Annotated in this window: 62 protein-coding genes, 3 tRNA genes and 2 pseudogenes (1 of these 67 running past the window's edge); 40 read left to right on the top strand and 27 right to left on the bottom strand. The window is 39.3% G+C overall.

All coding sequences use genetic code 11. From position 1 onward, the window contains the following. Positions 1 to 219: 219 nt before the first annotated feature. From trmJ to iscX, 10 genes are all read left to right on the top strand, one after another. Positions 220 to 939, top strand: coding sequence for a tRNA (cytosine(32)/uridine(32)-2'-O)-methyltransferase TrmJ (gene trmJ, locus BKK54_RS09335; RefSeq protein WP_077542812.1), 720 nt, complete (start codon positions 220 to 222; stop codon positions 937 to 939). Between the two features lie 50 nt (positions 940 to 989). Then, complete coding sequence (iscR, locus tag BKK54_RS09340; RefSeq protein ID WP_077542813.1) at positions 990 to 1,439, top strand: Fe-S cluster assembly transcriptional regulator IscR; 450 nt, start codon at positions 990 to 992, stop codon at positions 1,437 to 1,439. 55 nt (positions 1,440 to 1,494) lie between these two features. Further along, positions 1,495 to 2,709 carry an IscS subfamily cysteine desulfurase gene (locus BKK54_RS09345; RefSeq protein ID WP_077542814.1) on the top strand — a complete coding sequence of 405 codons (1,215 nt, stop codon included), beginning with the start codon at positions 1,495 to 1,497 and terminating at the stop codon, positions 2,707 to 2,709. A gap of 70 nt (positions 2,710 to 2,779) precedes the next feature. Beyond that, positions 2,780 to 3,163 carry a Fe-S cluster assembly scaffold IscU gene (iscU, locus tag BKK54_RS09350; RefSeq protein WP_077542815.1) on the top strand — a complete coding sequence of 128 codons (384 nt, stop codon included), beginning with the start codon at positions 2,780 to 2,782 and terminating at the stop codon, positions 3,161 to 3,163. Positions 3,164 to 3,217: 54 nt separating this feature from the next. Beyond that, a complete protein-coding gene (gene iscA / locus BKK54_RS09355; RefSeq protein WP_077542816.1) occupies positions 3,218 to 3,541 on the top strand; it encodes an iron-sulfur cluster assembly protein IscA in 324 nt (107 codons plus the stop codon). A gap of 17 nt (positions 3,542 to 3,558) precedes the next feature. Then, a complete protein-coding gene (gene hscB, locus BKK54_RS09360; RefSeq protein WP_077542817.1) occupies positions 3,559 to 4,077 on the top strand; it encodes a Fe-S protein assembly co-chaperone HscB in 519 nt (172 codons plus the stop codon). A gap of 47 nt (positions 4,078 to 4,124) precedes the next feature. Beyond that, positions 4,125 to 4,811, top strand: coding sequence for a DUF2625 domain-containing protein (locus BKK54_RS09365; RefSeq protein ID WP_077542818.1), 687 nt, complete (start codon positions 4,125 to 4,127; stop codon positions 4,809 to 4,811). A 25-nt stretch (positions 4,812 to 4,836) separates the two neighbouring features. Next, positions 4,837 to 6,696 (top strand): Fe-S protein assembly chaperone HscA, encoded by a 1,860-nt coding sequence (hscA, locus tag BKK54_RS09370; RefSeq protein WP_077542819.1) that lies wholly within the window; start codon positions 4,837 to 4,839, stop codon positions 6,694 to 6,696. 76 nt (positions 6,697 to 6,772) lie between these two features. Continuing rightward, the gene (fdx, locus tag BKK54_RS09375; RefSeq protein ID WP_077542820.1) at positions 6,773 to 7,114 is read left to right on the top strand and encodes an ISC system 2Fe-2S type ferredoxin; all 342 of its coding nucleotides are present in this window, start codon (positions 6,773 to 6,775) and stop codon (positions 7,112 to 7,114) included. Then, positions 7,114 to 7,308: a Fe-S cluster assembly protein IscX gene (iscX, locus tag BKK54_RS09380; protein ID WP_077542821.1), complete on the top strand. Its 195-nt coding sequence runs from the start codon at positions 7,114 to 7,116 to the stop codon at positions 7,306 to 7,308. Before fdx ends, iscX begins: the two co-directional genes overlap by 1 nt. Before the next feature lie 134 nt (positions 7,309 to 7,442). Here the strand turns inward: iscX and BKK54_RS09385 are convergent, their stop codons facing one another. From BKK54_RS09385 to dnaA, 8 genes are all read right to left on the bottom strand, one after another. Next, entirely contained in the window at positions 7,443 to 8,066 is a 624-nt protein-coding gene (locus BKK54_RS09385) for a class I SAM-dependent methyltransferase (RefSeq protein ID WP_077542822.1), read from the bottom strand. Positions 8,067 to 8,229: 163 nt separating this feature from the next. After that, on the bottom strand, positions 8,230 to 8,691 hold the full coding sequence (locus BKK54_RS09395; RefSeq protein WP_077542824.1) for a DUF986 family protein: 462 nt from the start codon (positions 8,689 to 8,691) through the stop codon (positions 8,230 to 8,232). Positions 8,692 to 8,809: 118 nt separating this feature from the next. Continuing rightward, complete coding sequence (locus BKK54_RS09400) at positions 8,810 to 9,646, bottom strand: PTS mannose transporter subunit IID (protein WP_077542825.1); 837 nt, start codon at positions 9,644 to 9,646, stop codon at positions 8,810 to 8,812. Between the two features lie 13 nt (positions 9,647 to 9,659). Beyond that, entirely contained in the window at positions 9,660 to 10,460 is an 801-nt protein-coding gene (locus BKK54_RS09405; protein ID WP_077542826.1) for a PTS mannose/fructose/sorbose transporter subunit IIC, read from the bottom strand. Positions 10,461 to 10,470: 10 nt separating this feature from the next. Beyond that, complete coding sequence (manX, locus tag BKK54_RS09410) at positions 10,471 to 11,445, bottom strand: PTS mannose transporter subunit IIAB (RefSeq protein WP_077542827.1); 975 nt, start codon at positions 11,443 to 11,445, stop codon at positions 10,471 to 10,473. A 236-nt stretch (positions 11,446 to 11,681) separates the two neighbouring features. After that, entirely contained in the window at positions 11,682 to 12,758 is a 1,077-nt protein-coding gene (gene recF, locus BKK54_RS09415) for a DNA replication/repair protein RecF (RefSeq protein WP_077542828.1), read from the bottom strand. A gap of 1 nt (position 12,759) precedes the next feature. Continuing rightward, the gene (gene dnaN, locus BKK54_RS09420) at positions 12,760 to 13,860 is read right to left on the bottom strand and encodes a DNA polymerase III subunit beta (protein WP_077542829.1); all 1,101 of its coding nucleotides are present in this window, start codon (positions 13,858 to 13,860) and stop codon (positions 12,760 to 12,762) included. A 9-nt stretch (positions 13,861 to 13,869) separates the two neighbouring features. Then, positions 13,870 to 15,228 (bottom strand): chromosomal replication initiator protein DnaA, encoded by a 1,359-nt coding sequence (gene dnaA, locus BKK54_RS09425; RefSeq protein ID WP_077542830.1) that lies wholly within the window; start codon positions 15,226 to 15,228, stop codon positions 13,870 to 13,872. 328 nt (positions 15,229 to 15,556) lie between these two features. Between dnaA and rpmH the strand changes: the two genes are divergently transcribed. The 11 genes from rpmH (at position 15,557) to rlmC (ending at position 24,926) form a co-directional block, all read left to right on the top strand. Continuing rightward, positions 15,557 to 15,691, top strand: coding sequence for a 50S ribosomal protein L34 (gene rpmH, locus BKK54_RS09430; RefSeq protein WP_005539760.1), 135 nt, complete (start codon positions 15,557 to 15,559; stop codon positions 15,689 to 15,691). A gap of 11 nt (positions 15,692 to 15,702) precedes the next feature. After that, the gene (gene rnpA / locus BKK54_RS09435; RefSeq protein WP_077542831.1) at positions 15,703 to 16,062 is read left to right on the top strand and encodes a ribonuclease P protein component; all 360 of its coding nucleotides are present in this window, start codon (positions 15,703 to 15,705) and stop codon (positions 16,060 to 16,062) included. Next, the gene (gene yidD / locus BKK54_RS09440; RefSeq protein WP_077542832.1) at positions 16,026 to 16,286 is read left to right on the top strand and encodes a membrane protein insertion efficiency factor YidD; all 261 of its coding nucleotides are present in this window, start codon (positions 16,026 to 16,028) and stop codon (positions 16,284 to 16,286) included. The genes rnpA and yidD overlap by 37 nt, the downstream gene beginning before the upstream one ends. Then, the gene (gene yidC, locus BKK54_RS09445) at positions 16,286 to 17,905 is read left to right on the top strand and encodes a membrane protein insertase YidC (RefSeq protein WP_077542833.1); all 1,620 of its coding nucleotides are present in this window, start codon (positions 16,286 to 16,288) and stop codon (positions 17,903 to 17,905) included. Before yidD ends, yidC begins: the two co-directional genes overlap by 1 nt. A gap of 136 nt (positions 17,906 to 18,041) precedes the next feature. Further along, the gene (gene mnmE, locus BKK54_RS09450; RefSeq protein WP_077542834.1) at positions 18,042 to 19,400 is read left to right on the top strand and encodes a tRNA uridine-5-carboxymethylaminomethyl(34) synthesis GTPase MnmE; all 1,359 of its coding nucleotides are present in this window, start codon (positions 18,042 to 18,044) and stop codon (positions 19,398 to 19,400) included. Positions 19,401 to 19,412: 12 nt separating this feature from the next. Further along, entirely contained in the window at positions 19,413 to 19,979 is a 567-nt protein-coding gene (locus BKK54_RS09455; RefSeq protein ID WP_077542835.1) for a manganese efflux pump MntP, read from the top strand. Positions 19,980 to 20,042: 63 nt separating this feature from the next. Further along, the gene (locus BKK54_RS09460) at positions 20,043 to 21,905 is read left to right on the top strand and encodes a SurA N-terminal domain-containing protein (protein WP_077542836.1); all 1,863 of its coding nucleotides are present in this window, start codon (positions 20,043 to 20,045) and stop codon (positions 21,903 to 21,905) included. Positions 21,906 to 22,027: 122 nt separating this feature from the next. Next, positions 22,028 to 22,381, top strand: a complete 354-nt coding sequence (gene hinT / locus BKK54_RS09465) for a purine nucleoside phosphoramidase (protein ID WP_077542837.1) — start codon at positions 22,028 to 22,030, stop codon at positions 22,379 to 22,381. Beyond that, positions 22,378 to 22,728: a YcfL family protein gene (locus tag BKK54_RS09470; RefSeq protein WP_077542838.1), complete on the top strand. Its 351-nt coding sequence runs from the start codon at positions 22,378 to 22,380 to the stop codon at positions 22,726 to 22,728. The genes hinT and BKK54_RS09470 overlap by 4 nt, the downstream gene beginning before the upstream one ends. Positions 22,729 to 22,731: 3 nt before the next feature. Further along, positions 22,732 to 23,778 (top strand): beta-N-acetylhexosaminidase, encoded by a 1,047-nt coding sequence (nagZ, locus tag BKK54_RS09475; protein ID WP_077542839.1) that lies wholly within the window; start codon positions 22,732 to 22,734, stop codon positions 23,776 to 23,778. Then, positions 23,775 to 24,926, top strand: a complete 1,152-nt coding sequence (rlmC, locus tag BKK54_RS09480; protein ID WP_077542925.1) for a 23S rRNA (uracil(747)-C(5))-methyltransferase RlmC — start codon at positions 23,775 to 23,777, stop codon at positions 24,924 to 24,926. The genes nagZ and rlmC overlap by 4 nt, the downstream gene beginning before the upstream one ends. Before the next feature lie 191 nt (positions 24,927 to 25,117). Here rlmC and BKK54_RS09485 read toward each other — a convergent pair. From BKK54_RS09485 to BKK54_RS09530, 10 genes are all read right to left on the bottom strand, one after another. Next, a tRNA-Lys gene (locus BKK54_RS09485) sits at positions 25,118 to 25,193 on the bottom strand. 173 nt (positions 25,194 to 25,366) lie between these two features. Then, positions 25,367 to 25,834: a peptidoglycan-associated lipoprotein Pal gene (gene pal / locus BKK54_RS09490; RefSeq protein WP_077542840.1), complete on the bottom strand. Its 468-nt coding sequence runs from the start codon at positions 25,832 to 25,834 to the stop codon at positions 25,367 to 25,369. Between the two features lie 21 nt (positions 25,835 to 25,855). Then, on the bottom strand, positions 25,856 to 27,139 hold the full coding sequence (tolB, locus tag BKK54_RS09495) for a Tol-Pal system beta propeller repeat protein TolB (protein ID WP_077542841.1): 1,284 nt from the start codon (positions 27,137 to 27,139) through the stop codon (positions 25,856 to 25,858). Positions 27,140 to 27,183: 44 nt separating this feature from the next. After that, positions 27,184 to 28,254 (bottom strand): cell envelope integrity protein TolA, encoded by a 1,071-nt coding sequence (tolA, locus tag BKK54_RS09500; protein ID WP_077542842.1) that lies wholly within the window; start codon positions 28,252 to 28,254, stop codon positions 27,184 to 27,186. A 15-nt stretch (positions 28,255 to 28,269) separates the two neighbouring features. Further along, positions 28,270 to 28,689, bottom strand: coding sequence for a colicin uptake protein TolR (gene tolR / locus BKK54_RS09505; RefSeq protein ID WP_077542843.1), 420 nt, complete (start codon positions 28,687 to 28,689; stop codon positions 28,270 to 28,272). 67 nt (positions 28,690 to 28,756) lie between these two features. After that, positions 28,757 to 29,449, bottom strand: a complete 693-nt coding sequence (gene tolQ, locus BKK54_RS09510) for a protein TolQ (protein ID WP_077542844.1) — start codon at positions 29,447 to 29,449, stop codon at positions 28,757 to 28,759. Between the two features lie 3 nt (positions 29,450 to 29,452). After that, complete coding sequence (gene ybgC / locus BKK54_RS09515) at positions 29,453 to 29,875, bottom strand: tol-pal system-associated acyl-CoA thioesterase (RefSeq protein WP_077542845.1); 423 nt, start codon at positions 29,873 to 29,875, stop codon at positions 29,453 to 29,455. An 89-nt stretch (positions 29,876 to 29,964) separates the two neighbouring features. Beyond that, a complete protein-coding gene (gene ybgE / locus BKK54_RS09520; protein WP_077542846.1) occupies positions 29,965 to 30,249 on the bottom strand; it encodes a cyd operon protein YbgE in 285 nt (94 codons plus the stop codon). Positions 30,250 to 30,359: 110 nt separating this feature from the next. Beyond that, positions 30,360 to 31,496 (bottom strand): cytochrome d ubiquinol oxidase subunit II, encoded by a 1,137-nt coding sequence (gene cydB, locus BKK54_RS09525; RefSeq protein WP_077542847.1) that lies wholly within the window; start codon positions 31,494 to 31,496, stop codon positions 30,360 to 30,362. 14 nt (positions 31,497 to 31,510) lie between these two features. After that, positions 31,511 to 33,076, bottom strand: coding sequence for a cytochrome ubiquinol oxidase subunit I (locus BKK54_RS09530; protein WP_077542848.1), 1,566 nt, complete (start codon positions 33,074 to 33,076; stop codon positions 31,511 to 31,513). Positions 33,077 to 33,647: 571 nt separating this feature from the next. Between BKK54_RS09530 and BKK54_RS09535 the strand changes: the two genes are divergently transcribed. Beyond that, complete coding sequence (locus BKK54_RS09535; RefSeq protein ID WP_077542849.1) at positions 33,648 to 34,979, top strand: anaerobic C4-dicarboxylate transporter; 1,332 nt, start codon at positions 33,648 to 33,650, stop codon at positions 34,977 to 34,979. Between the two features lie 165 nt (positions 34,980 to 35,144). On the opposite strand, the gene BKK54_RS09540 is transcribed toward BKK54_RS09535, so the two are convergent. Next, complete coding sequence (locus tag BKK54_RS09540) at positions 35,145 to 35,489, bottom strand: YggL family protein (RefSeq protein WP_077542850.1); 345 nt, start codon at positions 35,487 to 35,489, stop codon at positions 35,145 to 35,147. An 82-nt stretch (positions 35,490 to 35,571) separates the two neighbouring features. Further along, complete coding sequence (trmB, locus tag BKK54_RS09545; protein ID WP_077542926.1) at positions 35,572 to 36,312, bottom strand: tRNA (guanosine(46)-N7)-methyltransferase TrmB; 741 nt, start codon at positions 36,310 to 36,312, stop codon at positions 35,572 to 35,574. 102 nt (positions 36,313 to 36,414) lie between these two features. Between trmB and priA the strand changes: the two genes are divergently transcribed. The 6 genes and pseudogenes from priA (at position 36,415) to BKK54_RS09575 (ending at position 42,862) form a co-directional block, all read left to right on the top strand. Next, complete coding sequence (priA, locus tag BKK54_RS09550; protein ID WP_077542851.1) at positions 36,415 to 38,607, top strand: primosomal protein N'; 2,193 nt, start codon at positions 36,415 to 36,417, stop codon at positions 38,605 to 38,607. A 77-nt stretch (positions 38,608 to 38,684) separates the two neighbouring features. Continuing rightward, the gene (gene ftsN, locus BKK54_RS09555) at positions 38,685 to 39,488 is read left to right on the top strand and encodes a cell division protein FtsN (RefSeq protein ID WP_077542852.1); all 804 of its coding nucleotides are present in this window, start codon (positions 38,685 to 38,687) and stop codon (positions 39,486 to 39,488) included. A 110-nt stretch (positions 39,489 to 39,598) separates the two neighbouring features. Then, the gene (gene apaH / locus BKK54_RS09560) at positions 39,599 to 40,426 is read left to right on the top strand and encodes a bis(5'-nucleosyl)-tetraphosphatase (symmetrical) ApaH (protein ID WP_077542853.1); all 828 of its coding nucleotides are present in this window, start codon (positions 39,599 to 39,601) and stop codon (positions 40,424 to 40,426) included. 41 nt (positions 40,427 to 40,467) lie between these two features. Further along, positions 40,468 to 41,114, top strand: a pseudogene (locus BKK54_RS09565) (HI_0552 family protein). A gap of 78 nt (positions 41,115 to 41,192) precedes the next feature. Next, positions 41,193 to 42,527 (top strand): NAD(P)/FAD-dependent oxidoreductase, encoded by a 1,335-nt coding sequence (locus tag BKK54_RS09570; RefSeq protein ID WP_077542854.1) that lies wholly within the window; start codon positions 41,193 to 41,195, stop codon positions 42,525 to 42,527. Positions 42,528 to 42,673: 146 nt separating this feature from the next. Continuing rightward, positions 42,674 to 42,862, top strand: coding sequence for a transposase (locus BKK54_RS09575; RefSeq protein ID WP_077542855.1), 189 nt, complete (start codon positions 42,674 to 42,676; stop codon positions 42,860 to 42,862). Positions 42,863 to 42,994: 132 nt separating this feature from the next. On the opposite strand, the pseudogene BKK54_RS11675 reads toward BKK54_RS09575, so the two are convergent. Both BKK54_RS11675 and folD read right to left on the bottom strand, forming a co-directional pair. Then, a pseudogene (locus BKK54_RS11675) lies at positions 42,995 to 43,099 on the bottom strand (IS1595 family transposase); the annotation flags it as partial. Between the two features lie 31 nt (positions 43,100 to 43,130). Beyond that, on the bottom strand, positions 43,131 to 43,991 hold the full coding sequence (gene folD, locus BKK54_RS09580; RefSeq protein WP_077542856.1) for a bifunctional methylenetetrahydrofolate dehydrogenase/methenyltetrahydrofolate cyclohydrolase FolD: 861 nt from the start codon (positions 43,989 to 43,991) through the stop codon (positions 43,131 to 43,133). A 175-nt stretch (positions 43,992 to 44,166) separates the two neighbouring features. On the opposite strand from folD, the gene BKK54_RS09585 reads away from it, so the two are divergent. Together BKK54_RS09585 and BKK54_RS09590 are read left to right on the top strand one after the other, a co-directional pair. Further along, positions 44,167 to 44,243: transfer RNA gene (locus BKK54_RS09585), tRNA-Pro, on the top strand. A gap of 56 nt (positions 44,244 to 44,299) precedes the next feature. Continuing rightward, positions 44,300 to 44,376, top strand: a tRNA-Arg gene (locus tag BKK54_RS09590). Positions 44,377 to 45,420: 1,044 nt separating this feature from the next. On the opposite strand, the gene crp is transcribed toward BKK54_RS09590, so the two are convergent. From crp to coaBC, 5 genes are read right to left on the bottom strand one after another with little or no spacing between them, the layout of a single operon-like run. Next, positions 45,421 to 46,092 (bottom strand): cAMP-activated global transcriptional regulator CRP, encoded by a 672-nt coding sequence (gene crp / locus BKK54_RS09595; RefSeq protein ID WP_077542857.1) that lies wholly within the window; start codon positions 46,090 to 46,092, stop codon positions 45,421 to 45,423. A gap of 19 nt (positions 46,093 to 46,111) precedes the next feature. Then, on the bottom strand, positions 46,112 to 46,330 hold the full coding sequence (locus BKK54_RS09600) for a YheU family protein (protein WP_077542858.1): 219 nt from the start codon (positions 46,328 to 46,330) through the stop codon (positions 46,112 to 46,114). Positions 46,331 to 46,351: 21 nt separating this feature from the next. Then, positions 46,352 to 47,008, bottom strand: a complete 657-nt coding sequence (gene slmA, locus BKK54_RS09605; RefSeq protein ID WP_077542859.1) for a nucleoid occlusion factor SlmA — start codon at positions 47,006 to 47,008, stop codon at positions 46,352 to 46,354. A gap of 3 nt (positions 47,009 to 47,011) precedes the next feature. Further along, positions 47,012 to 47,467: a dUTP diphosphatase gene (dut, locus tag BKK54_RS09610; protein WP_077542860.1), complete on the bottom strand. Its 456-nt coding sequence runs from the start codon at positions 47,465 to 47,467 to the stop codon at positions 47,012 to 47,014. Between the two features lie 51 nt (positions 47,468 to 47,518). Then, a complete protein-coding gene (gene coaBC / locus BKK54_RS09615; protein ID WP_077542861.1) occupies positions 47,519 to 48,721 on the bottom strand; it encodes a bifunctional phosphopantothenoylcysteine decarboxylase/phosphopantothenate--cysteine ligase CoaBC in 1,203 nt (400 codons plus the stop codon). A 196-nt stretch (positions 48,722 to 48,917) separates the two neighbouring features. Between coaBC and radC the strand changes: the two genes are divergently transcribed. The 10 genes from radC to nrfE all read left to right on the top strand — a co-directional run. Beyond that, the gene (gene radC, locus BKK54_RS09620; protein WP_167366625.1) at positions 48,918 to 49,562 is read left to right on the top strand and encodes a RadC family protein; all 645 of its coding nucleotides are present in this window, start codon (positions 48,918 to 48,920) and stop codon (positions 49,560 to 49,562) included. Positions 49,563 to 49,775: 213 nt separating this feature from the next. Further along, on the top strand, positions 49,776 to 50,012 hold the full coding sequence (gene rpmB, locus BKK54_RS09625; protein WP_005542826.1) for a 50S ribosomal protein L28: 237 nt from the start codon (positions 49,776 to 49,778) through the stop codon (positions 50,010 to 50,012). Between the two features lie 11 nt (positions 50,013 to 50,023). Beyond that, entirely contained in the window at positions 50,024 to 50,194 is a 171-nt protein-coding gene (rpmG, locus tag BKK54_RS09630) for a 50S ribosomal protein L33 (protein ID WP_005613503.1), read from the top strand. A gap of 71 nt (positions 50,195 to 50,265) precedes the next feature. Further along, entirely contained in the window at positions 50,266 to 51,081 is an 816-nt protein-coding gene (gene mutM / locus BKK54_RS09635; protein ID WP_077542863.1) for a DNA-formamidopyrimidine glycosylase, read from the top strand. A 168-nt stretch (positions 51,082 to 51,249) separates the two neighbouring features. Continuing rightward, positions 51,250 to 51,612 carry a hypothetical protein gene (locus BKK54_RS09640; protein WP_077542864.1) on the top strand — a complete coding sequence of 121 codons (363 nt, stop codon included), beginning with the start codon at positions 51,250 to 51,252 and terminating at the stop codon, positions 51,610 to 51,612. Positions 51,613 to 51,903: 291 nt separating this feature from the next. Beyond that, positions 51,904 to 53,424, top strand: coding sequence for an ammonia-forming nitrite reductase cytochrome c552 subunit (nrfA, locus tag BKK54_RS09645; RefSeq protein WP_208605819.1), 1,521 nt, complete (start codon positions 51,904 to 51,906; stop codon positions 53,422 to 53,424). Positions 53,425 to 53,492: 68 nt separating this feature from the next. Beyond that, complete coding sequence (gene nrfB, locus BKK54_RS09650; protein ID WP_077542866.1) at positions 53,493 to 54,131, top strand: cytochrome c nitrite reductase pentaheme subunit; 639 nt, start codon at positions 53,493 to 53,495, stop codon at positions 54,129 to 54,131. Further along, positions 54,128 to 54,805: a cytochrome c nitrite reductase Fe-S protein gene (gene nrfC, locus BKK54_RS09655; RefSeq protein WP_077542867.1), complete on the top strand. Its 678-nt coding sequence runs from the start codon at positions 54,128 to 54,130 to the stop codon at positions 54,803 to 54,805. The genes nrfB and nrfC overlap by 4 nt, the downstream gene beginning before the upstream one ends. Next, complete coding sequence (gene nrfD, locus BKK54_RS09660; RefSeq protein ID WP_077542868.1) at positions 54,802 to 55,767, top strand: cytochrome c nitrite reductase subunit NrfD; 966 nt, start codon at positions 54,802 to 54,804, stop codon at positions 55,765 to 55,767. The genes nrfC and nrfD overlap by 4 nt, the downstream gene beginning before the upstream one ends. An 86-nt stretch (positions 55,768 to 55,853) precedes the next feature. Continuing rightward, on the top strand, positions 55,854 to 57,455 hold the 5' portion of the coding sequence (gene nrfE, locus BKK54_RS09665) for a heme lyase NrfEFG subunit NrfE (protein WP_077542927.1). 303 nt of this gene lie beyond the right edge of the window; only the first 1,602 of its 1,905 coding nucleotides appear in the window; its start codon is at positions 55,854 to 55,856; its stop codon lies off the right edge, out of view.

The raw sequence follows: 57,455 nt of genomic DNA on the forward strand, positions 1-57,455 counted from the left end.
ATCCTTCACGACCCACCATTTGTCCAATTTATACTTAAAGTTTTTCTTAGTTTTCTAATATTACTCATCTAGTCTAAAAGCTAGTCTTTGCGTTCTCTCATTTATAGTTGTCCACTTTATTGATAAGTAATCTTTATCATTAAGATAAGAAAATTCTGACCTAAATTAAAGGTTATTGTGATAGAATATCCCTCATATTTAGTCAGATAATAAAGTATTATGCTTGATAATGTCCGTATTGTTCTCATCGAAACTTCACACAGTGGAAATATTGGTTCTGCGGCAAGAGCGATGAAGACTATGGGGCTTTCTCAACTATGTCTTGTTGCGCCTAAGGCAATTGATGAACAAGCTCTTGCACTTGCGGCTGGGGCGGAAGATATTGTCAATAATGCACATATTGTTTCTACGTTTAATGAGGCTGTTTCTGATTGCTCTTTAGTGGTAGGTACAAGTGCACGTTTACGTCATCTACAGAGCACATTGATCGAGCCTAGAGAGTGTGCGAAAAAAGTTGCACAACATCAAGGAAATGTTGCTATCGTTTTTGGACGAGAACGTGTGGGCTTGCATAATGATGAATTACTTAAGTGTCATTATCATTTAACGATTCCGGCTAATCCTAACTATTCCTCGTTAAATTTGGCCATGGCGGTTCAACTTGTCTGCTATGAATTACGTATGGTACAGCGAATAGAACAAAGGTATTCTGATATCAGTTCTGACAGCCAATATGCAACAGCACAGGATATGGAATATTTTTTCAAGCATACCGAGCGACTATATCAAGATCTTGGGTTTATTCAAAATCAAGGTGTGATGCAAAAGTTAAGACGTTTATATAATCGTATCAATATAGAACAGAACGAATTAAATATTTTACGTGGCATGTTAAGTGCGGTTGAGAAACGAGTAAATTTGCCTAAAATAAATAGTTGATTAGTTTAGTCGGATATGTAAAGATTATCAGGATTTTTTAAGGAAACTTTATGAAACTTACCTCAAAGGGGCGTTATGCTGTGACGGCTGTTTTGGATATAGCATTAAATTCTAGCGTTGGTCCTGTAAACCTTGCTGATATTTCTGAACGTCAAAATATTTCACTATCTTATTTAGAGCAGCTTTTTGCTAAGTTACGCCGTGGAGGATTGGTAAAAAGTGTCCGTGGACCTGGTGGGGGGTACCAACTTGGTTTACCAAGCGAACAAATTTCTGTCGGCATGATTATTTCTGCAGTGAATGAGAATATTCATGTTACAAAATGTTTGGGAGGAGGAAATTGCCAACAAGGTACGGAATGTTTAACTCATACCCTTTGGGAAGAATTAAGTAATCGTATTGAAAGCTTTTTGAATGACATTACCCTGGCAGAGCTTGTAAATAAGCATGTTAAGGCTCATTCTCATCGCACTGAAAATTTAATATTAGTCAATCAATAGGAAAGTAGCCGTTTATTTTAAGGCGGTCAAATTTAGAATGATTTTAGGAGTGAAAATGAAATTACCTATTTATTTGGATTATGCAGCAACCTGTCCGGTAGATGAACGAGTTGCTAAAAAAATGATGGAGTTTTTAACCATTGATGGCACGTTCGGGAATCCGGCTTCACGCTCCCATAAGTTTGGTTGGCAAGCGGAAGAGGCAGTAGATATTGCACGTAACCAAATTGCTGATTTAATCGGAGCGGATTCTCGTGAAATTGTATTCACATCTGGCGCAACAGAATCTGATAACTTGGCGATTAAAGGTGCTGCGCATTTTTATCAAACCAAAGGTAAACATATTATTACCTGTAAAACCGAACATAAAGCGGTACTAGATACTTGTCGTCAATTAGAACGTGAGGGTTTTGAGGTAACTTATTTATCGCCGGAATCTGATGGTCTCATTGATTTAGAAAAATTCAAAGCAGCACTTCGTCCTGATACGATTTTAGTGTCTATTATGCACGCAAATAATGAAATTGGTGTGTTGCAAGATATTAAAGCGATAGGCGATCTTTGCCGTGAAAATAAAACTCTTTTCCATGTTGATGCAACCCAAAGTGTGGGGAAAGTCGCAATTAATCTTTCCGAATTGCCGGTAGATTTAATGTCAATGTCTAGTCATAAGCTTTATGGACCTAAAGGTATTGGGGCATTGTATGTACGCCGTAAACCACGTGTGCGTTTAGAAGCGATTATTCATGGTGGTGGTCATGAGCGTGGTATGCGTTCCGGTACGTTACCCGTTCACCAAATTGTGGGTATGGGTGAGGCTTATCGTATTGCAAAAGAAGAAATGGCAACAGAAATGCCTCGTTTGAAAGCGCTTCGTGACCGTTTATATAACGGTTTGAAAGATATTGAAGAAACTTATGTTAATGGTTCTATGGAACATCGTCTTGATAATAATTTAAACATTAGTTTTAATTATGTAGAAGGTGAATCACTAATGATGGCATTACGTGATATTGCGGTTTCATCCGGCTCTGCTTGTACTTCTGCAAGCCTTGAACCATCTTATGTATTAAGAGCATTAGGCTTGAATGATGAACTAGCACATAGCTCAATTCGTTTCACTCTGGGACGTTATACAACCGAAGAAGAAATTGATTACACCATTAATTTGATGAAAGGTGCGGTTGAAAAATTGCGTGCTTTATCTCCATTATGGGATATGTTCAAAGAAGGGGTTGACCTCAACACCATTGAGTGGTCTGCTCACTAAGGTTTCATTTGCCGTTGATGATGATAGTATAAAACGGCATTTATTATTGATTTGAAAAAGGAAAGTTAATATGGCTTATAGCGAAAAAGTAATTGACCATTATGAAAACCCACGCAATGTGGGGTCAATGGATAAAAAAGACAGCACGGTTGGCACGGGAATGGTTGGTGCCCCGGCTTGTGGTGATGTGATGCAACTACAAATTAAAGTGAATGAAAATGGTATCATCGAAGATGCGAAATTTAAAACCTATGGTTGTGGTTCTGCGATTGCATCAAGCTCATTGATTACAGAATGGGTGAAAGGCAAATCTTTAGAGGAAGCCGGTGCCATTAAAAACAGCCAAATTGCGGAAGAATTAGAACTGCCACCGGTGAAAGTTCACTGTTCAATTTTAGCTGAGGATGCAATAAAAGCAGCAATTGCCGATTATAAAGCAAAGCAAGGTGAATAAATAAAAAAGTGCGGTTGATTTTAACCGCACTTTTGTTGATTTCTTGGGGGAAGAATGAGTATTACATTAACAGAAAAAGCAGCACAACGCGTAAAGGCTTTTTTGGACAACCGAGGAAAAGGTATCGGTTTGCGTTTAGGGGTGAAAACATCAGGATGTTCCGGTTTAGCCTATGTACTTGAGTTTGTGGATGTATTAAATGAGGAAGATCAAGTCTTTGAACAGCACGGTGTAAATGTGATTGTCGATCCAAAAAGTTTAGTGTATCTCAAAGGTATCGAATTGGATTATGTCAAAGAAGGCTTGAACGAGGGGTTCAAATATAATAATCCAAATGTGAAGGAATCCTGTGGCTGCGGTGAAAGTTTCCACGTTTAAGTTTGAGTTAAAAGATAATGTTAAATCCCTTTGAAATTTTTGATTTACCTGTTGATTTCCAGTTGGATACACAAGCGTTAAATAGCCGTTATCTGGAATTACAAAAGGCTTTACACCCTGATAATTTTGTTTCCGCCAGTGCCTCAGAGCAGAGAGTGGCAATGCAAAAATCAACAGAAGTGAATGATGCCTTAAAAACGTTAAAAGATCCGATTCTTCGTGCAGAAGCGATTGTTGCAATTCACCTAGGTGAACAACAAGATATTGAACAAAAGAGTACACAAGATATGGCGTTTTTAATGCAACAGTTACAATGGCGTGAGCAGTTGGAAAATGTAGAACGCCAAAAAAATGAACAAGCATTGGATGCACTGGCAGCCGAAATCCAGCAAGAAACACAGCAATTATTGACCGCACTTTCTCATAGTATCCAGACCCAACAGTGGACTCAGACCACGCAACTTTGTGATAAATTACGCTTTACACGTAAACTCAAAGAAGAAATTGAACGTGTAGAGGAACGCTTTTTTGAATGATAAAGTGCCGGTGAAAATGACCGCACTTTTAGTGATGTAACCCTATTATGCAAACTCTCGAACAATTGATTTCCCCAGAAGCTTCTGCTTGGCCTACACTTTTAAAATGGATTGAACAGGCTCGCAATCATTGCCGAGTCATAAAGAAAGATCAGTCTAGTGCTGAACGTGAATTATTTACCATGCAAATGCCTACTTCATCCCCTATGGGCGCAGTGATTTATGAAACGGGTGGTATTCTTATTCATTATGGTTGGTTACGTATTTTAGGCTCAGGGAGCTTTCAATTACCACGGGGGCTGATGGATTGGAATTTTAGTAAATCTTTTAAAGAATCAGGGGAAAAACCGCAATATTTATTGGCGGCAGATGATGTCATTGGGGGCTATTTTGCGTTAAACGGTGGTTCTTTGGGGAATAATCTCGGTAAAGTTTACTATTTTTCGCCAAAAGATTTAGTTTGGCATAATTTGAATTTTACTTATACGGAGTTTCTAGCTTGGGCATTAAATGGCGATTTGGAAGCGTTCTACCAAGGCTTATTTTGGCAAAATTGGCACGAAGAAGTGAAACAACTTGATGGTAACCAAGTGTTTGTCTTCACTCCGGATTTAAACGAAGATAAAGCGATGACAATGGATCAACGCCAAAAACGTGAAGTGAATATTGAAACCCATTATAATGCCTGTTTCGTTAAAAAAGATAAATTTGAAATGGCTTATTCTGTGGAATAACTTATTGAAATAGAAAAGAAATATTATGGCATTATTACAGATTTCAGAACCCGGACAAACCGCAGCGCCTCATCAACATCGTTTAGCGGTAGGAATTGATTTAGGGACAACCAATTCCTTGATTGCGTCCGTAAGAAGCGGGCAAGCCCTGATTTTAAATGATGAGCAAGATCATAGCCTCGTCCCCTCCGTCGTGTATTATGGAAAAAATGGCAAACAGGTGGGGAGAGGCGCGTTTGCTCAAGCATCAAGTGATCCTAAAAATACGGTAATTTCCGCCAAACGCTTAATCGGTCGGAGCTTAAGTGATGTACAGGCTCGCTATCCAACGATGCCTTATGATTTTGTGTCAAGTGAAAATGGCTTGCCATTAATTCTCACAAACCAAGGGAAAAAAAGCCCTGTGGAAGTGTCGGCTGATATTTTGGCACATTTAAACCACATCGCAGAACAGCGTCTTGGCTCAGAACTTTCAGGGGTTGTGATTACCGTCCCTGCCTATTTTGATGATGCTCAACGCCAAAGTACGAAAGATGCTGCACGTTTGGCAGGATTGAATGTATTACGCTTATTAAATGAACCTACCGCAGCGGCAGTAGCATACGGTTTAGATAGTGGCCAAGAAGGGATTATTGCCGTTTATGATTTAGGCGGTGGCACCTTTGATATTTCTATCCTGCGTTTATCCAAAGGTGTGTTTGAGGTATTAGCAACCGGTGGTGATACAGCATTGGGGGGCGATGATTTCGATCATTGCATTGCTGACTGGGTGGTCAAACAAACACAGTGCCAACCACAAAATGTCAATCAGCAACGTGAACTGTTAACCCTTGCCTGTCAAACAAAAATTGCTTTGAGCAAGACGGAAAGTGCGGTCATTTCTTGGCAAGATTTTTCCATTACAATGACACGTGATCAATTTAATGAATTAATTCATCCTCTTGTAAAACGCTCGTTACTCGCTTGTCGCCGAGCATTAAAAGATGCGAATGTGGAGGCAGATGAGATTCAAAATGTAGTGATGGTCGGTGGTTCAACACGTGTGCCTTATGTTCGTGAGCAAGTTGGCGAGTTTTTTGGTAAAACACCATTAACGTCCATTGATCCGGATAAAGTCGTTGCACTAGGGGCGGCGATTCAGTCGGATATTTTAGTTGGCAATAAAACCGATGCCAATATGTTATTGCTTGATGTCGTGCCGCTTTCACTTGGTATTGAAACTATGGGGGGATTGGTGGAAAAAATCATTCCACGAAATACCACGATTCCTGTTGCCCGAGCGCAAGAATTTACTACCTTTAAAGACGGTCAAACGGCTATGTCTGTACATATTGTGCAAGGTGAGCGTGAATTAGTGGAAGATTGCCGTTCACTGGGGCGCTTTACCCTACGTGGCATTCCGCCAATGGCTGCCGGTGCTGCGCATATTAGAGTGACCTATCAAGTGGATGCTGACGGTTTATTAAGTGTCACTGCCATGGAAAAATCTACAAAAGTGCAGGCATCTATTCAAATTAAGCCTTCTTATGGTTTAACGGATGAAGAAGTGACGGCGATGATCAAATCTTCCTTTGACCATGCACAAGAAGATTTGCAGGCTCGTGAGTTGGCGGAGCAACGTGTGGACGCCGATCGTGTGATTGAGAGTGTGATTGTGGCATTACAGGCAGATGGTTCAGCGTTGCTTAGCACTGAAGAATTTCACCATATTGAGGCGGTGTTGGAACAATTGATAGCCCTGAAACAAGGTCATGATCGTCATGCTATCGCTCAGGGTATCAAAGCCTTAGATGCTGCTACGCAAGAATTTGCTGCAAGGCGAATGAATGCCAGTATTAATCGAGCCTTAACCGGTAAGAATGTATCGGATATGGAAGAATTGTAAGGAAAAGAGCGGTTAAATTGAGATGATTTATTTAACCTAAGTTGTTTTTTAAGCATTGTGATTTGAGGAAAGTATTATGCCAAAAGTGATTTTTTTACCAAATGAAGAATTTTGCCCAGAGGGTATGGTCGTGGATGCGGCTACCGGTGATAACTTATTAGACATCGCACATAATGCTGGGGTAGAGATTCACCACGCCTGCGATGGTTCTTGTGCTTGTACCACTTGTCACGTGGTTATTCGTGAGGGATTTGATTCTTTAAATGAAACCAGCGATCAAGAAGAAGATATGTTGGATAAAGCTTGGGGTTTAGAAATGGATAGCCGCCTTTCTTGCCAGTGTGTTGTGGGTGAGGAAGATTTAGTAGTGGAAATTCCAAAATATAATCTTAATCATGCTAATGAGGCGGCTCACTAATGAAATGGACGGATTCACAACGTATTGCGGAAGAATTGTATGATCGCTACCCAGATCTTGATCCTAAAACCGTACGTTTTACGGATTTACATCAGTGGATTTGTGAATTAGATGGTTTTGATGATGATCCACAGAAATCTAACGAGGCGATTCTTGAAGCGATTTTATTGAAGTGGCTTGATGAGTTTGAATAAGCGTATTTTTCAATGAGTTAATACTCTATTATTAGAGGGTAATTAAGAGATAAGGAATCTGCTCCCTAGCTTGGATAATTTCAAGCTAGGGAGCAGGTTGTTTTAATTCTCAAAAATTCTCTTTTATCCTGTACTTAATCAGTTAATTTTTGCACATATAGCTGATATCCGGGTAGTCCCTGAAGTACATGTACTTTTCGTTGATAAGTATTGACATAATGGTCCACCGCAGGTTTTACTAACAAATAGTGATCATCTTCAGTTGGCTTGTTTGGTGACCAAAGGTAATCATCAAATGCAATAATACCGTTGATTTTTACCAATTTGTGGGCAAGTAGGGCATCAAGTAATACATCAGGTGCTTCGTGGGAACCATCCACATAAATAAAATCAAAATAATTGTTATAACTATTGGCGAGTAATTCAATCATTTTAGGATGAGAGTAGCCTTTATGTTTTGTTATTGCAATTTTTAACTTGTTGAGTTTTTGACAAGCTAAATTGAGATTATGGTCAAAGCGGTTTTCAACAGAACTCATATCCCAACGTCCTATATGTTCACGCCCACCTTCCCAACTATCAATACAGTGAATTTCAATTTCACGATGGAACTCAAGTGCTTTTTCTAAGAAATGAACCGTCGAACGCCCTTCAAAGGAACCTACTTCTAATATTTTTTGTGGTTTAAAATGGTTAAAAATTGCATCTAAAGACGGTAAATTATGGCTAAACCAGTCAGAAGAAAAGATATAATCTATTGGTTGGTTGGTTGGTTGGTTGGTTGGTTGGTTGGTTGGTTGGTTGGTTGGTCATGTTTCCTCCTAAATTATTAAGCGTCAACCATTTTATAGTATTTTTATATTTGCTATCAATCAACAAGCTTTTTAAAGAAAATCTCTCTATCTCTTTTATCTTAATCCATTATTTGTCTGCACCGAAAAAATTTACTACACGCTGGCCGTCTTCTTCTCGAGCTAGAGGAGCAAAGAGAGATTTTTTATTCTTCAAATTAATGATTAAAATATTATTTTGAGTGAGATTTAATTGGTGTATTTTTTGATAATCAATATAAATATTGAGATAGAAAATGCCTTCGGTTTTGAATATGAGCATCGAGGTACGGAAAAAGGTATTGTAAATTGCCAATATAATAATGGCAGCTAGCAAAAATAGGGTGGTTGATGAAATATAGCCTGATTGTGTAAAAGATTGATAAACCAAAATTATAATTAGGCCAATAAAGATCAGAGAATCAATTTTATGTTGTTTTTTTAATGGAACTTTTAATTTGGTTTGTCCCTTTCTCTTTTCTATGAGGAATTGTTCGTAAATTGCATAGGAAAAAAAGAGAAGGATTGTGAGGAATAAGATGACATTTACCATAAGTTACCTTTAAATAAAAACACTCATATTGAAAATGAGATTGGGGCAGATTATATAATTTGTGATGTTGTGCTGAAAATATACCGCTTGATCAAGCGGTATATTTTATGAGAGCGGGTTATGCCAGAATACCTGTCCATGCACCAAAGATACCAATAGCGAAGAAACCAATGATAATCCATAATGCATTGACTCGGTTACGCAATAACCACATACAAGCAAAGGTAAGTAATAATGGCAATAACCCCGGCATTAAACTATCTAAAATGCCTTGTACAGTTGTCGTTTCTACTGTGCCGTCTTGTTTTTCTATTACGGAGACAACAAGAGGAACGTTAATGCTTGTCCATTTTTGTACTAATGCCCCCATAATAAATAAGCCAAGAATAGAAGCACCTTCGGTGAGTTTTTGTAGTAAACCACCGCTCATATCTTGTACCACATTTAAGCCTTTTTTATAACCATAAGTGACACCAAAATAACGAGTAGCCAATCGCACCAAATTAAAGAGAATAAAGAAAAGTAGCGGACCAAGAATACTACCGTTTAGAGCTAGGCCGGCCCCTAATGCGGCAAATACAGGACGTGCGGTTCCCCAATAGATAGGATCACCTACACCGGCTAAAGGCCCCATTAATCCGACTTTGATCCCATTGATTGCGGCATCATCAATTGGTTTTCCATTAGCTCTTTCTTCTTCCATTGCAATGGTTACACCTAATACTGGGGCCGCAACGAAAGGTTGAGTATTAAAAAACTCAAGGTGGCGTTTCATTGCATCCTTACGTTCTTGTGAGTGAGGATCCGGATATAAACGTTTAATAACAGGTGCCATTGAATAAGCAAAGCCTAGAGCCTGCATTCGTTCAAAATTCCAAGAACCTTGAAATAAATTAGAGCGGCGGACAACCGCATTTAAATCACTTTGTGTTACTTTTTTTACTTCTGTTGTCATAATTTGCCTCTCATTAGTCTAATCTGTTGTCAAGGTGATTATCGTTGCTTACCGTTTGTACGACATTTTTACTTTGGTTGTATTTAGGGTGAAGTTGGATGTAAAGGATCGCCATAACCGTTCCCAATACACCTAATGCGACCAAGTTAAAATTGGTAAATGCTGCGATAACAAAACCGGCATAGAAGAATGGCATTAGGTGGCCTGCCCTCATCATATTAATGACCATGGCATAACCTACAATGGCAATGAAGCCTCCTGCAATTTTTAATCCCATTGTAATCACTGGCGGAATTGCCTGTAACATTGTTTGTACACTATCTGTGCCGGCTGTTAAAGCCACAATTAAAGCCGGAATCGCAATACGCATTGCTTGAAGTAAAAGTGCAGAACGGTGAATCCAATCAAGCTTGGTTAAATCACCGGTTTCTACCGCATTATCCGCGGCATGTTGGAAACCCACGGTAATTGCACGCACCACATAGGTGAGAACTTGTCCGGCAGCTGCAAGTGGAATCGCCAGAGCAATTGCCGTTGGAATATCTTGTCCGCCAACAATCACTAACAAAGTTGAAACCACGGAAGCTAATGCCGCATCAGGCGCAAGTGCTGCACCGATATTCATCCAGCCTAAAGCGAGTAATTCTAATGTACCACCCACAATAATCCCTGTTTTCATATCGCCTAGCACTAAGCCAATAAGAGTACAAGCAATTAACGGACGATGTGTTTGCCATTCATCAAGAATAGATCCCATACCTGAAATACAGGCACAAAGGAAGACCAGCACAATTTGTAAAGTAGAAATTTCCATAGTGATTTCCTTAGATTAAGTTATTTTTCTTTAATAAATCCATCATATATTGACGGCTATCGTTTGAAACTTTGCGCACATCCAATTCAATGCCTTGGGCATCTAATTGTTTGAAGGCTTCAATATCTTTGTCATCTACGGCAACGGCGCTAGTGATCATTTTTTTACCTTCACGATATGCCATTCCCCCGATATTGATAGAATCGAATTTTACCCCAGCCTCCATTAAACGCACTACATCTGTTGGATTGGTGAAGAGTAACATCATTCGTTCATCAGTGTATTCAGGGTTATTGTAAACTCGGATCATTTTATCAATATCCACAACATGCGCTGTGACACCCGGTGGTGCAACGCTTTTCAGCATAGTGGAACGTACGCTGTCTTTTGCCACATCATCATTGACAACCACGATACGGCTCACCTTGCTTTCTTTTGTCCAGCGGGTGGCTACCTGACCGTGAATTAAGCGATCATCAATTCGAGCTAAACCAATAGTTAAATGCCCATTCCCTTGATTATCTACTTGAGCCGGTTTATCCGGTTGTGCAAGATCGGTCTGTTTTGGTTGAGTTTCTTCCGGTTCATCAAAGCGTAAAGCTCGAACACCGGTGCGACCTGTTTCTAAAGCAATGGCGACCAGTTCCGGTAAAGACGGCTCATCATCTCGAGCCATAAAGGTTTCTACTAACATAGGCACATTTACCCCGGTGACAATATCAATGTTGTCTTTGCCTTCGGCAACACGATTTGCCGCATTAAATGGGCTACCACCCCAAGTATCGACTAAAAAGAGTACTTGATCACAATGTGCGAGATCAGTTGATAATTTTTGTTGATATTTGCCCATAATGGTTTCTGCATTTTCACCTGGGACAAAATCAATAAATGCTACATTTTCTTGTTCACCTATTAGCATCTCAGTAGTTCTGAGAAGCTGTTCGGCTGCTACCCCGTGAGTAGCTATAATGATAGCAATGCTCATTGACGCTCCTTACATTAAGTTTGATAAATTTAAGCCGCGCGGATTATAGCAATAAATTTTTAGTTTACTTGCCTTTATTTTTAGAAAAGGTGATATGAATCACATTTTTGATGAATATCTATGCATTATTAGGGAGAGGTACGACCTCGTAACGAAAGGAAAGGGAATTGAGTAATGGAGAGAATACTACGCTTGATATTGTATTTGGCGTGATTTTTTGTGAGGAAAGAGAGCGCTTATAAAGCGTGGATCACACCCTCTTTCACATCAAATAATTGCCCTTTTTCCATTGGCATTTCTTTCAGCTGTTCTAATGTGATTGCAGTGACAAAAACTTGTGAACCAATTTGTTGTAGGCGTTCTGAGAGTAATGTTCGTTTGAGTGGATCTAATTCTGAAGCGAAATCATCTACTAAAAAAATACAATGGCGTTGCTTTTCTTCCATTAAATGTTCGCCTTGGGCGAGGCGTAAGGCACACATCAGTAATTTTAATTGTCCGCGAGAAAGCACATCTTCCACAGGCAATCCATTCGCTTTAAAACGAAAATCTGCTTTTTGTGGCCCGGAAAACGTGTAGCCAAGGGATTTATCTCGCTCAAAATTTTGTTCCAGTAAATCACTATATTCAGTATCTTTGTCCCAACCTTGATGGAAACTGACGCTAATCTCTAATTCCGGTAAAAATAGTTGGCAGGTTTTTTCAATATTTGGGCGTAAGGCTTCTGCATATTCTGAACGCCAAGTACTAACATCGTGAGCCAGTTTTGATAATTCAATATCCCAGATTTTTATTGCTGCATAGGGTTGATGTTGACTGAGTGCAGCATTGCGTTGTTTTAATAGGCGATTTAGGTTGCGCCAAGCAGAATGAAAATGAGTGTGATGGTGGAATAAACCCCAATCTAAAAATGCTCGGCGATAGCTTGGCCCGCCATTAAGCAAAGTTAAGCCTTCCGGTGTGATAAGCTGCATCGGGAGTAAGTGAGCAAGATCGGAAATTTTGTTTCCATCTTCACCATTGATTTTAACAATGCTGTTACCTTGGCGAAGTTTCTGTAATCCTATTGACCACTGATGTTGGTTTTCTTGGATATTCGCAAACAACGTAAAGTGTGGTTCATCATAAGAAATAATGCGATTTGTGACCGCACTTTTAAAGGAACGCCCATGCCCGAGATAGAAAATTGCTTCTAACAAGCTGGTTTTTCCGCTCCCGTTATTGCCGACTAAAAAGTTAAAGCCGCGATCTAATTCAAGATCAACGGCATTTAAATTTCTAAATTTCTCAATCAGTAAACGGGAAATTGCCATTTTATAGACGCATTGGCATAATCACGTACTCGCTGCTGCTATCTTCACAGTCTTCAATTAAGCAGCTAGAGGACGCATCCGTTAGGCGAATACGTACTTGTTGGCATTTTAAAGCGTTAAGTACGTCTAGAATATAAGTAACATTGAAACCGACCTCCAGTTCTTCACCGGAATAGATCACATCAACAATTTCTTCCGCCACTTCGTGTTCCGGATTGGAGGCGGTGATTTTAAGTTGGTTTTCACTTAAGTTTAAGCGTACGCTACGTACACGTTCATTGGAAAGAATAGAGGCTCGCACAAAAGCTTGTTTTAGGGTATCCCAATGACCTTCTACAATTTTATCGGCATTGCGTGGTAATACACGACGGTAGTCAGGGAAACGCCCATCAATCAATTTTGATGTAAAGGTAATATGATTGAGATGAATGCGAAGATTATTCGTGCCAATTTGTAAACGGGCAGGTTCTTCACTGCTTTCCAACAGACGATTTAATTCCAGCACCCCTTTGCGTGGCAAAATGACCGCATGATTTTGTAATTCCTGATCAAGAGCAATGGTGCAAACTGCCAGTCGGTGTCCGTCCGTTGCAACGGTACGGAGTAAGTTACCTTCCGTTTCAAATTTCATACCATTTAAAAAATAGCGCGCATCTTGGTTTGCCATCGAAAACTGGGTCGCTTCAATTAAACGGTGTAAGGTATTTTGTGGTAAGGCAAAATCTACTTCCGATTGCCAATCGGTTAGATTTGGATAGTCTTCTGCAGGAAGCGTGGTGAGATTAAATTTACTTCTGCCTGATTGCACAATTGCACGATCTTCTTCAAATGTGACGGTAATTTCAAATTCGTCAGATAATGTGCGGCAAATATCTAAGAATTTTTTTGCCGGAATAGTGAAGTTACCATTTGTTGTGGAAGAAGAAAGTTGAGTTTGCGTTGAAAGCTCGACTTCTAAATCCGTACCGGTAATGGTTAAGCGGTTATTTTCAATTTGCAGTAATACATTATTCAATACGGGAATATTTGGGCGACTGCTTAATACGCCACAAACTTGTTGTAACGGTTTTAAGAGATTTTCTCTAGAAATACTAAATTGCATGGTGGCTCCTTATGCAGATAAGGTACGAATTAAATTCGCCCAGTCTTCTTGAATACTATTATCTTTTTCACGAAATTTTGGCACTTCACGGCAAGCGTTTAGCACGGTGGTATGATCACGATCAAAAGCACGTCCAATTTCCGGTAAACTACGGTTGGTTAATTCTTTTGCCAGAGCCATAGCAATTTGGCGAGGACGGGTTACCGAGCGTTGACGACTTTTGGATTTTAAATCCGACACTTTGATTCGATAGTATTCCGCTACAGTTTTCTGAATGTTATCAATCGTCACCAAACGTTCTTGTAAAGCAAGAATATCTTTTAGAGTATCACGCACAAAATCAATATTAATCTCGCCACCTTTAAAATCCTGCATTGCTTTCACTCGATTGAGTGCCCCTTCTAATTCACGTACATTCGTGCGTAAACGTTGAGCGATAAAAAATGCCACTTCTTCCGGTAAGTGCATTTGATGCTCTTCCGCTTTTTTCAATAAAATTGCTACACGGGTTTCTAAGTCCGGTGGTTCAATAGCTGTGGTTAATCCCCAGCCAAAACGGGATTTTAAGCGTTCTTCAATTTTCTCAATTTCTTTAGGATAGCGGTCAGAGGTTAAAATAATCTGGCGACCAGTCTCAAATAAGTTATTGAAAATATGGAAAAACTCTTCTTGGGTTTTTTCTTTTTCGGCGAAAAACTGAATATCATCCACTAAAAGGGCATCAAGTGAACGATAAAACTTTTTAAATTGATCCATATTATTATCACGCATCGCTTTTACCATGTGTTGCATGAAATTATTTGCGTGAATGTAAAGGACACGGGCATGAGGTTTATTGGCTAAAATCCCATTGCCAATAGCGTGCAATAAGTGGGTTTTTCCTAAACCGGTACCTCCATATAAGAAAAAGGGATTGGCAGCCGCCTCACCGGGGGCTTGTGCCAATTTTTGCCCGACCGCTCGAGCTAATTGGTTAGATTTCCCCTCCACAAAATTCTCAAACAAATGTTTTGTGTTGAGGTGTGATTCAAACTTCTGTGGTCTTTCAATTTCAGCCCCAATATTGACCGCACTTTCTCTTTGTTGAGACGGTACCGGTGGCACTGTTTTAGGCGTGGGTTTCACGCCCTCTTTAAGGATAATTTGTAACTTGGGATTTTGTGAAAGTGTTTGGCAAATTTGGTGAATTTGTGCAAGGTAGTGTGTTTCTACCCAACCTTTGACAAACATATTTGAAGCATAAAGCACGATTTGATCTTCAGAAACAACATCAGCCTGTAGTGGACGAAGCCAAGTACTTAAATCGGTCGCTGAAACTTGATCTTGCAATTGAGAAAGGCAGCTTTGCCAAAGATTAGAAAGGCTCACGATAAATTATCCTTAGGTTATGCTTTTTCCATTTGTAATGCGTAGTAAATCACAATTCAAAGTGCGGTCAAAAATTCTTGCGGATTCTACTATAATTTTGAAAAAAAATCTTCTTTCAAAAGAGAGAAAAGGATAAAAAGGTTTGCTTGAGATTCTTGCTGAAATCAGTATAATCCGCCCTGATTTTTTAAACAAACGGGCGATAGTTTGATAAATATCCCTTTCTTTGTTTGACGGCAGCCCAATTTATGTTTAGAATTGCGCTCTATTTTTTTAACCCCTGTTTTGGATTCAAAACACGATAATTTTTTGATTTAGGTAGATTACAATGAAACGTACATTTCAACCTTCAGTATTAAAACGTAGCCGTACCCACGGTTTTCGCGCTCGTATGGCAACTAAAAACGGCCGTCAAGTTTTAGCTCGTCGTCGTGCTAAAGGTCGTAAAAGTTTATCTGCATAATCGCTTTCTTAGTGGTTAAACTAAACTTTTCTAGGGAGTTACGTCTGCTAACTCCCCTTCAATTTAAAAATGTCTTTGAACAACCGTTTCGAGCTAGCACGCCTGAACTAAGTATTCTCGCCAGAAAAAATAACCTTGAACATCCCAGATTGGGTTTAACTGTCGCTAAAAAACATTTAAAACGTGCGCATGATCGCAATCGAATTAAGCGTTTAGTGCGTGAAAGTTTTCGCTTGTATCAACACCAGCTACCTGCTTGTGACTTTGTTTTTGTGGCAAAAGGCGGGATAGCGAAGCTTGATAATGTCACATTTCGTCAAACGCTGGAAAAATTATGGCTACGACATATTCGCTTGGCTCAAAAATCTTAATTGCTTTAATCCGAATTTATCAAGTTATTATCAGTCCTTTGATTGGCCCCCGTTGTCGATTTGTTCCTACTTGTTCGTGTTATGGCATCGAGGCTTTAAAAAACCATGGATTGTTAAAAGGTGGTTGGCTTACATTAAAACGTGTATTAAAATGTCACCCTTTGAATGCGGGTGGATTCGATCCGGTTCCACCAAAAACCAATAATAACGATGAGAAAAAATAATGGACTCAAGACGTAGCCTGTTAGTGTTAGCACTAATTTTTATTTCTTTCCTTGTTTATCAGCAATGGCAAATGGATAAAAATCCACCGCCTGTACCTGCACAAACAACTTCAATTATTTCAGATGTACCTGAAAGTTCCTCTTCATCGACACAAATTGCGTCTGATTCAGCACTTAAAGGGCGTTTAATTACCCTAGAAAATGATGTTTTACGCTTGAAAGTAGATACTTTGGGGGGAGATGTAGTAAGTTCTGAGCTCTTGAAATATGATGCTGAGTTAGATTCTAAAACACCATTTGTGCTACTAAAAGATTCTCCGGAACATATTTATATCGCACAAAGTGGCTTGATTGGTAAAAATGGGATTGATACCAAATCCGGACGTGCACAATATCAAATTGAAGGTGATCATTTCAAATTAGCAGAAGGGCAAGATTCTCTTTCTGTTCCATTAATTTTTGAAAAAGAAGGGATAACCTATCAAAAAGTCTTTGTTTTAAAACGTGGTAGCTATGATCTTAGTGTAGATTATAAAATCAATAACCAAAGTACTGAAGCTATTGAGATAGAGCCTTATGGTCAATTAAAACATACATTAGTGGAAAGTAGCGGCAATGTGGCGATGCCAACTTACACCGGTGGGGCTTACTCTTCATCAGAAACCAACTATAAAAAATACAGCTTCTCGGATATGAAAGATGCTAATCTTTCCATCAATACCAAAGCCGGTTGGGTCGCAGTATTACAACATTACTTTGTTTCTGCATGGATTCCGAATCAAGATGTGGATAATCAACTTTATACTCTCACCGATACAAAAAATAATGTGGCTTCTATCGGTTATCGTGGTCCGATTGTAACAATTCCTGCCGGTGCGCAAGAAACAATTTCCAGCTCATTATGGACAGGCCCTAAGCTTCAAAATGATATGGCAAAAGTTGCAAATCACTTAGATTTAACCGTTGATTACGGTTGGGCATGGTTTATTGCAAAACCGTTATTCTGGTTGCTTACTTTCATTCAAAGTATTGTGTCTAACTGGGGTTTAGCGATTATTTGTGTAACTATCGTTGTTAAAGCGATTTTATACCCTCTCACTAAAGCACAATATACCTCTATGGCGAAAATGCGTATGCTACAACCAAAAATGCAAGAAATGCGTGAACGTTTTGGTGATGATCGTCAGCGTATGAGCCAAGAAATGATGAAACTCTATAAAGAGGAAAAAGTGAATCCATTAGGTGGTTGTTTACCCATCCTTCTGCAAATGCCGATTTTCATTGCGTTATATTGGACATTTATGGAAGCCGTTGAACTTCGTCATGCGCCATTCTTTGGTTGGATTCAAGATTTATCTGCACAAGATCCATATTACATTCTGCCGATTTTGATGGGGATTTCGATGTATTTGTTGCAAAAAATGTCGCCGACACCGGTGGCTGATCCAATGCAGCAAAAAGTGATGAATTTTATGCCATTAATCTTTATGTTCTTCTTCCTTTGGTTCCCGTCAGGTTTAGTTCTGTACTGGTTGGTGTCTAACTTAATTACCATTGTACAGCAACAGCTAATTTATCGTGGGTTAGAGAAAAAAGGACTACATTCTCGTAAGAAATAATCTTTAACTATATAGAAAAGGCATCGAAAGGTGCCTTTTTTATCATTGAGTATTTGAATATATTTTCGATGGTGTGTAATCACCCTATTTTATTTTAAGCCGCAATAAAAGTGCGGTCATTCTTAGAAGAGTTTTTATGAAAGAGACAATTGTTGCTCAAGCTACCGCACCGGGGCGTGGTGGTATTGGGATTTTAAGAATTTCAGGCCCGTTAGCAACCCGTGTTGCACAAACGGTATTAGGTAAGTGTCCAAAACCAAGAATAGCGGATTACTTGCCCTTTAAAGATGCAGATGGAACAGTGTTGGATCAAGGCATTGCTTTATATTTTAAATCTCCCCATTCTTTTACGGGTGAGGATGTATTGGAATTACAGGGGCATGGTGGGCAAGTCGTCCTTGATTTATTGCTGAAACGTATTTTGCAAATTGAGGGGATTCGCTTAGCACGTCCGGGAGAGTTTTCTGAACAAGCCTTTTTGAATGATAAATTAGATTTAGCCCAAGCTGAAGCTATTGCAGATCTAATTGATGCAACATCTGAACAAGCCGCGCGCTCAGCGTTAAAATCCCTACAAGGTGAATTCTCCCGTAAAGTGAATGAATTGGTTGATTCAGTTATCTACCTACGCACCTATGTGGAAGCGGCAATTGATTTCCCTGATGAAGAAATTGATTTCTTAGCCGATGGTAAAATTGAAGCGAATTTACGTGGAATTATTACCCAATTAGATGATGTACGCCGTGAAGCAAAACAAGGTGCGATTTTGCGTGAGGGGATGAAGGTCGTGATTGCAGGTCGTCCGAATGCGGGTAAATCCAGTTTGTTGAATGTCCTTGCCGGACGTGAAGCCGCGATTGTGACTGAGATTGCCGGAACAACACGTGATGTGTTGCGTGAACATATTCATATTGATGGTATGCCACTGCATATTATTGATACGGCAGGACTTCGTGATGCAACAGATGAAGTCGAGCGAATTGGCATCTCACGAGCATGGACGGAAATTGAACAGGCTGATCGTATTATTTTAATGCTTGATAGTACTGAGCTTGATACTCTAGATCTCGACAAAGTGCGGTCAGAATTTTTGGAAAAATTACCCGCTACAATTCCCGTTACGATAGTACGTAATAAAATTGATGTAAGCGGCGAGTCGGATGGATTGACGGAAGAAAACGGCTATCAAGTGATTCGACTATCTGCTCAAACCCACAAAGGTGTGCAATTACTACGTGATCATCTAAAAAAGACAATGGGCTTTCAAACCGGTATGGAAGGTGGGTTTCTGGCACGTCGTCGTCATTTAGATGCCTTAGAAAAAGCCGCAGAGCATTTACAAATTGGTCTAACACAATTGACGGAATTTCATGCGGGAGAATTATTGGCGGAAGAATTGCGTTTAGTTCAAACGAATCTAAGTGAAATCACGGGACAATTTACCTCCGATGATCTGCTTGGAAATATTTTCAGCTCATTCTGTATTGGTAAGTAAAGGCTGAGAGTAATGGCATTTTATACATTATGGATTATTGCATTAGGGCTTTCGATGGATGCCTTTGCTGTTGCCATTTCCAAAGGATTAGCAATGCGATCTTTTTGTTGGAAACAGGGATTAATAATTGCTTTGTGTTTTGGTTGTTTTCAAGCCATGATGCCGTTTATTGGTTATGTATTAGGTTCACAATTTAGCGCAATGATTCAAAATTGGGATCATTGGGTTGCTTTCATTCTCCTATTGTTAATTGGTACAAATATGATTCGTGAAGGTTTCACCGACGAGGGAGAAGAACAGATTTTGGAGATAATCAATGTTAAACGGCTACTTACTTTGGGTTTGGCAACAAGCGTTGATGCTTTGGCTGTTGGTATTTCATTTGCTTTTTTGCATGTGAATATTATCGAAGCGGTATGGGTGATTGGTTTTACAACTTTTATGATTTCTTTTATTGGAGTGAAGAGCGGTCATTTTTTAGGGAAAAAATTTAAAAGTAAAGCGGAAATTTTTGGTGGCTTAATACTGATGATTATGGGCGTTAAAGTCCTATTTGAACACGGTGTATTCGCATTTTAAGGTGCGATTTTTTTCACTTTCGATTATAATCTGCAAAATTTTTGTCTTTCTAAAAGGGTAAGTATGTTGATTGAAAAAATGCATGGTGTGGCAAACACCAAGATTGCTAAGTTTATTCTCGGGCTAATTACTGTTTCGTTTTTAGTCGGGGGAATGTCCGGTTATTTGTTTAGCACAAACGATACCTATGCAGCTAAAGTTAATGGTGAGACTATTTCTCAGCAGTATTTTATGGAGCGTTATAATCAAGAATTTGAAGCACGTGCGGCACAAGAGGGCGAATCTTTTTTAACCCAATCTGATTCACCTGTGTTTGTTAATGCTTTGCGCCAAGGCTTAATTGAAGGTTTAGTGGATCAAGAGTTGCTTCGTCAGTATGCAAAAGAACTGAAATTAAGTGTCAGTGATGAGATGATTAAGCGTGCTATTGTTTCTGATCCTAATTTTCAATCTAATGGTAAATTTGATAATGCTTTATACCAACAAATCCTTGTGCAAAATCGTTTAAGTTCGGATGCTTATGCAAGTATTCTACGTGCTGCCCTCACGCTAGAACAAATGCAAAAAGGCATTGCGGACAGCGAATTTGTGGTGCCTGTCCAAGTTAAAGATAATGCACAGGTTTTCTTCCAAAAACGTGTAGCACGTTTAGCGACCTTATCTCTTTCAGAGGCAATGGAAAAGCAAAATGTATCTGAAGAGGAGATTAAAGTCTACTATGAGGCAAATCAAAAAAACTTTGTTCAACCTGAGCAAGTCAAAGTGCAATATATTGAGGTTTCCGGTGCTGATGTATCAAAAGGTATTAAGGTAAGTGATGTTGAGATTGCACAATATTATCAAGACAATAAAGCGCAATTTATGTCTCAGCGTTTAGCACATATACAATTCGCTAATGAAAAAGACGCACAGTCAGCCTATCAAGCATTACAAAATGGAGCAAATTTTGCAGAGCTAGCCAAAGTGCATTCATTGGATAAAATTTCAGGCGAAAACGGGGGGGATCTTGGTTGGATTAATACAAATGAATTGCCGAAAGCTTTTGAAGAAGCCGCACTCGTACTTCCTGTAGGGAAATATAGTGAACCGGTGAATGTTGATGGCAATTTTCACCTTATCTTAGTAGAAGAGCGGAAAGAGAAAACATTGGATGAGGTAAAAACACACGTTGCCGATCTCGTGCGCCGCTCCTTATTAGAAAATCATTTTTATTCGATTGAAAAAAATATGAGTGAAAAAGCCTTTGAGGACAGTAAATCTTTAGAAGGCGCAGCGAAAGTAGCAGGGGTGAAAATTCAAGAAAGCGGTTATTTTTCTCGTCAAAATATACCGGCTGAGTTAAATTTCCCTAATGTGGTTTCTGCGATGTTTGAGTCGGATATTTCCAATGGGGGCGTTAATTCAGAACCATTGAACGTGGGTGAACAGCATTTCGTTTTAGTTCGTGTATTAGATCATAAGGCGGAAGGCGTAAAAGTGTTCGAGGAAGCAAAAACAGATATCGAAACGTTCTTAAAACGTGAGAAAGCAGAAAACGCTTTAATAGCAACAGCAACACAATGGGTAGATGCTCTTCCTGCAAATCCGAATAAATTGCCGGAGGGAATGACTTTCTCGCCAGCACAAACTTTCAGTTTTGCTGAAACTCAAGATCCGATTTTAATCAATGGCATTTTTTCGATGGAAAAGCCTGAACAGGGAAAGGTCTCTTATAAAGTGGCACGTAATAGTAAAGGCGATGTGATTGTGGTGGCACTTGAGAAGGTAGAACAAGGTTCATTAAATAAGGAAGAATTAGCGCAATTTGGTACTCAACTAAACCAAGCTCGTCAGGTGGAGCTACGTGCGCAACTTTTACAGGCCTTACGTGATAAGGCTCAAATTGAAATAAATGAATCTTTTATTAAACAAGAAGACGAAAATTAATGATTAAAGCCTATGCTCTCATAGGCTTTTTGATGGCAAAGGTAAATTGCAATTCAATTTAATTTTTGATAAAAAGTGCGGTAGTTTTTAACCGCATTTTTTCATTGATGAAAGGAAATCCTATGGTAGAAGAAACGATTTTTAGTAAAATTATTCGTAAAGAAATTCCGGCGAATGTTGTTTATCAAGATGAGCTTGTGACAGCATTTCGTGATATCTCTCCACAAGCAAAAACTCATATTTTAATCGTTCCCAATAAATTAATTCCAACTGTAAATGATGTTACTGAGCAAGATGAAGTTTCTCTTGGGCGTTTATTTACCGTGGCAGCAAAATTGGCTAAACAGGAAGGAATAGCGGAAGGGGGGTATCGACTCATCGTAAATTGTAATAAACATGGTGGGCAAGAGGTGTTCCATATTCATATGCACCTTGTTGGTGGTGAACCCCTTGGAAAAATGTTGGACAAATCATGAAAAGATTACTGATAGCACTGATGCTTTGTATGCTCGCAGCCTGCTCAAGCCCTGTACCGAATTTAGTTCATACAAACCGTCCGATTTTGAATATCACTGCCGACCTTTCGCCCTTAGTCGAAGTTAAAACAGACTTCAATTCAGCTTGGGTAAAAAATAAAAGTATTCAACCTATAAATGTGAATTATCACCTTTTCTGGTATAACGAACAGGGGGTGACACAAGTTTGGGAACAGCAGCGTGAAAGTATGATGGGTAATCTATATCTACAAGCACAAGAACAAAAGTCTATTGAGCTTGCTAAACCAACACCGGAAAGTACAAATTATCGTCTTTATTTACAATAAATTATGTCTACATTATTAATTGATCTTGAAGGCTATGAACTGACCCAAGAGGAAGTGGAGTTATTGTCTCATCCTTTGGTAGCTGGGATAATTTTGTTTACACGCAATTTTTATAATCGTGAACAAATTCAATATCTTATAGCATCGGTTCGTAAACGTGTAAAAAAACCATTATTAATTACTGTTGATCAAGAAGGTGGACGGGTACAACGCTTTCGAGAAGGTTTTACGCAATTACCGGCAATGCAGGCTTTTGCACAATTATCCAAGAATTCACTTCAACAGCAAACTTGGGCACGTGAAACCGGTTGGCAAATGGCAGCAGAAATGATTGCACTTGATATTGATTTAAGCTTTGCCCCCGTTTTAGATTTAGGTCATGAATGCCGAGCTATTGGTGATCGTAGTTTTACAAGTGATGTTCAAAGTGCGGTCAGTTTAGCGAGTGTTTTTATTGAGGGTATGCATGAAGTAGGCATGGCAGCAACGGGGAAACATTTTCCCGGACACGGTCATGTGTTGGCTGATTCTCATTTAGAGACACCTTATGATGAACGCTCTCAAACGGAGATTTTTAGTCAAGATATTCAACCTTTTCAACAATTAATCCGACAGAAAAAACTGGACGCGATTATGCCAGCACATGTTATTTACTCACAATGTGATAACCAACCGGCGAGCGGCTCAGAATATTGGTTAAAAGATATTTTACGTGGGCAATTAAACTTCAAAGGTGCGATTTTTTCAGATGATCTTGGGATGAAAGGAGCAGGATTTATGGGGGATTTTGTTGAACGGAGTGAAAAAGCATTGAATGCCGGTTGTGATTTATTATTGCTTTGTAATGAACGGAAAGGAGTGATTCAAGTTCTTGATAATTTGAAACTGACAGAAAATCAACCTCACCTTGCTCAACGGCAAACTCGTTTAAATACCCTCTTTAAGACAAACTCCCTCACCTGGGAAGAATTGACGAAAACTTCGCGCTGGTTAGAAAATCATGAAAAACTGACCGCACTTCAACAAGAATGGTTAGCCCAAAAAATATGATTCACTGCCATCATTATCAAAAGGGAGACTGTCGCTCATGTCAATGGCTTGAAATGCCTTATGAGCGACAAATTTCTGAAAAGATAGCCCATCTTAAGGATCAACTCGCCTCTTTAAACTGTGATAATGTAGTTTGGGAGCGGCCTTTTCAATCCTCACAAACCGTATTTCGTAATAAAGCCAAAATGGTGGTCAGTGGCGCGGTAGAAAAGCCTATTTTGGGTAATTCTCAAAGTTCAGTCGATTTATGCGATTGCCCTTTATATCCTATAAGTTTTAGTGCAGTTTTTCCTATTATTAAGGATTTTATTGGGCGTGCAGGGTTGGTGCCGTATAACGTAGAAAAGCGAAAGGGTGAGCTAAAATATATCTTACTCACCGAAAGCACGGCAACAGGAAAATTGATGTTACGGTTTGTGTTGCGCTCCGAAAATAAATTACCATTAATTCAGCGTGAACTAAAAGCACTTTTAACTAAATTGCCACAACTTGAAGTCGTGAGTGTTAATTTACAGCCTCAGCATGCTGCCATTTTAGAAGGTGAAAAAGAAATCTTTTTAACCGAGGAGCAGTATCTACTGGAAAATTTTAACAATGTGCCACTTTTTATTCGTCCCCAAGGCTTTTTTCAAACTAATCCTCATGTTGCCTCGGGACTTTATGCTACAGCACAACAATGGGTTAAGGGATTACCTATATCAAAAGTATGGGATTTATTTTGTGGTGTTGGGGGATTTGGTTTACATTGTGTAAAAGCTTTACAAGAAGCAACATCATCGCCTATTGAACTTACAGGGATCGAGATTTCTTCCTCCGCTATTTTTGCAGCAAAAATGTCTGCCCAAGCATTGGGTATGAAGAGAATAAAATTTCAATCTTTAGATGCAGCAAATTTTACTTTGAATCAACATGAAACTAAACCTGATTTAGTTATTGTTAACCCACCCCGTCGTGGTATTGGTCAACAATTAAGTGAATTTCTCAATAATATGAAACCGCATTTTATTTTATATTCTAGCTGTCATGCCGTTTCAATGAGCAAAGATTTACAATATCTTACACATTATAACCCAACGAGAATTCAACTGTTTGATATGTTTCCTAATACGGCACACTACGAAGTACTCGTGCTATTAGAATGTTGCTAGATGAATAGTTGTCTTTACTGATTAAATAGCTATTGCTGTATTGATACTTATTAAGCAAAGAATTAGTAGGTTGAATAGTGTGTGCTATATTTAGGAATATTAATTAGTGAATAATGAGCTTAAATATTTAACCCAACCTTACAATCTTTATTAATAAGATATTTACTCTTTATCGTAATTCTAAGGCTAGATGGTGGGTCGTGAAGGATTCGAACCTTCGACCAACGGATTAAAAGTCCGCTGCTCTACCGACTGAGCTAACGACCCTAGGTCACTGATTATTTTCTGTAATGTTACTGATTTTATTTTTCAATGCAAGAATTTTTTTAGCTTTTAATACTTATTGGATAAACAAGCAACAATTTGTTGGGTATATGAACAAAAAACTAAAGGCAGAAGATCTGAATTTCTGCCTTTTGAAATTAAAATTTCTTTAACAATTAGTATGCTAATACTGCACGACGGTTTTTAGAATACGCAGCTTCATCATGACCTAAAACAGCTGGTTTTTCTTCGCCATAAGAAACGGTTGAAACTTTACTACCTTCTACACCTTTACCAGCTAAGAAAGATTTAACTGCATCTGCACGACGTTGACCTAAAGCAATGTTGTACTCAGGTGTACCACGTTCGTCAGTATTACCTTCAACAACCACTTTTGATGCAGGTGTTGCATTTAAGTATGCTGCGTGAGCATCTAAGATTTGAACGTATTCACCTTCAATATTGTATTTGTCAAAACCGAAATACACGGTGTTGTAACGTTGTTGAAGATCTTCAACAGAGTAACCACCGAAAGTTTGACCACTTGTTGCGCCGTTACCAGCTGCATCATTGTTAGAAGAGCTACATGCTGCTAATGCAGCGACAGAACCTGCAACTAATAATGATTTAACAAATTTGTTCATTAGATTCTCCTAATTACATTTTTATTTAGTTAAATATGGCGACCAAGCTGGAAATTTCACTTGGCCGTTACTTCCTGGAAGACTCGCTTTAAAGCGACCATCTGCAGAAACCAATTGTAGCACCTTTCCTAATCCTTGGGTAGAACTATAAATAATCATAATACCATTAGGAGAGATACTTGGACTTTCCCCTAAGAAAGATGTACTTAAAACCTCAGAAGCACCTGTTGTAAGATCCTGTTTAACAACATTGTTATTACCATTAATCATGACAAGTGTTTTGCCATCAGCGCTGATTTGAGCACTACCCCGACCACCTACAGGCGTTGCTCCACCACCATTTGCACTCATGCGATATACTTGAGGTGAACCACTTCTATCAGAAGTGAATAAAATAGAGCTCCCATCCGGTGACCATGAAGGTTCAGTATTATTTCCTACCCCTCGTGTTAACTGAGTTGCTGAACCACCATTTGAACTCATCACATAAATATTCAATGCACCATCTTGTGACGAAGCAAAAGCTAAGCGAGATCCATCAGGAGAGAACGCAGGCGCACCATTATGTCCAGGAAATGAAGCAACCACTTTACGAGCACCGGAACCCAAATCTTGTACGACTAATTGTGATTTCTTATTCTCGAAAGAAACATAGGCTAGACGTTTACCATCAGGTGACCAAGCAGGAGACATAATAGGTTGTGAACTGCGATTTACAACAAACTGATTATACCCATCATAGTCAGCTACACGAACCTCATAGGGTTGTGAGCCACCATTTTTTTGCACCACGTAGGCAATACGTGTTCTGAAAGCCCCACGAATAGCAGTCAATTTCTCAAACACTTCATCACTAACAGTATGTGCACCATAACGTAGCCACTTATTTGTCACAGTATAGCTGTTTTGGGCAAGTACTGAACCCGCATTACCAGATGCCCCAACCGTATCAACAAGCTGATAAGAAATATTATAACCACTACCGGTCGCTGTTACTTGTCCTACAACAACAGCATCAATACCTAAAGCACTCCAAGCTTCCGGATTGACTTCAGACACAGAAGTCGGTTTTTGAGGCATTTGAGCCACGGGAATCGGATTAAATTTACCACTATTACGTAAATCATCCGCAACAATTTTACCAATATCTTCAGGTGCAGATCCTGCAAATGGCACGACTGCAATTGGACGAGCACCATCAACACCTTCATCAATCACAATACGAACTTCATCTTCTGCGACAGCATTACCTACGAAAGCAAGAACGATTGCAAACGCGCCTAAAAGCTTTTTAATTAATTTCATTTTGTTACCCTTGAGTAAACTGATTAATACTTTCCAAAAATTAATTACTTAATATCAAAATCAATAATTGGTGCTTTATATTTATTGTACACAGCATCTGACGGTGCAGCAGGAACTTTTTTTGTTCTTGCAACAGCACTTAACGCAGCTGTACAAATATCTTCCGGACCTGATACTTTCTGATACCCCAAAATCGTACCATCTCTGCCTAACTGAATTTTGATACGGCAAACTTTACCGGCAAAACTAGGATCTTTTAAGAAACGACGCTGAATTTCTCTTTTAATGACACCTGCATACTGATCACCCACTTTGCCTCCGTCACCAGCACCTAATCCAGCCCCACTGCCTTGCGAGCCTCCTTTATTGGCATTACCACCTTTAGAAGCACTACCGCCACCAATATTACCGCCATTCATAAAATCATCTAAAGCAGCCTGATCGGTCTTCCGTCTTGCTGCAGCTTCAGCAGCCGCTTTCGCTTCTAATTCGGCTTTTTGTTTTTCTTCTGCTTGTTTTTTGGCTTTTTCTTCAGCCTGTTTTTTTGCTCTTTCTACCGCTGCCTTCTCGGCTTTTGCTTTCGCTTCTTCTTCCGCCTGTTTTGCCGCCACCGCTAAACGTTTGGCCTCTGCTTCTGCTTTTAACTTGGCGGCTTCAGCCATCTGTTTTGCCTTAGCCTCTTCCGCCTGCTTTTTTAAAGCTTCCTGATGGGCTATTTCTAGCTGTTTTTGTTTTTCCGCTGCTTCTTGTTTCTGACGCTCAATTTCTCTTTGACGCTGAATTTCCTGTTGGCGTTTTAGCTCTTCTTGTTTAGCAATTTCTTGTTGACGAATGTCTTCTTGTTCTACCGTCGGTTTTTCTTCAACAACAGCCTCAGACTTTTTTTGTTTATCGGCTTGACCTTTTTTCTGCTGTTGGATGCGTCCCCATTCTTGCGCAGCATTACCGGTATCAACCATGACTGCACCTAGCGCTTCGCCATCACCTTCACCACCGCCCATAATTTCAACAGTTTGATAGAAAGAACTCCAAATCAACAGCCCAAATAAAGCAAGGTGCATAAGAATCGAAATGACAAACGCATTCGCTCCTTTTTTTTGTCGATTATTCTGCACGTTTTACCTACTCGATTAAATTGGATTTGTCATTAAACCAACAGATTTAATACCTGCCAAATGAAGTAAATTCAACGCTTTAATGACTTCCTCATAAGGCACTTCTTTTGCTCCTCCAACAAGAAACATCGTATTATTATCTTTATCAAATTCTTGTTTTGATAGTTGTGTTACCATTTCTTCTGTCAATCCTTCTTGACGGTTTCCAGCAATAGAAAGGGCATACTGACCTATGCCGGAAACTTCCAAAATAACAGGCGTTTTATCTTCATTTGATACATTTTGACTTTGAACCGAATCCGGAAGTTCAACTTGCACACTTTGACTAATGATAGGGGCTGTTGCCATGAAAATTAGCACAAGTACAAGCAATACATCCAAGAACGGAACAATATTAATTTCAGATTTGATCTCTTTACGTGGACGACGAGCCATATTTTCCTCTAAAATTTTGCTAAAAATGACCGCACTTTCCTAAAGTACGGTTGATTTCCCTATTATTTTAATGGGAATTAGGCGCTTTACCAAAGGCTTGGCGATGTAAAATCGTAGTAAATTCATCAATAAAGTTACCATAATTTTGTTCAATCGCATTCACACGTAAACTTAAACGGTTATAGGCCATTACGGCAGGAATCGCTGCAAATAAGCCAATTGCTGTTGCAATTAAAGCTTCTGCAATACCTGGTGCAACCATTTGCAAAGTCGCTTGTTTTGCACCACTTAATGCCATAAATGCGTGCATGATCCCCCACACTGTTCCAAATAAGCCAATATAAGGGCTAACGGAAGCGACGGTTGCCAAAAATGGAACTCGACTTTCAAGAGCCTCAACCTCACGATTCATCGCTAAATTCATCGCACGGGTTGTTCCTTTAATAATGGCTTCAGGCGCATCTGCATTCACTTGTTTTAAACGTGAAAACTCTTTAAAGCCGACAAAGAAAATTTGTTCGCTACCAGATAATAAATCACGACGATTAGATAGACCTTCATACAATTTATTAAGATCCTCGCCAGACCAAAATCTATCTTCGAAAGCATTTGCTTCCTTTAGTGCGTTTCTCAATACACGACTACGTTGAATAATAATTGCCCAAGATATAATAGAAAATAAAATTAAAATCACAATGACAAGCTGTACAACGATACTTGCTTTTAGAAAAAGATCTAAAAAATTTAATTCTGCGGTCATCACCTACTCCGAGAAAGTTATATTGTTTGAAAAGGCGGATTTTATTTCAGTTGGAATTGCCACCGGTTTCATTTTTCCAAGATCAACATAGGCTACTTTTACAGTAGCCTTCGATAGAATTATTGTTTCTCGTACTAGTCGCTGCTCAAAAAGGATTGTAGCCCCTTTTATTGCGGTGACTTCTGTTTCAACAATAAGATAATCATCCAATTTTGCCGGAATGCAATAGTCAATTGCCATTGATTTGACAACGAACGCTGCTTGTTGTTCCTGTAATAATATTTGTTGAGAAAAATTCTGCTTTCTTAGATACTCTGTTCTTGCACGTTCAAAAAAATGCAGGTAACGTGCGTGATAAACCACTCCACCTGCATCTGTATCTTCATAATACACCCGAACCGGGAAACGAAAGATCCTTGAATCCACACGATTTTCCTTATTCAACAACCTAAGGTTGCGTATTTTAGAGTCAGATCCTACTATTCGCAAGTACTTTCAAATAGGCAAGATCGAATTTATGAATAATGTAAAACTATTAAGGATAAAAACGAGAAATAGCCCAAATAAGGGGAAAATATCGCTTTCCAAAAAGTGTGCTTAATCTCAAAGCCAATTCCGTGAATCCATGCGCAAACTACCCCCCATAGAATGAAAAGAACTAGGAACGGGTTAGCTGTTCTTAATTGAGTAGAAAACTGATTGAAATTAAACAGAAAGACAAGCGTCAAGATAATCGCTAAGATAAATGAAAGGGTTCTAAACGAACCCTTGTTAACATATTGATAGAGAAACTGAATCATTATTCGTCAAATTGCCCTAAATTTTCTTTGTTTTTTGTGACTTTAACGCTTGCAAAAATTGCCGCTAAAATACCCACTACCCAAATTATATATAACATCTCATATCTCCTTTAGTATAATGAGTTTGTGTTTTCTTCCACAAAACGCTCATCCAAACGACCAAACATTTTAATGTATGACCAAATGGTATAAGCAAGGGAAATAACCACAAATACTAGCGCTAAGAAAAGCATCCAAGTAAGCGTTAATTCGCTAGATGTCGCATCCCACATTAACAAACTTTGTTCAGGATGTGAGCTTGAAGGCATCACAAATGGGAACATAGAAACTGCGGCAGTGATAATCACGCCAGCCATAGTTAATGAGGAGAATAAAAATGCAAATCCACAACGATTCGCTTTTGAGAAAACCACATTCAATAATGCACTTGCCATGGCTAATGCAGGGAAAATCCATAAAATAGGCATCTCATTAAAGTTTCTGAACCATGCTCCAGTTTCAACTGCAACTTCTTTACCCATAGGAGAAGATGGTGCAAAGTGATCAACTGTACTGGTGACAACATAACCCTCTTTGAAGTATAGCCACACCCCAGCAAGAACAAACGCGATTAAAGTGACAAATGCACCAACTTGGGTTATCGCACGAGCTCGATCTCTTAATTCTGAGGTCGTTTTCATTTGTAGCCAATTTGCACCGTGTGTTACAAGCATTGCTAAGCTAATCACACCGCATAGCAAGGCAAATGGATTTAATAATGCAAAGAACGAACCGGTATAAGTTACCTGTGCGATTTCGTTAAATTCAAATGGAACACCTTGTAGTAAGTTACCAAATGCCACACCGAAAACTAACGCTGGGACAAAACCTCCGGCAAACAAGCCCCAATCCCATACTGTACGCCATGTCGGGTTATCAATTTTTGCACGATATTCAAACCCGATTGGACGGAAGAAAAGTGCAGCTAACACCAACACGAGTGCAATATAGAAACCAGAGAATGATACCGCATAGACAATTGGCCATGCCGCGAACACCGCACCACCAGCTGTTAATAACCAAACTTGGTTACCATCCCAGTGAGGGGCAATTGAGTTTATCATAATACGGCGTTCCACTTCTTTTTTACCGGCAACAGGTAAAAGTGCGGTTACGCCCATATCAAATCCATCAGTTACAGAGAAACCGATCAATAATACAACAACTAACACCCACCAAATAAAACGTAGAAATTCATAATCAATCATAATTCGTCTCCTGCTTATTTAGATGATTGTTCAAAGTAGTATCTGCCGGTTTTCAATGCACTCGGGCCCAAACGTGCATATTTAAACATTAAATACATCTCTACAATGATAAACGCCATATAAAGTGCACAGATCAAACCAATAGAGAACCAAAGATCACCAACTCCTAAATTTGAAGCAGATACGCCCACCGGTAACACTTCATAAATTGCCCATGGCTGACGACCATACTCTGCTAAAAACCAGCCACATTCAATAGCAATCCAAGGTAGAGGTAAACTCCATACTAATGCTTTTAATAATAATGGACTTTGAGTCACTTTATTACGTAGATTTTGAACAAAAGCACCGAATGCTAATAAGGCAAGTAAACCACCAACAGCAAGCATTACACGGAATGCCCAAAAGTTAGGACCTACGTTTGGAATAGTATCTCGTGCAGCTTGTTTAACTTGTTCTTCTGTCGCATCCACTACTTTATCGGTATAGCGTTTTAGTAATAAACCAAATCCAAGATCTTTTTTCACTTCTTCAAATTTTGCTCTCGTTTCTGGATTCACTTGACCCGATGCTTTTTTCTCTGCTTTTAATTGAGTGAAAAGATCATAAGCCACGATACCACTGCGTACTCTTTGCTCATTTAAAGCTTGGAGTTCTTTTAAACCTGTGATTTCTTTATCAAAAGAACGAGTTGCAACAATACCGCCTATCATTGGTACACTAATTTCGAAATCATTTTTCATTTCAGCTGTGTTAGGTATCGCAGCGATATGAAACGCAGCCGGTGCAGGCTGAGTTTCAAACTCAGCTTCCATCGCTGCTAATTTTACCGGTTGTGCTTTACCAATATCATAACCTGATTCATCACCGAGAATTAATACTGAGATAGCTGCAATAAAACCAAAGGTTGCTGCAATCGAGAAGGAACGTTTTGCAAATCCAAGATCACGACCTTTTAATAGATAGTATGCACTAATCCCTAATACAAAGAACGAGCCTGTTACATAACCGGCAGAAAGCGTATGTAAGAATTTACTTTGAGCAACCGGATTTAGCCATAAATCCATAAAGCTTGTCATTTCCATACGCACAGTTTCAAAATTGAATTCCGATGCAACAGGATTCTGCATCCAACCATTTGCAACAAGAATCCACATTGCAGAAAGGTTCGAACCAAAGGCAACACAGTATGTAGCTAGTAAGTGTTTACCTTTAGATAAACGATCCCAGCCAAAGAAGAATAAACCAACAAATGTTGATTCTAAGAAGAATGCAAGTAATGCTTCAATCGCCAATGGCGCACCGAAAATATCACCTACATAATGAGAATAGTAAGACCAGTTAGTACCAAATTGGAATTCCATAATGATACCGGTAGTCACCCCAAGGGCAAAGTTAATACCAAATAACTTACCCCAGAATTTTGTCATATCTTTATAGACTTCTTTGCCAGTTACAACATAGGTGGTTTCCATAATTACCAATACGAAAGTCAAACCTAATGTTAAAGGGACAAAAATGAAGTGATATAACGCAGTCAAGGCAAACTGCAAGCGAGAAAGTTCAACAACGTCTAACATCTCAACCTCTTGTAAAAATTACAAGTCATTCACTATGATTAATAAAGGTCACCCTTAAATAACCACCCCAAACTTAATCCCGCTAAAATAACCGGACTAAGCAAACACTGAATATCCACACACAACAAATCCTTTTGCACATTTCACAAAACAATAGGTTATAAAGTAGATAACTCAAGATACATCAGTATTTTACTACTAATCATAAGGATAAAAAACATCAAAAACGTTATCTCGATCACATTTTTGATATAAACAGGGAAATAACCTTTATAAATTATATTTTTATAAATTGATCCATATCAAATTTGGAAATTCTCAATAAAAAGAAATTCATCATTAAGAACAAAATTAGCGTTCATATTATTTAATACCAAACAAAAATATTGAATGTTTTTTATTCATTACTACATTCATTCCAAAAATGAAACCGTTTTCTAACATTATTCTTACAAGCTAGAAGCCAAATTAAATTTAGTATAAAAATCCCCCGTAAAATGACAAACATCTTCTAGCCTTATTCCTCAAAAGTGGTATGATTCGCGCAGTTTTTAACTTTTTTGAGGTATTTATGCTTTATTTAGAATTTTTATTCTTGTTATTAATGCTTTACGTAGGAAGCCGATTTGGCGGTATCGGATTAGGCGTGGTATCCGGTATCGGATTGGCAATTGAAGTATTTATATTCCGAATGCCGGTAGGAAAAGCCCCAATTGACGTAATGCTCATCATTCTTGCTGTAGTCACATGTGCTTCCATACTGGAAGCTGCCGGCGGTTTAAAATTTATGTTACAAATCGCAGAACGAATTCTTCGTAAAAATCCTAAACGAGTCACCTTACTCGGTCCATTAGTAGTGTATTTTTTAACCTTTATGTTAGGTACCGGCCATTCTGTTTATACAATTATGCCAATTATTGGTGACGTTGCACTAAAAAATAAGATTCGTCCTGAACGCCCAATGGCAGCTTCTTCTGTTGCCTCCCAATTAGCCATCACCTCCAGCCCACTTTCTGCAGCCGTAGTCTTCTATTTAGGTAAAATTACAGCGATGCCGGGCTTTGAACATATTAGCTTATTAGATATTATTTGTGTCACCGTACCCGCAACTCTTGCCGGCACTATTGCGCTTTCCTTATATAGTATGCGTCGTGGCAAAGAGCTAGATCAAGATCCAGAATATCAACGTCGTTTAGAAGACCCTATATGGCGAGATCGTATTTTAAATACCACGAGTACAACCTTAAATGAAGCACTTCCTCAAGGTGCAAAGAAATCTGTTTATCTTTTCTTATTAGCCTTAGTCGTTATTGTTGCTATCGCAATGATTCCTGATATTCGTACTATTGCAGGCAATAAACCAATTTCTATGTCACTTATCATCCAAATGATGATGCTATGCTTCGGTGGGATTATTTTACTTGCCACAAAAACGAATCCACAAATTGTACCAAACGGCGTTGTCTTTAAATCCGGTATGGTGGCAGCCATTGCCATTTATGGTATCGCTTGGATGAGTGATACTTACTTTCAGTATGCTATGCCTGAATTTAAAGTCGCAATCACAGGTATGGTACAAAGCTATCCTTGGACATTTGCTCTAGCTTTATTTGCAGTATCCGTGGTCATTAATAGCCAAGCTGCAACGGCTGTTATGTTACTCCCCGTTGGTATTGGTTTAGGTATCCCCGCACCAATTTTGGTGGGATTAATGCCTGCAACCTACGCTTATTTCTTTATCCCTAACTATCCATCAGATATTGCAACTGTAAACTTTGACGTAACAGGAACAACAAAAATTGGTAAGTATTATTTCAATCACAGCTTTATGATCCCAGGGTTGATCGGTGTTGTAGTTGCTTGCCTTGTTGGAGTAACTGTTGCAGAACTCATCATTAACTAATTTCCTTAGAAAAGCACCTAACTAAACAGGTGCTTTTTCATTACTCCCTGCTCTCAAAGTGCGGTCATAAAGAGTATCGTTTTTTCGACTATTCCTGATATTGCTAATCTTGAAAAAACAGCATAAAAAGATAAGAGTGTTATGCTGTTTCTTGATGTGAAGAATTTAACCTTCCGAGACCGGATAATCCCACCAAATATCAAATAATTCACTGATTTCGATTTGTTGTAACCCGTTGTTTTCCAACCATGTTTTTACGATTTCACGATGGCTTTCATCACATTTACCCATTTTTTCTAAGCACACTAAACCTTCCCAGTGTAAATAGCCGCTGCCTTCATAAGCGAGTCCATTTGGTTGAATGACTTCGCTAATGAAACGATCAACAACTTCATCCACCGCTTCAATTGAAGTGCCTTCGGCAAATTGGAAATTGACCAAAAAACCTAATTCTTGGAACTCGGCAAGATGAAGTTTTTTACGTTGACGTTGATTGTAAGATTTAGACATTTTGAGGTTCTCCTATTTAAATTGTTGCGAGGAATTAATGTGGCGCATCAGAATTTCACTGATGCCTTTATAAAATCAAAAATTATTTCTTCGTAAAGAATAAGTCCCAAACACCATGACCTAGTCGTTGTCCACGTGCTTCAAATTTTGTTAATGGACGAAAACTCGGGCGGGGAATATAGTCGCCCTTTTCTGATGTGTTGGATAAATTTGTATTGGCGCTGAGTACCTCAAGCATTTGTTCTGCGTAGTTTTCCCAGTCCGTTGCCATGTGAATAAAACCCTGTTCACCCAGTTTTTTCACCACTTGATCGACAAAGTGCGGCTGAACAATACGGCGTTTATGATGTTTTGCTTTATGCCAGGGATCGGGGAAAAAGAGTTGTAACCCGCCCAATGTATTATCCGCAATACTATCGCGTAAAATTTCAGTAGCATCGTGACAGATTACTCGAAGATTTTTCACACCTTTCTCTACGGCATAAGCAATACAAGCACCGACACCCGGAGTATGGACTTCAATACCAAGATAATTTTTATCCGGATTGGCAGAAGCCATATCCACTAAGGATTTCCCCATACCGAAACCGATTTCCAAAATCACCGGATTGGTATCACCATAAATTCTTGCAAAATCAAAAGGGGTGGTTTGATAATCTAAGCCTAACCTCCCCCAATGCTCGTTCATCATATTTTTTTGAAATTCACTTAAACGCCCGGTGCGTAGCACAAAACTACGCACTTTACGTTTATAACGACCATCTTCGGTAAATTCGGCCGTTTCTACGGTTTTACGTTTTTGATCGGCAAAGGTATGTGTCATAACGTTTAGATTGCAAAATGAATATGTAAAATTGCCGGCGATTATACACGAAATCATTTCGTTTTCCCGTATAATACGCCAAATTTTTTCCTGAAGGTGATTATGAAAATTGTCCGTGTTGCACTGCCTGTGCCGCTTCCCCGTTTGTTTGATTATCTTGTTTCTGATGATATGCCATTGGTTGTAGGCTCGCGCGTACTTGTTCCCTTCGGCACGCAGAAAAAAGTCGCGATTGTGGTGGAATTGCCGGAAACCACGGAGATACCAAAGGATAAATTAAAGGAAATTATTGCGATTTTAGATTCAACCTCCTTATTCTCTTTCACCACTTGGGAATGGTTGTTATGGGCAGCGAATTATTATCAAGCTCCATTGGGGGAAGTGCTATTTCAAGCATTGCCGGTGAAATTACGTCATGGTGAAAGTGCGGTGAAAAATGACCGCACTTTTTGGCGTATCACCGATGAGGGAAAAAACGCCCTATGGCGTGGTGAATTAACGCGTTCGAAAAAACAAGCGGAAGTTTTGAGATGTTTGTTGGAAAAGGACTTAGAAAAAGGGGAGGGAGATTTCAGCTACTCTGTGTGGTCGGCATTAAAAAGCAAACATTTTGTGAAGGAAATCTCCGTTCAAAAGGAACCAAAAAGTTGGCAATCTGTTCTAGGCAATAATCCTTTAGTAAATAGTGATAATCGTCTGACTTTAAATAAACAGCAAGCTTTAGCATTTAGCCAATTAATGTTTCAACGTGAATTTAACGTATGGTTGCTGGATGGCGTAACGGGTTCCGGTAAGACAGAAATTTATTTGCAATATATTGAAGAAATATTGAAATCCGGCAAACAGGTGTTGGTGTTGGTGCCGGAAATAGGGCTTACACCACAAACTGTTCAACGTTTTAAAAAGCGTTTTAATGTGGAAATTGATGTTCTACATTCCAATCTGAATGATACCCAAAGGTTCAATGTGTGGATACGGGCTAAAACAGGGCAAAGTGCGGTGGTGATTGGGACGCGATCTGCATTATTTACACAATTTGCAAATTTGGGGGCGATTATTTTGGATGAGGAACATGATGCTTCTTTCAAACAACAAGAGGGGTGGCGTTATCATGCCCGTGATTTGGCAATTGTGCTTGCTCAAAAACTGAATATTCCAATGTTGATGGGATCGGCAACACCCAGTTTGGAAAGTATTAATAATGTCCAAAATGGTAAATATAAACATCTGACCTTGTCAAAAAGAGCCGGCAATACGACCGCACTTCGCCAATTTGTTATTGATTTAAAAAATCAGCCAGTGCAACAGGGGCTATCGCAGCCGTTATTGGCTAGAATGAAAAATCATCTTGAAAAAGGCAATCAGGTTTTATTATTTCTCAATCGTCGTGGCTTTGCCCCTGTTTTGCTTTGCCACGAATGTGGTTGGATTGCCCAATGTCCCCATTGTGAAAAACCTTATACCTATCATCAACATCAACGTGTGTTGCGTTGTCATCATTGTGGCTCACAAAAAAACATCCCACGTCAATGTGGTGATTGTGGTTCGCCCCATTTAGTCACAACAGGGCTTGGTACGGAACAGTTGGAAGAGACCTTGAAAGCTCAGTTCCCTACTTATTCGGTGGCTCGTATTGACCGAGATAGCACATCTCGAAAAGGCGCCTTGGAAAACTATTTAGAGGCGATTCAAAAAGGGAAAAGCCAAATTTTAATCGGTACACAGATGTTGGCAAAAGGACATCACTTTCCTAATGTCACGTTGGTTGCCTTAGTAAATGTGGATAGTGCGTTGTTTTCGTTGGATTTTCGTGCAGAAGAACGATTGGCGCAGCTTTACGTGCAAGTCTCCGGTCGCTCAGGTCGTGCAGAAAAACAAGGCGAGGTCGTATTACAAACCCATTATCCGGATCATCCGTTATTGACAACGTTATTAGAGAAAGGCTATCAGGCATTTACGGAAGAAACCTTACGTTTACGCCATACCATGGGATTACCGCCTTTTAGCTTTCAAGCCTTGTTTAAAGCCCAAGCTCGCGATTCTGAGCAGGCTGAGGAATGTTTAATTCGGATCGCAGATTTTTTTCATTCAAAGCAAATTGAAAGGTTACAAATTTTAGAGCCGCTGCCTGCACCATTTAGCAAAAAAGCGGGACAATATCGTTGGCAACTGCTTTTGCAACACCCCTCTCGTAGAGCATTACAAAAAGCATTAAGTGATTACCGGCAGGCAAATTTGGAAAAAAATAGCCAAGTGCGGTTGGTTTTAGATGTAGATCCTCTGGATTTAAGCTAGAAAATCACAATATTTTTCAGTAAACTTGGCGAGTTTTACAAAATTTTTAGAAATCATTTAATGTTTAGGATTTTATTGTGGCACATCGAGATTTTGCCGCTCGTCGCGGTTCAAATAAGAAAAAGAAGACAACAAATAAAAATATATTAATTGGTATTGCTTTAGCAGTATTAATTGGCTTTGGTGTCGGACTTTATTTTTTAAAGAGCAAAACGCCTGAGCCGGTTTCAACCGTGGTAACCCAGCCTGAAAAAACACAGCCGAAAAGCGTATTACCTAATCGACCGGAAGAAGTGTGGAGTTACATTAAGGCGTTAGAAACCCGTACTGTACCGGTGGATGATAAGCCCGCCAGTGTAGAAAAAAATATGCGCCTAACGGAAGAACAGCGCCAAGTACTGATTCAAATGGAAAAAGAACAAAAAGCGGCAGAAGAAGCACGCAGATTGGCGGAAAAACGTAAAGCCGAAGAGGCTGAAAAAGCCCAAAGGGCTGTGGAAACAGTGAAGGCTGACCTACCAAAACAAGAGGTGAAGAAAGCGCCTGAAATTGTGAAGAAGTCTGAGCCTGTGAAAAAGCCGGAAACGGTGAAAATTGAGACGGCAAAAAAAGTTGAAACAAAAACCGAGGAAACTCAACCAGCAAATACCGCGGCTACAACCGGTGGTAAACGTTTTGGTTTACAATGTGGTGCGTTTAAAAATCGTGCACAAGCAGAAAACTTACAAGGTCGTTTAGTCATGTCTGGTATTAATGCGCAGGTGATGGTGAATGGCGAGTGGAATCGAGTTCGAGTAGGACCATTCGCAAACCGTGATGCAGCGGTGCAAGCGCAAGATAAAGCAAAATCTGTGACAGGTTGTGTGATTATCGGTATGTAGGTTTCACGATAATATAGGTAATAGCGCTTATACATCCCAGAATGAATAGCGTATGAAAAAGTTTCACGGATAGTTTAATTATCACAATTCACTTAAAAAAATAATCAGAAATGGCAACTTATTTAGTCGGTGATTTGCAAGGTTGTTTTGATGAGTTACAACTTCTATTATCACGAGTTCAATTTAATCCCGCACAAGATAAACTTTACCTTGTGGGCGATTTGGTGGCCCGTGGCGATAAGTCCCTAGAATGCTTACGTTTTGTTAAAAGTCTAGGGAACGCAGCACAAACGGTACTTGGCAATCACGATTTACATTTAATTTCGACCGCACTTGGTATTAAAAATGTGAAACCACGTGATCGTGTGGAAGCCATTTTTAATGCCCCCGATTTTGAGGAACTGATTGACTGGCTTCGTCATCAACCACTACTGATACACAATGAAACTCTTGGTTTTGTGATGGTTCATGCCGGTATTTCACCGGATTGGGATCTTACAACGGCGAAAACTTGTGCAAGAGAGGTGGAAGAGATTTTACAACATGGTGATTTTGTTAACCTAATTTCACAAATGTATGACAATCAACCTGAACATTGGTCGCCTCATTTGCAAGGAATTGAGCGTTGGCGTTATACCATTAATGCCTGTACCCGCATGCGTTTTTGCTATTGGGATCATCGTTTAGATTTTGCTTGTAAACGCCCCCCCAAAGATGCTCCAAAAGAGCTCACACCTTGGTTTAATTTGAATAATCCGCTTTATCAAGAAATTCCCATTCTATTTGGACATTGGGCAAGTTTGATAGATGAAACCACACCTCCCAATATTTATGCTCTGGATACCGGGTGTGTTTGGAACAATAGAATGACAATGTTGCGCTGGGAAGACAAACAATATTTTACTCAAAGTGCGGTCAAAAATTACTGTGATTTTTAATGAGAGTGCTTTTCGCGCTTGTGTTTCTAGAAATGCCAACCATGTTCACTTTATCTGAAGAATCTTGTGATCTTTTTAATATTCCATTCTTCCAATTTTCTCAAATGAAGAAATTTTGTCCTGAAGATATTCCGATGATAAAAGCACGTTATAAAGCGGAATGGAATAATTGGAAAGGAATAATTCAGGCTGTATCTCATCAACTTGGAACACCATTTGCCAAACCACATGTTGAAAGTTGGACAAATGGATGGCAAGTTAGGGCTCACTTCTTTGCTTTTTTAAATATGAATTTAATCAAAACTCGGCTGCTATTTTTTCTATCTTATTGAATCGTCGCCGTCTTTCGGTCAGTTTGGATTGGCATTGCTATCGTGCAGATCGTTCACAAATTAATATTCAACAATATAACCAGTGGTTGGAAAATTTTGATTTTTCACGCTTTGCAAAATTTGATTTATGGCGCAGTGATGAAAGTGAATATGATGATTTTAGAAAAGTCTCTCAATTTTCGGAAGATGACTTAAGTTTACGTCACGACCAGGATTTTTGGTGTATTGGAAAGAACGTAGAAAAATCGGAGTTAGCATGTTTAAATCCCGTTGAGTTTATTACAAAAACCATTCTAGCGCTCGCACCTCTATATGAGCGTATACACCAAATCTCATTATCTTCTCATATTGAATAATGATTTTTTTCCGTTCCTTATGTTATCATTACACCAATTTAACATTTTTAACAAATTTTATTATTTCAGGAGAATTTCATGAAAAATATCGTGATCGTTGGCGGGGGAGCTGGAGGTATTGAACTCGCAACTTTCTTAGGCGATAAACTTGGACGTAAAAAACAAGCAAAAGTTACACTTGTGGATCGTAATGCGACACATCTTTGGAAACCGCTATTACACGAAATTGCTACGGGTGTAATGGATGATGGGGTGGACTCATTAAGTTATCGTGCACATGGTAAAAATCATTATTTCAGCTTCGAACAAGGTTCAATAACACGTATCAACCGTGAACAAAAATATATAGAGCTTGCACCGATTTATGGTCAAGAAGGTGATATGCTTGTGATTGCTCGCCGTATTCCTTACGATTATTTAGTCATGGCAATTGGGAGTAAGTCTAACGATTTCAATACAAAAGGAGTGGCTGAAAACTGTATTTTCTTAGACAGTTCTGACCAAGCGTTACGTTTTCAACATAAAATGTTGGAATTGTTCCTAAAATTCTCTGAAAATCGTGCACTAGATGATATTGGTGAAGAGGAATCAAAACAAAAACTCGTCGATGAAAACAAAGTTAATATTGCCATTGTGGGCGGCGGTGCTACAGGGGTAGAGCTTACTGCAGAACTTTATCATGCTGCAGAAGATTTATCTTCTTATGGTTACGGTAAAATTGATAGTGCTTGTTTACAAGTGACTCTCGTTGAGGCAGGAGAACGTTTACTACCTGCATTACCAGAAGACTTGTCAGCTGCCGTATTGGAAGAACTTCGTGAAATGGGGGCTAATGTAAAACTTGGCACGATGATCACTGAAGCTCAGCCCAATACGCTTCTCACTAAAGACGGAGAAGAAATCAAAGCGGATCTCATTGTTTGGGCGGCAGGTGTAAGAACATCAACCGTAACCCAACATTTTGATGGTTTAGAAATTAACCGCATCAACCAATTAGTGGTAAGAGATACATTACAAACTACGATTGATGATAGCATTTTTGCTATTGGTGATTGTGCGGCATTAACCCAAGAAAACGGGAAATTAGTACCGCCACGTGCTCAAGCTGCACATCAAATGGCAAAGGCTTGTGCCAAAAATATCTTTTCAATTTTTGAAAACAAACCGTTAAAAGCATTTAAATATAACGATAAAGGCACGCTTGTTTCGCTTTCTAGCTTTACTGCATTGGGTAGCTTAACAAATAAATTTGGTAAAAACCCATTAACCGTACACGGTAAATTTGCTCAGTTTGCTTATGTTTCTCTTTATCGTATGCATCAACATGCATTACACGGCTGTATTAAAATTGGTCTGATTATTCTAGTTGATAAAATTAATCGTTATTTAAAACCGAGATTAAAGTTACATTAATCTATAAAAATATCGCTTAAAATAATCTGCACCCCAAAAGTTGGACTAAACTTCAACTCACATAAGGTGCAGATTTGTAATGGTCTCCTCCCTGCAACATTTCAAAGACTGTTTTTGATAAACTTTCCTAAAAATGGAAAACAAAAATGGTTAAAAAATTCACACCGGATTACAAAAAACAGTGCGTTGAAATGGATCTTGCCAAACAGCATACAACCGTCCAAATCTGTAAAACGATGGGCGTGAGTCAATCGGCTATAAATCGTTGGGTTCGGCAATTTCAGCTGGAAAATCAAGGTATTACTCCAAAAGCAGCCGCTATCACCGCCAAGTAGCGGGAAATTCAACGGTTACCGGCAGAAGTGGAGCAACTTCGTAGCGACAATTGCGTTGCTAAAAAAGGTTTCAGCCTTCTTGCTCAAGGACAACTGACCAACCACATTAAGGCTCTAGGGCGAGAAGGCGTGAATACCGAGTAAATCTGCTGCTGAGCGAGCCGTTACTTCTAATACAGAAAACTCAAGGAGCTTTTTCTGTATAGATTTCTTTAATTTACAATGAGTTATCTTCATTTTTGTAGATTAACATACTAGCTAATCTACGTCAGTCCCTAACATTATTGCTATGTTCATAGGCGTAGAGTGTGTTATGCATTAACATTGCAACGGTCATCGGCCCCACACCGCCTGGAACGGGGGTAATATAACTGGCTTTTTGAGCGGCTGCCTCAAATCCTATATCACCTACTAGTTTTCCTTCCATTCGATTAATACCGACATCAATGACAATAGCCCCTTCTTTTACCCATTCGCCTGGTACAAGGTTTGGTTTGCCTACAGCGACAACTAGAACATCAGCTTGACGGACGTAGTTTTCAAGATTTTTTGTAAAACGATGAGTAACAGTTACCGTCGCACCTGCAAGTAATAATTCTAAGGACATCGGGCGACCAACAATATTTGATGCCCCAACAATCACTGCATGTTTACCATGCAAATCGACACCAGTTGTTTCCAATAGCTTCATCACGCCATAAGGCGTACAAGCGCGTAAAGTGGGAATACGCTGACACAAACGCCCGACATTATAAGGATGGAAACCATCTACATCTTTTTGGGGAGTAATACGTTCAATAATAGCTTCTGAATTAATTTGTTTTGGAAGAGGAAGTTGTACCAGAATACCATCAATGGTTTCATCAGCATTTAATGTATCAATAAGTGTTAAAAGTTCTTGTTCCGTAGTCGTTTCTGGTAAATCGTAGGATTGAGAGAGAATACCTACTTCTTCACAGCTACGACGCTTACTTTCTACATAAACTTGGGAAGCAGGATCTGAACCGACAAGAATCACGGCAAGTCCGGGAGCACGCTTGATTTTATTACGATAGGTTGAGATTTTTTGTGAAATATCTGATTTTATTTGTTTGGAAAGCGTTGTACCTGAGATAATTTTTGCTGTCATTGGGAAGCCTTAATAATAAAAAGTAAACGTTTGCTATTTTAGCTAACAATAAAGAATTTTACAAAAATCAAATGTATTAGAACGGTAAATTGAGATAATTTTGAGCAATTAAATGTAAAAATAATAAAAACTGATTGACTGAATAATAAACCTCACTATAATTAAGCTCACTTTTCGGCGAGTAGCGCAGCTTGGTAGCGCAACTGGTTTGGGACCAGTGGGTCGTAGGTTCAAATCCTATCTCGCCGACCACTTCCTTCTTTTATATTTCCCTAGAAATTTCATACAGAAGATGTAACCCTTAAAATGCGCCCTTAGCTCAGCTGGATAGAGCAACGCCCTTCTAAGGCGTGGGTCAAAGGTTCGAATCCTTTAGGGCGTGCCATTTAGCTTCCTCTATTTTTCTACTAAAAGAAACGGGTTGGTACAAGCAAGGATTACTCAAAAGGGACTAAAACCTTATAAAGCAAGCCTTCAATCCTATTTTTTGAAAAATGAATAAAAAGCTGCATTTCCTACTAAAGTTCAAACATCTGTAAGTTTCGCATGGGAAATAATTGCTAAAACTACAGATTTAGTATCTACTTTAAAATCTTGATCTTTAAGGCAAAATTAAATCCAATAAGGTTGAATATGATTAAGGCTGAGGATCACAAACCGCCTACCAATAAATATTACGGGACCGAAGTAGATTATCTCTAAAGAATTAATTAGAGTCCTCAAACTTAACACTAAATTCATATTTTATATCTACTCACGTAAGTAGTATATCGAACATAAAGTTTATCTAGAAGAGCATTCCACTAAGGCCAACAATTAAGGAAAAATCCCTATAGATATAGGGATTTAAGATAAACCGAAGAACCAAATTATTTATTCTATTTTAAAGCATGCTGCGAACAAGAGATAGAAAAACAAATAATAGATTAAGGGAACCATTTAATGAACTTAAGAATAAATTATCTGTTCATAATGGGTTAACAAAGTATCATTGAGATTATGTTTATTAAATAAAAAAGAGTTGAGAGTAAATTTACGTTAAACCATTTTTCCACTATACCGTACTCACTACGACCAAAGGGGAAATAAAAAGGTAAGAGAAAAATACTGAAGTCTTTAGGGTGGTGAACTAGGCAGAATTGGTCTTAACAGCAAGTGGCTTACTGCGCGCATCCCTGCGGGATTTCTACCTAGCCCACCATTGAAGGTGTTCTAGTCTGTGCGACATAAAACAATATAAAAGGTTTTTCAACCTATTAAGCCACTTTTCAGGAGACCAATCCTGTTTTCCCTACATACCCTGTAGGAATCTTCTGTATCATAAAATCCTTTCAGTTCATTGTCAATTAATGTATATCTATTCGGGGATTAAATATCCAAAAAATAATGTTTTCGTATAAAAAAACCACCTTTCGGTGGCTTTACATTGCTATCTTACGCCATAAACAACAATCGTTTTTCCATGTGCGTGAATTAAATTTTGATCCTCTAACATTTTAATGATACGTCCTACTGTTTCACGGGAACAACCAACCATTTGCCCAATTTCTTGGCGAGTAATCTTTATCTGCATACCATCTGGATGAGTCATTGCTTCTGGCTGTTTTGCAAGATTAATCAGAGTTTGTGCAATACGCCCTGCGACATCTAAAAATGCGAGATTACTCACTTGACGAGATGTATTTTGCACCCGACGAGCTAATTGAGCCGTCAAAAACATAAGAATTTCAGGATTAATCTGGATCAATTGACGGTATTTTTTATAAGAAATTTCAGCCACCTCGCAAGGTGTTTTTGTTTTCACCCAAGCCGAGCGTTTTGATCCTTCATCAAATAACCCCACTTCACCAAAAAACTCCCCCGCACTGAGATAAGTTAAAATCATCTCTTTGCCTTCATCGTCCTTTGCCGAAACCATTACCGTTCCTTTAATTACATAATAAAGTGTGGTGGCATCTTCACCGGCGTGAATCAACGTCGATTTAGCAGGATATTTATGTAAATGGCAATGTGTCAAAAACCAATCTAAAGCGGGATCTCTTGTCGAATGTTCTTCAGAGGTTTGCTCCACTTCAACATCTGCATTGATATAATCTGACATATTGACTCCTTATCAGTTTCTATTTCAAAAACTCCATTTTATCTTTTACGTCAATGGATTCATGCAATTCTGACCAAACAACAACCGCACTTCCATTGCGGATTTTCGTTAATAATTGCGCTTTTTTTTGTGCAAGGGAGAGTTCTTCAACACCGTAATCTGTTCCCTCCCGCAATACCACACTTTCAATAATGTTATCAAGAGTTGTCGGTTCTAAGTCTTGCCACGGAATAATCATATATTTCCTTTAGAAAGTCAATCAAGCAAATAAGGGTTCAATAAAACGCCATTGTTGCTCAAAAGATTGATTTGAAGTTGCACGGAAATTGGTACGCACATAGCGCATAAACTGCCCCTCACACAAGGTCACCAAATGCGCAGCGATAATACGAACATCCACTGTAAAACCTTTCCCTTCACGTAATTTACGCATTTGTAAAATATTCACAAACTGCATTTCAAGACGATCAAAAAACTGTGCAACACGTACTTGTAACTGAGTATCTTCAAACATAAGTGCATGCCCAGTTAAGATTCGGGTCAAGCCCGGATTCTTGCGAGCAAAATCTAAAATCATTTGTAAAATATCGTGTACACGATTCATCGTATTTGTTTCATTACGAATTGAAGCATTAATTCGACTTACTAGACTACTTTCAATATTTTCAATCAAAGCTTCAAACATTTTTGTTTTACTTGGGAAATAGCGATAAAGTGCGGCTTCCGATACGCCAACCTCTTTTGCCAAACGTGCGGTTGTCATACGTTCCATCCCATACTCGGAATGCAATAGATGCGTCAACACGGTCAGCACTTGCTGACGACGCTCTTTCACCGTTCGTTTCTCAATTTTAGGGGCTTTTATTTCTGGTGCGATATCCTCAACACCGGATAAAGATAATTGTTCCTCAACCATAAATTACTGTTTACCTGAATGACCAAAACCACCCGAACCACGCTCAGTTTCTGTAAACTCACTGACGATGTTAAACTCCGCTTGAACCACAGGAACAAATACTAACTGAGCAATACGATCACCAACCTCAACTTTAAAAGGTTCAGAACCTCGGTTCCACATTGAAACCATTAATGGTCCTTGATAATCCGAATCAATCAATCCGACCAAATTTCCTAGTACAATACCATGTTTATGCCCTAACCCCGAACGAGGTAAAATCACAGCGGCAAGAGTTGGATCAGCAATATAAATGGATAAACCTGTTGGAATAAGTTTTGTTTCTCCCGGTTGAATCTCAAAAGTTTCATCAATCAACGCTCTCAGATCTAATCCTGCAGAACCCTCCGTTGCATAAGTAGGCAATGGAAAATCCTGACCAAGCCGTTGATCTATAATTTTCACATCAATTTTTTTCATTTCATACTCCATTTTAGCACGCGCTTACTACGTAAAAGTGCGGTCAGAAAATTATCGTGTTTTTCGATATTGTTCAATAATCTCATTCACCAGATCCGTTGCGAGCTCTTTCTTAGATTTTAAAGAAAGCAACTTTTCCCCACTTTTCCAGAAAAGGTGTAACATATTTTCCTCAGCATTAAACACTTGTCCACCCGAGACATCGTTAGCACAGATCATATCTAAATTTTTACGTTGTAATTTATCTTTTGCATAATCATCAACGTTTTGTGTTTCAGCGGCAAATCCCACCGTGAAAGGGCGACTTTCATTTAAATGCCCTACCTCCGCAATAATATCGGGATTTTTAATCAGTTTGAGCGAGATTTCATCATCAGATTTTTTTATTTTCTGTTCACCAATAGTTGCAACACGATAATCTGCGACAGCAGCACAACCAATAAAAATTTGATTTTTGACCGCACTTTTAAGGGAAACTTGCCACATATCTTGAGCTGAAACCACATCAATACGATTGACGTTTTTTGGCGTTTCAAGATTAACAGGGCCGGCAATTAGCGTCACTGTTGCCCCCCGTTGAGCAAAGGCTTCCGCAATAGCAAAGCCCATTTTTCCTGAACTATGATTAGAAATATAACGCACCGGATCTATGGCTTCCCGGGTCGGGCCTGCGGTGATCGCCACATTTAGCCCTTGTAAATCTTGCTGTTGAGTGAAGAAATCCAAAAGTGCGGTAAATATTTCTTGAGGTTCTGACATCCGCCCGGCACCAATATCACCACAAGCCTGAAAGCCGCTATTTGGCCCAATAAGCCTAATGCCTCTCGCTAAAAGTGCAGTCAAATTTTGTTGGGTTATTGGTTGGCTATACATTTGCTGATTCATTGCAGGGGCAAGAAGAATAGGAGAGGCAGTTGCCAGACAGAGGGTAGAAAGTAAATCATTCGCCATACCTACCGTAAGACGAGCAATGAAATCAGCACTTGCTGGCGCAATCACCACAGCATCAGCCCATTTCGCCAGTTCAATATGCCCCATAGCTAATTCTGCTTGTGGTTCTAACAAAGATTGTGACACAGCATTGCCGGAAATCGCCTGTAAAGTCAGTGGAGTGACAAATTCTGCTGCCGCAGGCGTTAATACAACACGGACTTCTGCCTCCGCTTTACGTAATAAACGAATAAATTCAATGGTTTTATATGCAGCAATGCCACCGGTTATCCCCACAACAATACGTTTTCCATTTAAATTCATTTTCTCTCCACGTAACCCGTTGTTAGTACCTATCCACAATCACACATTTTACTTCAATTTAACAAAATAAAAAATTTTATTTTTACGATCTTTTCCGCAGATTTCACCTACTCCATTCGCTTCACATTCAAAGTGCGGTCAAAATTCAAAAAGATTTTAATTAACCTTAGAGAAAAAAATGGAACCGACAAAACTCATGCCAAGAGAAAAATTGTTGAAACACGGCGCTAAAGCTCTAGCTGATCATGAACTCTTAGCGATCTTTTTACGTACCGGCACAAAAGGTTGCCCCGTCATACAACTCTCCGAACAAGTTCTTCAACATTTTGGTTCACTCCACACATTACTTTCCGCAAATCAAAGCTCTTTTTGTGCAATGAAAGGTTTGGGCATCACCCAATTTATTCAACTTCAAGCAACCACAGAAATGACCAAACGTTACCTCAAACAAGAAATGTTCAATTCTCACATTTTTCATGATCCCGAAACCGTCAAACTCTACCTACGAACAGAACTTCAACACGAAGAGCGAGAAATTTTTATGGTTCTATTTCTCGATAACCAACATCGCCTCATCAAAAAAGAGCGGTTATTTCTTGGAACAATTAATGTCTCAAGCGTATATCCTCGTGAAATCATCAAAGAAGCCCTTTATTGCAATGCTGCAGCACTTATTTTGGCACATAATCACCCATCGGGTATCGCAGAACCCAGCTATTCCGATCAAAGCATCACTCAGAAAATTCGTGAATCAGCGGAATTAATGGAAATTCGTATTCTTGATCATTTTATCGTTGGGAAAAACGATTGCTATTCCTTTGCAGAGCATAATTTGCTTTAATTCTCATGGAAACCACCTATTTTTTTATCAGCATCCTTAGGAAAATCGTATTTATACTTGAGAAATGGAAATAAAGTCAGTATAATCTGCGACCTTTAATATAGTAAGCGGGTCGGATTTGCGCGACCTGACGAGGCAGCAAATCTAGTTAAACTAGGTTTAGAACAATCCGAAACGTAAGCTCGAGCTTATATTTAATTATTGGAGATTATTATGTCTAGAGTTTGTCAAGTAACAGGCAAGCGTCCAGCTGTGGGTAACAATCGCTCACATGCAATGAATGCGACACGTCGTCGTTTTCTTCCAAACCTTCACACTCACCGCTTTTGGGTTGAAAGTGAAAACCGTTTCGTAACTTTACGCTTAACAGCAAAAGGTATGCGTATTATTGATAAAAAAGGCATTGATGCAGTGTTAGCTGAAATCCGTGCTCGTGGCGAAAAAATCTAAGGAGCTAAAACATGGCAGCGAAAGGCGCACGTGAAAAAATCCGTTTAGTTTCTACTGCAGAGACCGGGCACTTCTACACCACAGATAAAAACAAACGTAATATGCCTGAAAAAATGGAAATCAAAAAATTTGATCCCGTAGTACGTAAACACGTTATCTACAAAGAAGCAAAAATCAAATAATTTTGCCGATTTGAAAAAGCCCGAGGTTGCTCGGGTTTTTTTGTACATAAAATCTCATTGAGCGCTCAATTATGCCCGAATTACCAGAAGTCGAAACTGCTCTGCGCGGTATCAATCCTTATCTGAAAAACTTTACTATTGAAAAAATTATCGTTCGTCAACCTCAACTACGCTGGGCAGTTTCTCCTGAGCTGATGGCACTGTCAAATGTTAAAATTATCGATCTCACACGTCGTGCAAAATACCTCGTTATCCATACAGAACAAGGCTATATCATCGGGCATTTAGGGATGTCCGGATCCGTCAGAGTCGTCCCACACGACAGTCCTATTGATAAACATGATCATGTGGATATTGTTATGAGTAATGGTAAATTATTACGCTATAACGATCCCCGCCGTTTTGGCGCATGGTTATGGACAGAAAACCTCAATGAATTTCATCTCTTTTTAAAACTAGGACCAGAGCCACTTTCTACTGAATTTAATGCAGAATATCTATTCAAAAAATCCCGCAAAAAAACAACCGCACTTAAGACATTTCTAATGGATAATGCAGTCGTCGTTGGCGTGGGTAACATTTATGCTAATGAAAGCCTGTTCTTGTGTGGTTTGCATCCTCTAAAACTCGCCGGAAACCTCACCCGAAAACAATGCGAACTTATCGTCTCTACAATCAAAGAGGTCCTAATCAAAGCAATTGAGCAAGGCGGTACAACTCTCAAAGATTTTTTACAACCCGATGGTCGCCCCGGTTATTTTGCTCAAGAATTATTAGTATATGGTAACAAAGACAAACCTTGTCCAAAGTGCGGTACAAAAATTGAAAGTTTAGTCATCGCACAACGCAACAGCTACATTTGTCCACATTGCCAGAAAAAAAGATAAGCGAAATTTACTCATTTTAAAGCCTGTTTAAATCGGGCTTTCAATCTCTAATTTTCACAAATATCTTCTACTGTCAAAATCAAATAAGAGAACTAAAGTTTCTTTTATGTTATTTCATACGAAATAATAGAACCCAACGAAGACTCAATTCAAATTGATTAGATATTATTGGTCTATCCCCATGAAATTTTAGCCTATATTCATTTGCCCTTTTCGAATTTACCCAAGCGTCATCCTTATCTGTTCGCCAACCCTTCTATTCAAAAAGCCACGGCAGATTTATTTCCTCACAGCAGTAATTTGAAAGTAGGGATTGTATGGCGTGGAGACCCAACACACGAAAATGATGCCTATCGTTCTATTCATAACTTAAATTATATTGAAACCTTATTTAAAATGACTGGAATTGATTGGTATTGCGTACAAAAAGCGTGTAATGAACAAGAAATACAACTGTTAGAAAAATACAATATTCCACATGTGGCTAAAAATGCGAAAAATTTTGAGACAAATACAACAAGCATTAATTAAACGCATAAATTGGAAACAATAAATTAATTAACCGCACTTTGAATAAAAAAATCAAAGTGCGGTTAAACCTTTATTTCTCCCTATATTGATTCACACTAACTCTTTCGGTGTATTTTTATTTTTTCCTTTGATCTAAAGCAACTTTTTCATAAATAACCCTAGAAAATCACCATACTTTTGCTATTGTTATTTTCGAACTGGAGTATCTTTTTTAATAAGATCAATAGCTTATTAATAATAATTTGCATTTGAATTATTTGTCTTTTCCTACTTTGTTATGGAGTGTTTATCGTGAATAAATTAAGAAAAAGTCTTATTTTAGCTGTCTCTTTCACAGCATTAGGCGCTTACCATTCAGCAATGGCTGAAATGATTTATAAACCGGTTGAGCAGCCTGTTGAAGCCCCAAACCCAAATTTAAAAATCGAAGCGGTGAGTGAAAAATTCGCAGAAAAGTATCCAAAGCAATACCAGTCTTGGAAAGCAACAGAGAAGGGCGACAAAATCATTTACGCTGATGAAGAAGATCCACGTTTAATCGTATTATGGGGCGGTTATGCATTTGCTAAAGAGTATAACGCACCTCGTGGGCATGCTTATGCGATTACAGACGTGCGTAATATTTTGCGTACCGGTGCACCAAAAACCGCCAATGAAGGACCTCAACCAATGGCTTGCTGGACATGTAAAGGTCCCGATGTACCACGTTTGATCGCTGAGTGGGGAGAAAAAGACTACTTCAATGCAAAATGGGCAAAAGGCGGACCTGAAATCGTCAATTCTATTGGTTGTGCTGACTGCCACGATACAACATCAAAAGATTTTGCAGAAGGCAAACCGGCATTGCGTATTGCTCGCCCACATGTTTTACGTGCCTTAGATCATCTTAACAATGCCTTACAAGCTAAAGCAAAAGCTGAAGGAAAAACACAATCTGATCTTAGTTTTAATACCGCAGCACGTACTGAAAAACGTGCAGAAATCTGTGCAAACTGTCACGTTGAATACTACTTTGCAGGTGATATCAAACAAGTGACCTTCCCTTGGAATAATGGTCAAACAGCTGATGATATTGAAAAATACTACGATGATATTGGTTTCAGCGATTGGACTCACTCCCTTTCTAAAGCACCAATGTTAAAAGCACAACACCCTGACTTTGAAATTTGGTCTTTGGGAATGCACGGTAAAAATGGCGTAACCTGTGTGGATTGTCATATGCCAAAAGTACAGGATGCGGATGGTAAAGTTTATACGGATCATCAAATCCAAAATCCATTTGATGCCTTCGATTCAACTTGTGCAAACTGTCATGATCAAAGTAAAGAAAAATTAAAAGAGATCGTGGCTTCACGTAAAAAAGACGTGAAAGATGTGATGGGGCGCTTAGAAGATCAAGTGGTGAAAGCTCACTTTGAAGCCAAAGCTGCTTGGGATGCCGGTGCAAGTAAAGAAGAAATGGAGCCTGCATTAATGGATATCCGTCATGCCCAATGGCGTTGGGATTATACCGCAGCAAGTCATGGTGGTCATATGCACGCCCCTGATGTGATGCTTCGTGTACTAGGTTCCGGTTTAGATAAAGCCGCAGATGCACGTGCTAAACTGGCTGCCATCTTGACAAAACATGGCGTAAAAACGCCGGTTGAGATCCCTGATATTTCTACGGCTGAGAAAGCTTGGAAAGTAATGGGAATTGATATTGAAAAAGAACGTCAAGCAAAAGAAGAATTCTTAAAAACAGTTGTACCTCAATGGGAAAAAGAAGCAAAAGCCAACGGCAAATTAGCTGAAGATACCGCAACAAAATAGTAAGAAAAGTTACCGCACTTTTGTGTTAAAAGTGCGGTCGTTTTCCACAATAAATTTGAGGTTCCAAAATGAATTTAACTTCTTTCCTTCGCAATATGGCAAAAGCCACAGCATTTCTTGCCTTTGCCGTAACAACACCGATGATTGCACACGCACAAGCGGATTCAACACTGAGTTATGAACCGCAATTAGATAATCAACGTGACCCAAACCAATATTGTGCAAAATGCCACAAGTTTGACAAAGTTGATAAAAACCAAACCTTAGATCAATCCGGCGGTGAACTACACTTTGGGAAATTCCATGGTGCGCACTTAAACCAAAAAAATCCAAACAACGGCAAGCCGATCACCTGTGTAAGCTGTCACGGTAATATCACTGAAAACCACCGTCGTGGGGCGAAAGACGTCATGCGATTTGAAGGGGATATTTTTGGTGAGAAAAAACCGATGTATTCCGTGCAAGAACAAAATCAAGTTTGTTTTGCCTGCCACCAACCGGATAAACTTCGTGAAAAATTGTGGGCGCACGATGTACATGCGATGAAATTGCCTTGTGCCAGCTGTCACACACTTCATCCAAAAGAAGATGCAATGAAAGGCATTCAACCAAAACAACGAGTTAAACTTTGTGTTGACTGTCATGGTGAACAACAAAAACGCCAAGCCGAACAAGAAAAATCAACCGAACAAAAGGATAAACAATGACAACTTGCTCACGCCGAAACTTTGTTTCCGGCATGGGGGCTGTGATCCTTATGACGGGAACACCTTTAACTTCTTTAGCAAAAGAAGACAATGCGGATAAAACCAAACGTTATGCTATGGTACATGATGAAACGGCTTGTATTGGTTGTACAGCCTGTATGGATGCTTGCCGTGATGTCAACCAAGTGCCGCAAGGCGTATCTCGTTTAGAGATTTTGCGTAGCGAACCTTATGGTGAATTTCCAAACCAGAAATATGAGTTTTTCCGCCAATCTTGCCAACATTGTACAAATGCGCCTTGTGTGGCAGTTTGCCCAACCGGTGCCTCATTTATTGATAAAGAGACGGGCATTGTCGATGTGCATAAAGATTTATGCGTAGGCTGTCAATATTGTATTGCGGTCTGTCCGTATCGTGTGCGTTTTATTCATCCGGAACATTTAACAGCGGATAAATGTAACTTCTGTCGTGATACCAATTTAGCCAAGGGTAAACAGCCCGCCTGTGTAGAAGCTTGTCCGACAAAAGCGTTAACCTTTGGCGATATGAACGACCCGACCAGTGAAGTCGCCCGTAAAGTAAAAGAAAAACCGGTTTATCGCACAAAAGTGGAATTGGGGACACAACCAAATCTCTACCATATTCCATTCCAACATGGGGAGCCTAGAAGATGACGTTAGATTATCCTGTTCCGTTCCACACCCCCAATTTAGTGTGGGATTCAACCATTGCGATCTATTTGTTTTTACTTGGGATCTCATCCGGTGCGGTACAATTAGCTATTGCATTTAAACGTAGTCATAAATTGGAAAACCCAAGCCAAAACTGGATCATTCGTGCCGGTGTGATTTTAGGTTCGGTGCCAACATTAATCGGTTTAACCCTGTTAATTTTCCACTTGGCACGCCCTTGGACATTCTGGAAATTGATGTTTAATTATCAATTCAATTCTGTTATGTCCATAGGGGTGATGCTCTTCCAAATTTATATGCTGTTCTTGGTGTTATGGGGTGTAGTGATATTCAAAAATGAAATTGAAGCACTCATTCACCGTTTTATACCAAAACTAAAATTTGTGATGAAATTAATTAGCATTGCCGAACGGTTAATTAGCCCCGTAGAAGTGATTTTATTCGTCCTTGCAGCGGTGTTAGGCGCCTATACCGGTTTCCTACTGTCCGCCCTAATCAGCTACCCAATGTTGAATAACCCTGTTTTACCGGCATTATTCTTAGCATCAGGCACGTCATCGGGAATTGCAGCCACATTCTTAATCATTCTGATAGCCGGTAAATTGAAAGGTGATTCTCACGAATCTCACTTCATTCACAAATTTGAAGTGCCGATTATGGTAACTGAACTTGGCTTATTAGTGTGTTTCTTTGTGGGATTACATTTTGGCGGCGGACAAAAAACAGTTGCACTGCACAATGCACTTTCCGGATTTTGGGGAATGATATTCTGGATTGGCGTATTCCTTATCGGAATTTTAATACCATTAATTGCCAATATGTTTGCCTCCGATCGATTCAAATATAATCGCACTTTCATTATTTGGGTGTCGATTTTCGACTTGATCGGGGTTCTCTGCTTACGCTACTTTATTTTGTATGCAGGACAATTAACCGTCGCTTAGAGAAGTTGTTTTATGGAGAAAGGCGTATTAATATGCGCCTTTCTTTTTTGAAACCCGATTTTTATCCACTGAAAAACAAATTTATTATGCTTCCAGAACTTGGTTTCCTTTCCCTTTTAATCGCAACTATCAGTGCGCTGTTTCTTGCATTGTTCCCACAAGTCGGTTTATTCAAAAAAAATCCCACTTTAATCAATTCTGCTTGGTGGTTAAGCTACATTTTCACTATAACAACTACGTTTTCTCTCGGTATTCTCGCTTATTCTTTCGCAATTGATGATTTCACCCTTGAATACGTGGCAGCCCATTCCAATTCCCAGCTCCCGACTTTTTTCAAAGTCGCAGCTACTTGGGGAGGACACGAAGGCTCTATGTTATTCTGGTTATTTTCATTGAGTTTATGGCTTGCTGCTTTTGCTTTTTTTAACCGAAAAAATGACCTCACTTTTTCCTCTCAAAGCTTATCTTTACTGGGGGTGATTTGTTTTGGCTTTGCCGTATTTATTTTGTTTTATTCCAATCCCTTCGGACGCATTTTCCCCGCCCCAATAGAAGGGCGTGATCTCAACCCAATGTTGCAAGATATCGGATTAATTTTCCATCCACCGTTGCTTTATGTCGGCTACGTGGGTTTTGCTGTGAATTTTGCCATAAGCCTAAGCGCGCTCATTCATCATCTCCCCGTCCAACAAATCGCCGATAAAATGCGAAGTTGGGTCTTATTTTCATGGCTATTTTTAACCCTAGGTATCGTGCTGGGTGCATGGTGGGCATATTATGAACTAGGCTGGGGTGGCTGGTGGTTTTGGGATCCGGTGGAAAATGCCTCGCTGATGCCTTGGCTACTCGGACTTGCTTTACTACATAGCTTAGTCATTGCAGAAAAACAAGGCGTATTCCCTTATTGGACAACCTTATTTTCTCTCCTCACTTTTGCCTTCAGTGTACTCGGCACCTTTATTGTTCGCTCAGGAGCACTCACCTCCGTTCATGCTTTTGCTGTAGATAATACCCGTGGTTATGCATTACTACTCATCTTTTTTTTGCTCACCTTATTTGCTTTTGGGTTATTCGCACTACGCTCAAATACTCAACAAAGTGCGGTCAAATTTCAGCTTATTTCAAAAGCAGGAGGAATTTTATTACTCAATATTTTATTAACCATCGCCACGGTTTCCACCTTTTTAGGTACGTTCTACCCCATGCTATTTCAAGCGATGAATTGGGGATCTATTTCTGTCGGCAGCCCCTATTTCAATAGCATTTTCTTACCCATTTTGACGGTCATGTTAATGACTATGGTCACCTCTCTCTCATTACGCTGGTCGAAGTTTGAGCAATCTTCTTTTATACGCCGTTTATTATTGATTATCCCTGCCGGAGGCATTGCCTTATTAATGATTTGGCAACAAATTCATCATAATGAATCCCTCCGTTTCCATGGCTTCGCCTTCCTTTTACTCACGCTTGCCATCTGGCTTTTCCTTGCGACCTTATGGCAAAATTGGAGAAAAATCCGCCTTGCACAACTCGGTATGATTCTTGCCCATTGCGGAGTGGCAATGGCTACTATGGGGGCAGTGATGAGCAGTTATTTTGGCAGTGAAATCGGTGTTCGCCTTGCGCCACAACAAAGCCAAAAACTCGGGCAATATGAATTTCATTACCGGCAATTCTCTAATGAAATC

The sequence above is a fragment of the Rodentibacter genomosp. 1 genome, assembly GCF_001999285.1.
GTDB lineage: Bacteria > Pseudomonadota > Gammaproteobacteria > Enterobacterales > Pasteurellaceae > Rodentibacter.

Bases quoted from the DNA above. Each gene is read 5' to 3' on its own strand.
- tolB (WP_077542841.1), bottom strand. From the start codon at position 27,139: ATGAAATTAATTAAAAAGCTTTTAGGCGCGTTTGCAATCGTTCTTGCT.
- BKK54_RS09345 (WP_077542814.1), top strand. From the start codon at position 1,495: ATGAAATTACCTATTTATTTGGATTATGCAGCAACCTGTCCGGTAGAT.
- BKK54_RS09400 (WP_077542825.1), bottom strand. From the start codon at position 9,646: ATGACAACAGAAGTAAAAAAAGTAACACAAAGTGATTTAAATGCGGTT.
- rpmH (WP_005539760.1), top strand. From the start codon at position 15,557: ATGAAACGTACATTTCAACCTTCAGTATTAAAACGTAGCCGTACCCAC.
- manX (WP_077542827.1), bottom strand. From the start codon at position 11,445: ATGAGCATTGCTATCATTATAGCTACTCACGGGGTAGCAGCCGAACAG.
- trmJ (WP_077542812.1), top strand. From the start codon at position 220: ATGCTTGATAATGTCCGTATTGTTCTCATCGAAACTTCACACAGTGGA.
- BKK54_RS09530 (WP_077542848.1), bottom strand. From the start codon at position 33,076: ATGTTAGACGTTGTTGAACTTTCTCGCTTGCAGTTTGCCTTGACTGCG.
- tolR (WP_077542843.1), bottom strand. From the start codon at position 28,689: ATGGCTCGTCGTCCACGTAAAGAGATCAAATCTGAAATTAATATTGTT.
- iscX (WP_077542821.1), top strand. From the start codon at position 7,114: ATGAAATGGACGGATTCACAACGTATTGCGGAAGAATTGTATGATCGC.
- mutM (WP_077542863.1), top strand. From the start codon at position 50,266: ATGCCCGAATTACCAGAAGTCGAAACTGCTCTGCGCGGTATCAATCCT.
- BKK54_RS09470 (WP_077542838.1), top strand. From the start codon at position 22,378: ATGAAAAGATTACTGATAGCACTGATGCTTTGTATGCTCGCAGCCTGC.
- nrfD (WP_077542868.1), top strand. From the start codon at position 54,802: ATGACGTTAGATTATCCTGTTCCGTTCCACACCCCCAATTTAGTGTGG.
- dut (WP_077542860.1), bottom strand. From the start codon at position 47,467: ATGAAAAAAATTGATGTGAAAATTATAGATCAACGGCTTGGTCAGGAT.
- hscB (WP_077542817.1), top strand. From the start codon at position 3,559: ATGTTAAATCCCTTTGAAATTTTTGATTTACCTGTTGATTTCCAGTTG.
- nrfB (WP_077542866.1), top strand. From the start codon at position 53,493: ATGAATTTAACTTCTTTCCTTCGCAATATGGCAAAAGCCACAGCATTT.
- dnaN (WP_077542829.1), bottom strand. From the start codon at position 13,860: ATGCAATTTAGTATTTCTAGAGAAAATCTCTTAAAACCGTTACAACAA.
- priA (WP_077542851.1), top strand. From the start codon at position 36,415: ATGAAAATTGTCCGTGTTGCACTGCCTGTGCCGCTTCCCCGTTTGTTT.
- BKK54_RS09405 (WP_077542826.1), bottom strand. From the start codon at position 10,460: ATGGAAATTTCTACTTTACAAATTGTGCTGGTCTTCCTTTGTGCCTGT.
- apaH (WP_077542853.1), top strand. From the start codon at position 39,599: ATGGCAACTTATTTAGTCGGTGATTTGCAAGGTTGTTTTGATGAGTTA.
- BKK54_RS09600 (WP_077542858.1), bottom strand. From the start codon at position 46,330: ATGATTATTCCGTGGCAAGACTTAGAACCGACAACTCTTGATAACATT.
- folD (WP_077542856.1), bottom strand. From the start codon at position 43,991: ATGACAGCAAAAATTATCTCAGGTACAACGCTTTCCAAACAAATAAAA.
- iscR (WP_077542813.1), top strand. From the start codon at position 990: ATGAAACTTACCTCAAAGGGGCGTTATGCTGTGACGGCTGTTTTGGAT.
- rlmC (WP_077542925.1), top strand. From the start codon at position 23,775: ATGATTCACTGCCATCATTATCAAAAGGGAGACTGTCGCTCATGTCAA.
- tolQ (WP_077542844.1), bottom strand. From the start codon at position 29,449: ATGACCGCAGAATTAAATTTTTTAGATCTTTTTCTAAAAGCAAGTATC.
- rpmB (WP_005542826.1), top strand. From the start codon at position 49,776: ATGTCTAGAGTTTGTCAAGTAACAGGCAAGCGTCCAGCTGTGGGTAAC.
- BKK54_RS09395 (WP_077542824.1), bottom strand. From the start codon at position 8,691: ATGGTAAATGTCATCTTATTCCTCACAATCCTTCTCTTTTTTTCCTAT.
- yidC (WP_077542833.1), top strand. From the start codon at position 16,286: ATGGACTCAAGACGTAGCCTGTTAGTGTTAGCACTAATTTTTATTTCT.
- slmA (WP_077542859.1), bottom strand. From the start codon at position 47,008: ATGGTTGAGGAACAATTATCTTTATCCGGTGTTGAGGATATCGCACCA.
- hscA (WP_077542819.1), top strand. From the start codon at position 4,837: ATGGCATTATTACAGATTTCAGAACCCGGACAAACCGCAGCGCCTCAT.
- fdx (WP_077542820.1), top strand. From the start codon at position 6,773: ATGCCAAAAGTGATTTTTTTACCAAATGAAGAATTTTGCCCAGAGGGT.
- ybgE (WP_077542846.1), bottom strand. From the start codon at position 30,249: ATGATTCAGTTTCTCTATCAATATGTTAACAAGGGTTCGTTTAGAACC.
- BKK54_RS09575 (WP_077542855.1), top strand. From the start codon at position 42,674: ATGGTTAAAAAATTCACACCGGATTACAAAAAACAGTGCGTTGAAATG.
- recF (WP_077542828.1), bottom strand. From the start codon at position 12,758: ATGGCAATTTCCCGTTTACTGATTGAGAAATTTAGAAATTTAAATGCC.
- BKK54_RS09570 (WP_077542854.1), top strand. From the start codon at position 41,193: ATGAAAAATATCGTGATCGTTGGCGGGGGAGCTGGAGGTATTGAACTC.
- iscU (WP_077542815.1), top strand. From the start codon at position 2,780: ATGGCTTATAGCGAAAAAGTAATTGACCATTATGAAAACCCACGCAAT.
- iscA (WP_077542816.1), top strand. From the start codon at position 3,218: ATGAGTATTACATTAACAGAAAAAGCAGCACAACGCGTAAAGGCTTTT.
- nagZ (WP_077542839.1), top strand. From the start codon at position 22,732: ATGTCTACATTATTAATTGATCTTGAAGGCTATGAACTGACCCAAGAG.
- pal (WP_077542840.1), bottom strand. From the start codon at position 25,834: ATGAACAAATTTGTTAAATCATTATTAGTTGCAGGTTCTGTCGCTGCA.
- hinT (WP_077542837.1), top strand. From the start codon at position 22,028: ATGGTAGAAGAAACGATTTTTAGTAAAATTATTCGTAAAGAAATTCCG.
- BKK54_RS09455 (WP_077542835.1), top strand. From the start codon at position 19,413: ATGGCATTTTATACATTATGGATTATTGCATTAGGGCTTTCGATGGAT.
- BKK54_RS09365 (WP_077542818.1), top strand. From the start codon at position 4,125: ATGCAAACTCTCGAACAATTGATTTCCCCAGAAGCTTCTGCTTGGCCT.
- nrfC (WP_077542867.1), top strand. From the start codon at position 54,128: ATGACAACTTGCTCACGCCGAAACTTTGTTTCCGGCATGGGGGCTGTG.
- BKK54_RS09540 (WP_077542850.1), bottom strand. From the start codon at position 35,489: ATGTCTAAATCTTACAATCAACGTCAACGTAAAAAACTTCATCTTGCC.
- coaBC (WP_077542861.1), bottom strand. From the start codon at position 48,721: ATGAATTTAAATGGAAAACGTATTGTTGTGGGGATAACCGGTGGCATT.
- crp (WP_077542857.1), bottom strand. From the start codon at position 46,092: ATGTCAGATTATATCAATGCAGATGTTGAAGTGGAGCAAACCTCTGAA.
- mnmE (WP_077542834.1), top strand. From the start codon at position 18,042: ATGAAAGAGACAATTGTTGCTCAAGCTACCGCACCGGGGCGTGGTGGT.
- yidD (WP_077542832.1), top strand. From the start codon at position 16,026: ATGGCTACGACATATTCGCTTGGCTCAAAAATCTTAATTGCTTTAATC.
- trmB (WP_077542926.1), bottom strand. From the start codon at position 36,312: ATGACACATACCTTTGCCGATCAAAAACGTAAAACCGTAGAAACGGCC.
- rpmG (WP_005613503.1), top strand. From the start codon at position 50,024: ATGGCAGCGAAAGGCGCACGTGAAAAAATCCGTTTAGTTTCTACTGCA.
- BKK54_RS09460 (WP_077542836.1), top strand. From the start codon at position 20,043: ATGTTGATTGAAAAAATGCATGGTGTGGCAAACACCAAGATTGCTAAG.
- BKK54_RS09535 (WP_077542849.1), top strand. From the start codon at position 33,648: ATGCTTTATTTAGAATTTTTATTCTTGTTATTAATGCTTTACGTAGGA.
- radC (WP_167366625.1), top strand. From the start codon at position 48,918: ATGCCAAGAGAAAAATTGTTGAAACACGGCGCTAAAGCTCTAGCTGAT.
- cydB (WP_077542847.1), bottom strand. From the start codon at position 31,496: ATGATTGATTATGAATTTCTACGTTTTATTTGGTGGGTGTTAGTTGTT.